Below are 57,671 nucleotides of genomic sequence, written 5' to 3'. Positions count from 1 at the left end.
ACCAGCCAGAAAATTGCCAGGCCAGTCGTCATTGCACTCATACCATCTTCAGTACGCATCAGTCCGTAAACAATCCACGGCTGACGACCAATTTCACGTGTCCACCAGCCGGCGATAATCGCCAGATAAGGCAGTACCACCATCGCAACGGCAATCATCAGGAACCATTTGTTGCCTGACGCTTTTTCCGCAGTCATACGACGACGGGACATCAGCCACAGGCCCCACAAGCTGACCAGCAGAATAGCACCACCCGCTGCAGCCATGACACGGAAGGTATAAAACGGTAATGCGACCGGTGGCTGTTCATCTTTAGGGAAGCTGTTCAGTCCGCGTACCGGGCCATTCCAGGTTTTGGTTTCGATCAGGCTCAGACCGTGCGGAATAGAAACAGACCACGCCAGACCGGTACCTTCTTTGTTCGGCCAGCCGATAATGTTCCAGGCATTGTTGACCTGGCCTTCGGCATTGTAGGCATCATACTGCCCTTCCATCGCAGCCAGCGCGGCTGGTTTATGCTCGAGCACATTTTCACCCAGCACATCACCCATATAGATCTGCGCAGCAGAGACAACCGCCAGCGCGACCAGGGAATATTTCAGAGGCTTCAGGAAAATGTCGATATGGCGGCGTTTAAGTACGTAAAACGCACAGACCGCGACAACGAAGGTCAGAGATAACTCAAAACTTGCCAGCAGCATGTGCGGGAAAGCCGAGCTGACATTCGGGTTGAGCAGTGCAGCAACCCAGTCGGTGACAACGAAGATACCATTCTTCAGTTCGATACCGGTCGGGGTTTGCATCCACGAGTTCGCGACCAGAATCCACATGGCCGATAAGGTGGAAGACAGGGCCACGTTGAAGGTGGCAAACAGGTGCATCCTGCGACTGATTTTGCCCCAGCCAAAAATCATCAGACCGATAAAACCGGCCTCATACATAAAGGCGGTGATGGTTTCATACCCCAGCACCTGACCAAAGAACGGTCCGGCGGCCTGGGAGAATCGGCCATAAAGGATACCAAAAGCCATTTCCATGGTAACCCCGGTAGCCACACCGGCACCGAAGTTGATGATGAACAGCTTTTCAAAAAAACGACATATGCGATACCACTTCTCATCATTTTTTCTGACCCACATAACTTCAGCGATGAACAGAAGCAGGGCCAGACCGATGGTCAGTGGCGGATAAATTATATGAACTGATGAGATAAACGCGAAGTCAATACGCGTAATCAGCGATGTGAGATCATTACTTAACATTGCTATCTTCTTTTGTATTAAGTGACCGTATTAGCCCGCGACACCTATATGCCCTTTCCCTTATCAGGCAGGTAAAATGATAAGAGCAGAACAGGAAGAGTAGAAACAAGGTGTCGCACCATCCTTTTTCTCTTAACGCCGTGGTACTCCTATAGCGCATATCCCTGTACAGAAATCATACACAGGATAAAATTCGTCACTACCCCCATACCATTGCCAACATGAGGGTACAACAACGCTCACAAAGAAGCCTTTGCCGACGAAACTTATTGGATAAGCGCTATGCAGTACCCGGCGACAAGCAAATTACTGTTGAATCTGAATTTGCTTATATAGAGATGTACCCAGATTTTAGAGACGCATATATTGTCAAAAGAGCACAATAACTGGTTCTGTGTAGTCCGAATGAAGCCCAGTATATTCCTCTAGCCCCGGATCCTGTCAAGAAAAATGTAGGGAAACTGATATTTTGTTGCGGGGTGTATTATATTCATTCACAACAAAGATAATATTCATGGCTGAGTGAATCAATTGTAACCAAAAGAAAATTATTCCTTAATTGCCCGCGGATTAAAAATTATCTTCCCGCATCTTACATCGATAACACTGATGATATTTTAATGTTTTAAATCATAAGTTTATCTTAATGTCCATCCCGGCAATTAATGCCGTTTTTCTGTGGCTAATATTCAGAAGTCGCACAACAGCATTAATACCAGCGATGTATAATAACTTACAGGTAATATAAAAACAGATAACCCGCGGGAAAAAAACATCATTATTAATACCATAAGTTAAACACAAAAAATAATTATCACTACATTTAATAACTAATATAACTTTTACGTAACATTTAGCTATTGAGAATAAGAATTTATTCTCCGTGAGCCTGAGAAAAGTAGCGGATAATTGCATAAAAGATGTACCGCCGACCATCACTACTCAGCATGCTGTTGTCGCGTATCGCACCACAGCCGCCCCGCACTATCTCCCGGCACCTGAGCAGAACAGGCGCAGCCACGGCTATTTAGCTAATCGACTGACAGGCTATAACAGAGAGTATGCTGATCAGCCCTCTCTTTTAATGCCTGTTGCGCACTGTGGCAGTTTTTGAACACCCGTAAAGGTTGCCACTGTAGCCCGTCTCATGCTGCCGCAGCGAGGCACGACTGATCCCCCGCCCCTGTCATCAGGATATACAACGGTTTCAGTTTATGCAGCCGTTTAGCCTCACCGGGATAAGGCGGATGTGATAATCAGCCGGCGATACTGGCTTTTCCCGCTACAGGCTCCGGGCTATGCTATCCGCCTCCAGTGAAGAGGAACGGACAGCAGATGAACAACCTGATTTATTCGATTATCCAGCCGGAAATGCAGCAAGTCTGTCAGCCGGTCAGTCACTTTGATGCTCAGCTGGCACAGGATATTGCCAGTATCCGCGAGGCCATGCACACCCACCAGCAATCCGCTCTGGCGGCAATCCAGCTGGGGATAGCCAGACAAATAGTCGTTATTGATATCACCGATGAACAGGCGCGCCGCCAGAACTATGTCTTAATTAACCCGGTCATTACTGCCCTGTCGGCAGAAACAGCAGCTTTTAAAGAGCAATGTCCTTCACTGCCCGGAGAGACCATAGAAACACGGCGCCCGGTTGCCATCAGTGTCAACTACCGCGACCCTGAAGGGCACCCGAAACAGCTGGATGCACAGGGATATCTGGCAGTATTTCTGCAACATACCCTTGACCATCTTCAGGGACGTTCGCCCGCCAGCTATCTGTCGCCATTGAAAAAACAACGGCTACTGACCCGGCTACACAAACAGCTGAAAAAATAATCCCCCGGTCTGCCGTTAACTGAGCAGGTGAAATATTATTAATATATTACCTGCTGCTTTTATATATATTAAGTATTAACGATGGGTTATATATAACATTAAAGCATTAATAGCCTGGAAATATATCCGCAGTGTCGGTTTTCCCTGCTTACCGGGTTACACTATGCCCCCGTTGTGATAACAGACCAGCAATATATTATTAATAACGGTGAGTAATAATATACACAGCCGTCAATAATATCCGGATAAGGTACAGTGATCATGCTTAAAAATAAAAAAAACCGCCATTTTATCTGTGGCGTCGTGGTGGTTGCCTGTATCGTATCAGCCATTATGATCAGAGCGATCATTGGCGGTGCCATCGAAGAATATCACCTCCCCTTCAGTCAATGGCCGGCAAGTCTCTGTGTAACACAGTTCTTTATGATCCTGATTTACACCACCGTGTTTACCGGATTACTGTCGATTCCCCTGTGGTATTTTTTCCTCGGCGAAAATGATCAGCAACAGTGATAATAGCCGTCAGTACCGTGACTGCCGGTAAACCGAGGGACTGACGCCACAACAGACGCGAAAACGGTTACTGAAGTGACTCAGGGACGAGAAACCACAGTCGTACGCAATATCAGTTAAGCTGAGTTGTGTTTTTCTGAGTAACTGCCGGGCCTTATCCATACGTTGCTGCATCACATACTGGTGGGGAGACTGGCCGGTGGTCTGACGGAACATGCGCGCAAAGTGGTAATCACTGAGCGCGGCTTCTGCCGCCAAATCAGCCAGTGTCAGTGGCTGACTGAGGTTATCCGCGATAAATGCCTGTACCCTTTTCAGCACCTGTGGTGCAAGCCCTCCGCGGACTACCGGTAATGGCCAGTTAACCCTGCTGTACTGCTGCACCAGCCCTGTCATCAGCAGAGTGCTGGCGGTGCTTAACATCAGATGATTAGCGGGTTGCTGCCAGTCACAGCTCAGCAGAAAGTGCCGATAGAGATGGGTAATTCGCGGATCTTCCGCAAAAACTTTTTCGTCCAGTGCCAGCTGTAATGGCGCACGGTCCCATATTTTTTCGGCCAGTTGCAGTAAATGTTGTTCGGTACAGTAGAGATGGACAAATGATAATCTCGCCCTGACATCCCATGATGATTCACTGTTGGCCGGCATCAGACAGAAACGATCGGGCCCGCCCCCGTTACGCCAGCCATGAGGGGTTTTGTGCCAGGTATCATAGCCATCTGCAATATACAGGCTGAGAGTATGATGGTTACTGTGGTTAGTCACCCGGTCATTACGATTAAACCACGAAGCCAGCTGAATGCCGCTGTCCAGTGTCACTGATTCACGCAGCATCGCTTTATGCCGATGCAGAATATCAAAGGTCTGATACGACATTTTATCTCCTTGCTCCCCGCTAATGCCGCCAGTGTAATCTGCGGCCGGATACGCTGCCAGTCCTGCTACTGCATCCGCGAAAAAAAGCGCAGGGATCTGCAAGCTGACCGCAGAAAAATAAAAGCTGTCACTCTCCCCTGCCCTGCATACTGACCGGAATAAGGAGAAACACAGATGAACATATTACTTTATTTTACGGTCGTTATAATTTGGGGGACCACCTGGATAGGAATCTTTGTCCAGCAACACAGCGCAGCGGTTCCGGTTCCGGTCGCGGTTTTCTGGCGGTTTCTACTGGCTGCCACTGTACTGCTGATGGCCTTAACGCTGACCGGCCGCCTGAAAAAATTATCAGCTAACACTCACTTCTGCTGTGCAGTACAGGGATGCTGTACCTTTGGTATTAACTTTATCTGCTTCTATTATGCGGCCGGGTGGATTAATAGTGGCCTTGAGTCGGTTATTTTCTCTATGGCTGTTATTTATAATACGCTCAACAGCTGGCTTTTTTTCCGGCAAAAACCGCCGCGGCAATTTCTTCCGGCCCTGCTCCTCGGGCTCGGCGGAATGGTGGTGATGTTCTGGCCCCGGTTAATGGAAAATCATAACTCGCCCCATTTACTGGCCGGCATCGGTCTCTGTGCTCTGGGCACTTTCGGGTTTTCTCTGGGTAATATGATGAGTGTCCGTCACCAGCGACAGCAGCAGGATATGCTGACAACAACCGGATATGCGATGCTGTATGGTGCACTGCTGATGGCGATGGTCAGTATCGTGGCGGGGTATTCGCTGGCTCCTGCATTCGACTATCGCTGGCTGGCCGCCGTCAGTTACCTGGCAATTATCGGTTCGGTATTTGGCTTCGGGGCGTATTTCACCCTGCTGGCGCGGATTGGGGCGGCAAAGGCCAGTTGGTGCACCCTGTTATTCCCGCTGGTCGCCCTCGCCATTTCGGCACGCTATGAAGGTTTTGTCTGGCAGCCCCATTCAGTCGCCGGGTTGTTATTTATCACGCTGGCTAATCTGATTATGTTTGTCCGCCGGCCGGCCAGACCACGGACCAGCATCGCCTGATATAGTAAGGGTATCAATGGCTGAGCAGGCCATTCATACCCTGCCGCAGGCATTTCATTCCCCGAAAATGGCACTTCATGGTGTAATCCCACATAAATTGTGGTAATTAATTATTCTGTAAGCAGACCATAAATCTCCGCGAGCATAATAATGAAAATGAATAGCCATCCCCCCGCAGCCAGCCGCTGGCTGACTTTAGCAGGGACGATCATTACCCAGTTTGCTTTAGGTTCTGTATATACCTGGAGCCTGTTCAATCAGCCATTATCAGAAAAGCTTTCAGCCTCTGTCAGTCAGGTGGCCCTCGCTTTCGGGGTACTCAGTCTGACCCTGGCTCTGGCCTCGTCGATGGCCGGGAAGCTGCAGGAACGTTTCGGCGTTCGCAGGGTGACTCTGGGTGCCGGTATTTTACTGGCGATCGGTTTTTTCCTGACCGCCGTCGTATCATCCGTATGGATGCTCTACCTGAGTGCCGGTATTCTGGTGGGTGTTGCCGTAGGCGCAGGCTATCTGCTGACCTTGTCTAACTGTGTTAAATGGTTTCCTGAACACCGGGGGGTGATCTCTGCCTGCGCGATTGGTGCTTACGGGCTGGGCAGTCTGGTGTTTAAATTTATCTGCAGTTATCTGCTGGCCCACCAGACCCTCGGACACACCTTTATGATTTGGGGAGTGATTACCATGCTAATGATTACTGCCGGTGCACTGCTGATGAATGATGCGCCGCGCAGTGAGCAGCCAGCAGGTACGCTGACCACCAACGATTTCAGCCTGGCTGAAGCAATACGCCAGCCACAATACTGGATGCTGGCCCTGATGTTCCTTACCGCCTGTATGAGTGGTCTGTATGTCATAGGGATTGCAAAAGATATCGGGCAGAACCTGGTCCATTTGTCGGCACTGACCGCAGCGAATGCTGTTACTGTGATTGCCGTGGCTAACCTGGCCGGGCGTCTGGTGCTCGGGGTACTCTCCGATAAACTGCCGCGTATCCGTGTTATTTCCCTGGCGCAGGTGATTTCTCTGGCGGGCATGGCATTACTGCTGTTTACCAGACTCAACGAAAATACCTTTTTACTGTCTGTTGCCTGTATTGCCTTTAGTTTCGGCGGAACGATCACCGTCTTCCCGTCACTGGTCAGCGATTTCTTCGGCCTGAATAATCTGGCAAAAAACTACGGTGTTATTTACCTCGGGTTTGGGATCGGCAGTATTCTTGGCTCGCTGGTGGCATCACTGTTTGGCGGTTTTATGGTGACCTTTATACTGATTATGGTGTTACTGGTGGCTTCCCTGATATTGTCAGTCACTGTCCGCCAGCCGGCACTGTCACCCGCCGCTACAGCCCCCGCATTACAGCACTGAGTCCGGGATAATCCCCCCACCCAGTACAGGGGGGAGCAGTTCAGACTTAATTTTTGATCCCATAATTGCACTGGAACCAGCGGGTTTTTTCACCCGGCCAGCCACTGTCTTGTTCCGGGAGGGGTTCAACCTTGTCAAAACCATGCTGATGGCAATAGTCTCTGACGGTAGTGTTCAGTGCCGGCAAGTCAACGGCTCCGGGTGTGTAACGAAACTGCAGACTGTGTGACGGTTTATCTGTCGCAACCTGCGCATACCCCCCCGGGTACTGGCGGGCACATCCGCTGAGTAATGCTGTGATCAGGCCTCCACACCACACGGCCATCAGTGTCTTTTTGATCATGCCTATTCTTATCAGAGTAAATAATTAAGTATTATTAATCTAAACTATCCGCAGCGCCTGCCAATCAGATTTTCCTGTGATAGCGATACCCTGCGGATAAATAGGAATATTCTTGCGGCGGAAGCGAGGTGTTCACAAAATCGGCGATTAATCGGCGCTGACAACCATCATACGCAACAGGTTGGCCGACTGTGCCACCGGCAGTTTTAAAATGGTCTGGTACAAATCAATTGTCATCGCACACAGAGTCTGATGATCCGATGAAGTGTCTCCGGGTTCATTAAGTTGTTTCAACTGATTACCCCAGCGGGTATACAGGGCAGTGACAACCTGTTTCAGGGTATCGCTGGCCATTTTTCTGTCCAGCGGTTTATCCGGCCCCTCACTGGTGAGCAATAATTGTTCCATCGCCTGTGCATCACGGGCATTCAGTGCCGGGGACAGTAACTGAACCAGATTCACCCCGCCATTCACCTGGGGATACAGAAAACGAAAACAGTCTTCGGCCGAGATTTTATCCAGTGCCTGCATCTCATCAACAGAAACTGTAATATAATCAATGACTGCCTGATCACTGGCGCGGCCAATACGCTGGTTAACCACATCTGCCAGCATCCCCCGTAATTGCCCTGCAGCCTCAGGAACACTCTCTCCCCGGGTGACTGAATGTAAGAAGGCCTGTTCTAATACCGGCCATAATGCGGGTTCCTGCTGTTTAAGGATCCGATAGCCGGGCAATGCTGCCAGTTGCGCCAGAGAATGTTGTGCTGCCAGTGCAGCATCACGCTGTGGTTTACAGACATAAAACCAGACCAGATTTCCCAGCAGCACCGGTAAGATCACCAGCAACAGGCCTGCCCGCAGGGACAGGTATTTTTTGCGTACCAGCAAGCTCAGCAATAACCCTGTAATAACCAGGGCAATCAGCGAGGGAAGTAGCGTTTCAGTCATAGGGGGGATAAAGACTCATTGGTAACGTCAACCAGTACCGGGCAATGTGCTTTTTCAATGACAGCTGCACTGACAGACCCTTTCAGTATTCGGTTGAACGAAGAGAGATGACGACGCCCCATAATGATCATTGACGCACTCAGACGATCAGCCTGTTCAACGATCGTGGCAGCAGGGTCGCCACTGCAAATTAATCCACGGGCCGGAATACCCGCTTCGGCAAACGGATTCAGAGCATAACGAAGTATCTGTTCTGCCGAGTTTTGATTGTCCAGCGCATTCAGCGATAAAGATCCGCTTTCGGCCGTATCAATTTCTATCGGCTGATTGCCGTAAAGATCATCGGCGGCCACACAACAAATGATCACTACTTCCGCCTGATGGGCGCTCGCCTCTTGCAGGGTCGTTTTAATGATTTTTTCTGCCATTGAGGCCTGACGATCAACCGCCATTAATAATGTTTTCATTCTGCAGCTCCATTCCGGACATTCAGGAGATACCGGCAGACTTTGTTCAGGCCTGTCATGATGACCACTGACCTGTCAGATCCTCCGGCACGCGTAATGTATCCTGTTTTGTTTTATGTGTCAGAGGATTTCCCGGCGAGTTTTCCGCCCTGCGGGAACCTTTATCAGAGTTACAGCGACAGAAAACGGCTAATTTTAGTTTGATAACCATCGCCGGAAAACCAGATTTTAAGTTATTTTCAAAAATATAACCTTTGATGTAATCCGGTTACCAGCTGTTTCATACCACAGCAAGGTTAAGCTATAAGTCACTGTATATTATATATTTCCCAGAATTTCTCCCGCAAGGCTCGTGGCAGCCCGCCGAACTGTTGCGGGCTGCGTTAGCACTTTCTGGCCAGTCACCGCGTCAGTAACCGGCCACGGAAAATCGTCACCGATTGTGCGCGAGCTGACGGCAGGAACAGACTGCGGGTTGCCGGTGAAGCGCTGGTGCCGGGCAGGGATTTTTCTTATTATAGGTCCATATCTTGTTGCTCTGCTCCCCCGAGGCCGCCGCAATGTTCTTACACCTTGATAAGTTACTGGCGGTTTTTGACCGTGCAGCATTAATGCTGATTTGTCTGTTTTTCCTGACCCGTGCCGCCCCTTTCCGTGAACTGCTCCAAAAAGATGATTATACGCTGACCGAAAAACTGGCGGTCACTCTGATATTTTCCCTGTTTGCCGTATTCAGCACCTGGTCTGGCCTCAATGTCGACGGTTCCCTGCTCAATGTGCGTATTATCGCGGTCATGTCAGGAGGGATTCTGTTTGGCCCCTGGGTCGGTATTGCCACCGGAATCATTGCCGGATTACACCGTTTTCTGACAGATATGCAGGGTGTCACTGCGGTGCCATGCCTGATAACCACAGTATTGTCCGGTATTGTGTCAGGGCTGATTTACCGGTACATCGATAATTCCGGACGCTGGTGGGCCGGGATCCTCGGCGGTATGTTGTGTGAAATTCTGACGATGCTACTTATTGTTCTGCTGGCACGTCCTGCCAGCCTCGGCACAGAGATCGTCAGTGAAATTGCTCTGCCCATGATCCTCGGCTCTTCCAGTATTGGCCTGATTGTACTGCTGGTACAAAGTGTGGAGGGTGAACGGGAAGCCCGTGCGGCACGTCAGGCAAAACTGGCGCTGGATATTGCTAACAAGACCCTGCCCCTGTTCCGTCATATCAACAGCCAGTCACTGCGTCAGGTATGTGAAATTATTCGCCATGATATTAACGCGGATGCCGTGGCGCTGACCAACCGCCAGGAAATTCTGGCCTATGTTGGCTACGGCGAAGAATATTTTCAGACCGGTAATGTCAGCCTCAGTCCGACCACCCTGCTGGCGATTAACAGCGGCAATATTATTATCCGTAATAACGATGAAGCTTACCGGACCGGCGATATTCATTCGATTCTGGTCATTCCGCTGCGGGAAAAAGGTCAGGTTGCAGGCACCTTAAAAATCTATTACCGGCGGGCACACCGTATTACCGGTTCGCTGAAAGAGATGGCCGTTGGTCTGTCACAAATTATCTCTACTCAGCTGGAGGTGTCGCGGGCCGAACAATTACGTGAAATGGCAAATAAGGCCGAACTTCGTGCCCTGCAGAGTAAAATTAATCCCCATTTTCTGTTTAATGCATTGAATGCTATTTCGTCATCTATCCGCATGAATCCTGATACTGCCCGCCAGCTGGTGATCAATCTGTCCCGCTATCTGCGTTATAACCTCGAACTTAAGGATGATGAAGTGATTGATATCCGTAAAGAGCTGTACCAGGTCATGGATTATATTGCTATCGAACAGGCACGTTTTGGCGACCGGCTTAGTGTTATTTATGATATCGATGAGGATATCGCCTGTAAGATCCCCAGCCTGCTGATACAGCCATTAGTCGAGAATGCCATTGTGCATGGGATCCAGCGCTCACAGGGGAAAGGTGTCGTCACCATCAGTGTCAGGGCAGGTAACGATGATGATACGGTAATTATTACGGTACGCGATACGGGCGAAGGCATCAGCGAAGATGTTATTCGCCGGGTGGATGAAAATGAGATGCCCGGCAACAAAATTGGTCTGCTGAATGTCCACCACCGGGTCCGGCTACTGTACGGCGAGGGCCTGCACATCCGCCGCCTTTCTCCCGGCACCGAGATCAGTTTTACGGTCCGTAAACACTCACCGTCCTCTGCCAGTAAAGCAGATACACGACAATTCAGTCCGGAGGATATGACGTGAAGGCCATTATTGTCGAAGACGAGTTTCTGGCACAGCAGGAACTCCGCTGGATGATACAACAGCACAGTAACATTACCATTGATGCCTGTTTCAGCGACGGGCTGGAAGTACTGAAATATCTTCAGCAGCATCAGACAGATGTGATCTTTCTGGATATTAATATTCCGTCACTGGACGGCATGCTGCTGGCCAAAAATATCAGCCTGTTTGCGGTAAAACCGCTGATCGTATTTATTACTGCGTGGAAAGATCATGCCGTGGAAGCCTTTGAACTGGAGGCGTTTGACTATATCCTCAAGCCTTATCAGGAATCACGTATTATCAGTATGTTACGCAGGCTGACATCGTGGCAACAGCTGCCGCGGCCGTCCGCCAGCACACCGAATCATCATGGACTGCAACAGACCATTAATCTGATCAAAGATGACCGGATCATCGTAACGGATGTTAATGATATCTGCTACGCAGAAGCCCATGAGAAACTGACGATTGTCTGCACGCGGCGCGAGCAGTTTATTATGTCGATGAGTATCAGTGAGTTTTATCAGAAATTGCCTGAAAATCAGTTTTTCCGCTGCCACCGGTCATTTTGCGTCAACCTCAGCCAAATCAGTGAGATCGAACCGTGGTTTAATAATACCTATATTATTAAACTGCGCGAACTTGAATTTCAGGTACCGGTCAGCCGCAGTAAAGTAAAAGAATTCCGCCAGCTAATGAATTTGTAGCAGATGATACTCCTGCCGACAGTACCGGTCAGGAGTATCAGGCAGTATCAGAGCACCACGCCCAGAGTCTGGCGCATATGCGCACCCGCACCCAGCAGACCCGTCTGATCATGAGTGATCAGGTACACCGGAATATCCTGTACGTAAGAGCGGAAACGGCCCTTATCTTCAAACGCAGCACGGAAACCGGATGCTTTAAAAAATTCCAGGAAACGCGGAACGATCCCGCCGGCAATATAAACCCCGCCGAAAGTGCCCAGTGTCAGGGCCAGGTTACCGCCAAAACGCCCCATAATCACACAAAACAGTGATAATGCACGGCGACAGTCGGTACAGCTGCCGGAAAGAGCACGTTCAGTGACATCCTGAGGCTGTAGTTTTTCCGGTTCCCGGTTATCCGAAATGACAATTGCCCGGTAGATATTGACCAGCCCTTTGCCCGAGAGCACACGCTCTGCCGAAACACGTCCGCGTTCGGCACGCAGTACACCCATGATCATATCTTCTTCTTCGGTCCCGCAGGAGAAGTCAACGTGTCCGCCTTCACCCGGTAAACTGACCCAGCGTTTATTAACATGCACCAGATGGCTGACACCCAGCCCGGTACCGGCACCATAGATAGCAATAGGCTTGTCTTTCACTGGTTTATCGCCACCGAACTGAATAACATCGTCCTCACCCAGCATCGGGATCGCCATCGATACGGCGGTGAAGTCGTTAATCACTTCCAAATGTTCCAGACCAAGGTTCTGCTTCATTTCGCTGATCGAAAATGCCCAGCTGTGGTTGGTCATTTCAATCCAGTCATCTTTAACCGGACAGGCGATAGCAATACAGGCACAGGTTACTGCTTCCTGTTCTGCCAGATAGTGACGGATAACATCTTCCAGGCTCTGGTATTCATCGGTAGAGAATGTTTTGGCCTGCGAGATGCTGCCGTTAGTCACGTCACACAACGCCAGACGGGCATTTGTTCCGCCAACATCGCCGACCAGGGCATAGTTTGTCATTCTTATGCTACTCCGCTTGGGGGTAATTAATGATGAAGACTGTATCGCCTTCTTCAAATCTTATATACATCAGATAACCCGATGCAATCACTTGATTATTTTCACAGTAATCTACCATACCTTGCTGCATCGCCAATGCACATAGGTAACAGGCTGAATATACGTCGCCGGAGCGGACAAACCTTGATTCCGGAAAATAAGGGCAATACCGGCAAAAAAAATACTATACCACGGTTTTGCCTGCCTGGCGGCAGGCATGATATCATGGAATAAAAATTCAGTAATAACAGCAAGCTATAACAACCCCGGTAGTTCTCCGCTCAGTACGACCACATTAAGTACTATTACCAGTACCACAATCACAATACCGCAGAGATGGATTTTCTTACTGTTTGTCAGGGGGCCCATCAGCTGACGGTTACCGGTAAATGCCAGTAACGGGATCAGTGCCAGGGCAATACCGAAACTGAGAAATACCTGGCTCAGAACCAGCACCCGGGTCGGATCCATACCGGCAATGATCACAATAAATGATGGCAACATAGTGACTACGCGGCGGACCCATAACGGGATGGTAAAATGGATAAAGCCCTGCATGACGACCTGCCCGGCCAGTGTTCCGACCACGGTAGACGATAATCCTGCCGTCACCAGACTCAGACCAAACACCAGGGCCGCGGCATTACCCAGTAACGGTTTCAGGGTCAGATAAGCCTCATCCAGTTCGGTAATGCCTGTGTGGCCGTTGAAATGGAACACCGCCGCGGCGGTCGCCATCATTGCCAGATTGACAAACCCGGCAATAGTCATCGCCACAGCTACATCCAGCTTGGTTGATGAATAACGCTGGTGCATGGTCCCGCCTTCATCACGCTGCGTCAGGGCCGAGTGCAGATAAATAACATGGGGCATAATTGTGGCCCCCAAGACTCCTGCTGCCAGATAGAGCGCATTCCCGTCCGGTAATGCCGGTACTACCATTCCCCTGATCAGTCCGGCGGGATCCGGCTGAGAAAAAAACATTTCTGCCACATAGGCCACGGCGACGAACAGCAACATACCACCAATGACCCATTCCAGCGGCTTCTGCCCGCGGCTTTGCAGCATCAGGATCAGGAATGTCGCTACCCCGGTGATCAGCGCGCCCTGCAGTAAAGTGATGCCGAACAGTAATTTGAACCCGAGGGCCGCGCCAATGAACTCGGCCAGATCCGTTGCCATCGCAATCAGTTCTGCCTGCACCCAGTAAAACCACACGGCTGGACGCGGAAAACGATCGCGGATATGCTCGGCGAGATTTTTGCCGGTCGCAATCCCCAGTTTTGCAGAGAGGAGCTGGATCAGCATTGCCATTACATTTGCCCAGACCACAACCCACAGCAACTGATAACCATAGCTGGCACCGGCCTGAATATTGGTCGCAAAGTTGCCCGGGTCGATATAGCCGATCGCCGCAATGAATGCAGGGCCCATCAGCGCGAGCTTCACTTTTCTCTGCTTTTTATTGCTTTCGGCGGTCTGACCTTCTGACATCTGCCTTCCCCGTAATAGGATCTGTTGGTTTACTTTACCCGCCAGCCGGATGGCCGTTAAATCGGTAATAATTATCGATTCAATAGACTATGCTAAAAAGTATAGCAAAGGCTATAAAAAGAAAATAACGTTACCTGATTAACAAAATTTGAGCAATCTCTTTTACCGGCAACCATACTATTAACAGGCAGGTAATCTGCTTAAAAAATATGGTTAACATCTGTCAGGACAAAAAATATCCGCCACGTTCCGGAAACGAGGTCTTTGCAACAGTTTTCAGAAAATTAGTGATATCTCTTACTTATAATGGGTTTTTGCTCTCGTTTTTATATGTCACGTTTCATAGAATACATTGCAAAATATAACTCTCCTCAAAATTGGAGTCCGTATGTCCCAAATTTTTCATTTTATTCTGGCACTGGTGGTGGTCGCCTTACTTGCCCTGTTGGTGAGTAAAGACAGGAAAAAAATTCGTGTACGCTTCATTGTTCAGTTACTGGTGATCGAAGTGCTGCTGGCCTGGTTCTTCCTCCATTCTGAGTCAGGCCTCGGGGTGGTCAGAGGCTTCGCTGCTTTCTTCGATACCCTGTTGAAATACGCTGCGGAAGGGACCAATTTTGTCTTCGGCGGAATGAACGATAAAGGGCTGGCTTTCTTCTTTCTTAATGTGCTGTGCCCGATTGTGTTTATCTCAGCGTTGATTGGTATTTTGCAACACTTCCGCATCCTGCCACTGGTGATTCGGGTGATTGGTACTGTACTGTCAAAAATCAACGGGATGGGCAAACTGGAATCGTTTAATGCCGTCAGCTCGCTGATCCTTGGGCAGTCTGAGAACTTTATTGCCTATAAAGACATTCTCGGCAAGATGTCACGTAACCGTATGTACACAATGGCCGCCACTGCGATGTCAACGGTTTCCATGTCAATTGTCGGCGCTTATATGACAATGCTGAAGCCGCAATATGTGGTCGCGGCACTGATACTGAATATGTTCAGTACCTTCGTCGTGCTATCGCTGATTAACCCTTATGACGTGGAAAATGAAGAGGACTTGCAGTTACAAAACACTCATGAAGGGCAAAGTTTCTTCGAAATGCTGGGGGAATATATTCTGGCCGGATTCCGGGTGGCTATTATCGTCGCAGCCATGCTGATCGGTTTTATCGCCCTGATTTCGGCGGTTAATGCACTGTTTAATACTATTTTCGGTATCAGTTTCCAGGGGGTACTGGGCTATCTGTTCTACCCTTTTGCCTGGCTGATGGGCGTACCTGCCGATGAAGCATTGAAAGTCGGTAGTGTGATGGCCACTAAACTGGTGTCTAACGAATTTGTTGCCATGATGGAATTGAAACAAATGGTCGGGCAACTGACGCCGCGTTCCGAAGGGATCCTGTCCGTATTCCTGGTCTCTTTTGCTAATTTCTCTTCGATTGGCATCGTTGCCGGTGCTATTAAAGGCCTGAATGAGCATCAGGGAAATGTAGTTTCCCGTTTCGGTCTGAAGTTACTGTATGGTTCAACCCTGGTCAGTATTCTGTCTGCCTCAATTGCCGGCCTGATTCTGGCCTGGTAAATCTGCCATATAACGCAGTCACCTAACGGGACCCTGAGGGTCCCGTTTTTTTGCCCCGTCAGGCAACTGCACTGTCCGGTGCGGCTTCCTGAGACGACAATACCTGCTGGCGTAAGGCCATAAACCGTTGAGCGACCAGCTCTGCTGACAACTGTGAAACATCGCGATTCGGTGCTTCGATGACCTCAGCCGGCACTCCCCAGGGGCCCCAGAACCAGGCATCACTGTCACCGAACATGGCAACCGTCGGGACATTAACCCCGGCGGCCACATGCAGTGCCCCGCCATCACTGGTCAGAATTTGCTGACATAATGACATACCGGCAATCAGTTCACGTAATCCGGAAGTATGTACTGCAGTCAGGGCAATATCACCGCAGGCTTGCTGTATTTGCTGAGCTTTTTCATCATCTCCCGGGTGGGCTTTATTATCCGCAGAACCGGGCGACCAGAACAGCAGGAAACGACAAGGGTGGCGGGCGGCAATATTATGCATAAAGTCGATAAATTTTTCTGCCGGCCAGCGCTGGCTGAGTTTACGGGCGCTGATCTGAATACCGTACACCGGCAGTTCATCACCGGGATGCAAACGCTGGCGCAGGGCTGCAATCTCACTATCACGCGGATAAAGCTCCAGACCGCGCGGAGGCTGAGAGACCCCCAGAGGAGCAGCCAGCGCCGAGAGTAACTCGACAATATGCTGCTGGCCCGCAGGTACCGTTACCGGGTCTGTCACCATCGCCGGAGTATTATCACCGATAGCAATAATACGTTTAGCCCCGGATAACTTTGCCCATTGCAGCGGACGCTTATCCCAGTGCTCTTTGGCGACAATCGCCACATCATAACGGGTACGACGGATACTGAGGGAGGTCTTTATCCGGTGTAAAATCACCCCCAGGGCAGACTGCCCATGCTGACGGTGATGCAATTTACTGTACAAGTGAACCGTACCGATATGCGGGTTGTTCTCCAGTACCGACTGATTGTACGTATTTACCAGCACATCCACTTTTCCGCCAAAATGGCGCGATAACGCTGAGATCAGCGGTGTCGTGAGGATTAAGTCACCGATATTGTCTCTGCGAATAACTAATATTTTCATTTTATATTTAATACACCATCATCATTCAGCCTGACGACCGCCAGGCAAGAGTTCTGTCACAAGGGTAATCAGCCTGTTACCCGGCAAAGTGCCCGCCACAGGGTGAACATCCATGACTATTATTGTTATATACAGCTTTACGCTGCCCGAAAAATATCTGCCGGTATTACCGGTTTCACTCACTACGCAGATAAGACATTGATTACCGCCAGAGGTTGCACGCTGCAGGCGAAAGACAGATTCTTGCCGGTAAATTGAAAAAGCCCGTGCACTGGCACAGGCTTTATCCGCTGTTATACCGGAGAATCAGTCTTCTTTCTGGCCGGAATGTGACTGCTCTTGCTGACCTTCAGCAATGAATCCGGCATCCAGTTGGTCTGAATTTGCGGCATTATCGCGTCCTGAGAACAAATTCCAGCAGGCGATAAATAATGCGGTAATTAACGGGCCAATAACAAAACCATTAATCCCGAACAGCTCCATGCCTCCCAGCGTGGCAATCAGTACCAGATAATCAGGCATCCGGGTCTCTTTACCCACCAGTAACGGCCGCAGGATATTATCCACCAGACCGATAACCACCACGAAAAATACCACCAGAAATATCCCTTTCCACAGGGGACCGGCCGCCAGGAAGTAAATAGCCACCGGGGCCCAGATAATCGCCGAGCCGATGGCCGGGACTAACGACAGGAAAGCCATCAGCGCCCCCCAGAGTACACTGCCCTGCACCCCGAGAAACCAGAATGCCAGACCACCAAGCGCCCCCTGCACCAGGGCAACCACCACCGTACCTTTTACTGTTGCTTTTGAAACGGCTGATAGTTTTTTTAGCAGATGATGTTTCATATAGCGGCTTAATGGCAGAGCATCTAACAGCAGGCCAATCAGGTAAGCACCGTCTTTGAGGAAGAAAAACAGCAGGTACAGCATAATGACAAAGCCTACTGTAAAACTGAAGGTCCCCTGGCCAATCACCAGGGCACTGTTGGCCAGGGTATGACTGCCCTCCATCGCCAGCGCTGAAATTTTCTGCTGCAGTTTATCAACATTCGTCAGGTCATAACGGTTCAGGAATGTCTGCACCGATCCCGGCAAATGATTTATTGCGGTTGTTACGGACGAAGAAAATGCCTGATTATTCTGCTGAAGGCTGGTATACAGCTGGTTACCCTCATACGCCAGTGACGTCATCACTATCACACAAGGGATAAACACAATCAGGCAGATAATCAGTAAGGTCAGTAGTGCTGATAAGCCGTTTTTATCACCGAGCCATTTTCTGATCCGCGTTTTCAGCGGATAAAACAGCAAGGCAAGCAGAACGGCCCAAAAAATTGCCGAGTAATATGGCCTGATGACCATAAAGAACGCCAGGGTACTCAGTACCAACAGCAGTACAAAGAAACCGGTGTTAATTCCCTTCACTTTCATGGATTCATCTCAGTATTTGTTAATAACCTGCTGTTAACTGTAGTAAATAATAAAAATAATACAATACAGTGACTTTGCGCGGGCCAGTCGTACCGGACGAGGTAACGGAAAACACAGAACAAACAACACTGAGGAAGAGTTAAACAATCAGGGGATATCACGGGAGTTTTAGCTAAAAAAGCAGAAGAGAAAAAAATAATTCCGGAGTGGTGGAGATAAGCGGGATCGAACCGCTGACCTCTTGCATGCCATGCAAGCGCTCTCCCAGCTGAGCTATACCCCCGCGCCGAAAAGTTGTCAGGGCTGGCCTGACGGACGGCATAATATGAAACCGGCCAATAGCTGTCAACGGCAAATTACCTGTTTGTGACTGATTGATGAAAAAGCCGCCAGAGTCTGTGGTTAATTTATCCGGACGGAACAAGAAGTCAGCAACAGCAGGCAGCTGCAAAAAAGTGAAACAGCCCATAGCTCCGCAGTGAAGCGCTTTTCTTTTTTACATGTTCACGTTACCTTTCTCAGTTAATTGCCATTGTCACATTAACCAGGAAAGGGATATACCGTGAAAAAGGAATGGATGACACCTGAAGAGCTCGCACTGGAAACGGGTTACAGCCGCCAGACAATTAATAAATGGATAAAGCGTGAAGGCTGGGCCACTCTCCCCAAACCCGGTGTTCAGGGCGGGAAAGCGAGACTAATCCATATCGATGATGGCGTGGAGGCATTTCTGCGCTCTATCCGTCATATTTCAGAACCGGCCGGCCATTATTTTGCTGATAAAGATCCGCTCGCCGGATTATTAATCGGCAGCATTAATCAGATGAGTCATCACGAAAAAGATCAGCTGAGCCGTTTACTGTTACGGGAAGGGATAAAAGGAATGCTGAAGAAGCTGGGCATTGAGTCTGCTGAGTAAAAACCCCCGGAAGCCCGAAGGTTTCCGGAGGTTTTTGACGTTACGCCTGCGCTTCGCGTTCGCTTATAAAGGCCAGCGCCTGCTGAATACGCGCAATACTACGCTGCTGGCCAATCGCGGTAATGGTGACATCCAGCGCCGGGGATTGCCCGGCACCGGTAACGGCGACCCGTAGCGGCATCCCGACCTTACCCATACCCACTTCCAGTTCAGCAGCCGTGTCCTGAATAGCCTGATGAACATTTTCTGCTGTCCACTCAGTAATAGCAGCCAGTTTTTCCGCGGCCAGGGCCAGTGGCTGGCGTGCTACCGGACGCAGATGTTTTTTAGCCGCATCGGCATCAAACGCAGTGAAGTCTTCATAGAAATAGCGGCAGCTTTCGGCAATCTCTTTCAGAGTCTTACAGCGTTCGCCCAGCAATTTAACCAGTTCAGTCAGTTGAGGACCGGTTGAGGTGTTAATATTTTGCTGCTCAATGTGCCATTGCAGATGAGTGGCAACATATTCAGGCGGCAGCGTATTAATATAATGATGGTTCAGCCACTGCAGCTTCTCAGTATTAAATGCACTGGCAGACTTGCTGACCGCTTCCAGGCGGAAAAATTCGGTCATTTCTGCAACAGAGAAAATTTCCTGATCACCATGTGCCCAGCCCATACGCACCAGATAGTTAAGTAACGCCTCTGGTAAATAGCCGTCATCACGGTATTGCATTACCCCGACAGCACCGTGGCGCTTGGACAGTTTTTTACCGTCATCGCCGAGGATCATTGAAACGTGTGCGTAAACAGGCACCTGTGCCCCGATAGCTTTCAGAATATTAATCTGACGGGGGGTGTTGTTAATATGGTCTTCACCACGGATCACATGGGTAATTTCCATATCCCAGTCATCAATCACCACACAGAAATTATACGTCGGCGAACCATCGGTACGACGGATAATCAAATCATCCAGCTCCTGATTGCTGAATTCAATAGGACCACGGATTTGATCATCAAAGATCACCGAGCCTTCCTGTGGGTTACGGAAGCGCACCACACAGGGTTCATCATCACTGTGATGTTGATGACTGTCGCGGCAGCGGCCATCGTAGCGGGGCTTTTCACCGTTAGCCATCTGCTCTTCACGTAACGCTTCCAGTCGTTCCTTCGGGCAATAGCATTTATAAGCTGTCCCGGCGACCAGCATTTCGTCAATCACCTGGTTGTAACGATCAAAACGTTTGGTCTGGTAATAAGGACCTTCATCCCAGTCCAGACCCAGCCAGTTCATCCCGTCCATAATTGCTTCTATTGCTTCGGGAGTGGAACGTTCCAGATCCGTATCTTCGATACGCAGAACAAATTCGCCTTTATTATGGCGGGCATATAACCATGAATACAGAGCAGTGCGGGCACCGCCAACATGCAGATAGCCGGTAGGACTTGGCGCAAAACGGGTTTTAATCTTCATTAAACATTGCCTTAGGACGCGGGTTTTCGATCACAAATGATAGAAACCAGAAAAAATGCAGGATTCCGTGATTTCATTTTAACACCTGGCAGTGAATCCTCAATCATTGCCAGCCCGGTGATCTGCCTTTATCGGTACTTTATGGCAAAAAAATAAACATTTTGTGTGAAAGCACCGCAGGATGGCTACTTTTAAGACGAACAAACATTTTACTCAGAAAAATCGTTGACTCATATTCAACTATCCCTATAATGCGACTCCACACAGCGGGGGTGATTAGCTCAGTTGGTAGAGCACCTCCCTTACAAGGAGGGGGTCGGCGGTTCGAACCCGTCATCACCCACCACTCGGGTCGTTAGCTCAGTTGGTAGAGCAGTTGACTTTTAATCAATTGGTCGCAGGTTCGAATCCTGCACGACCCACCAATTCAGAAAAGAGCCCCCTGCGGTTGCTTTTTTCGTTTACAGGACAATTACTGGCTTAACGTACAGTCACTGACCTCCCGGGAAAGTGTCCGGAAAAATTTGGGTGATTAGCTCAGTTGGTAGAGCACCTCCCTTACAAGGAGGGGGTCGGCGGTTCGAACCCGTCATCACCCACCAGATTGACAAAAAAGCACCTTCGGGTGCTTTTTTTGTTTCCGTCTTCAGAAAAAACCGCTATCCCTCATGTACCGGCGATTAGCTGTCCGGTAATAACGGCCGTTCTCCGTTTAACTTTTCTGCCTGCTCACAGACCAGTGCCCAGATAGCCTCCGCGGCCGGACTCAGAGAACGGTTTTTTCGCCGGATCAGCATCAGCGTGCGGCAGACTTCCGGCATAATCCGGCGCACCCGTAAACGGCTGCCGGCCGGTAATGGCAAAGCCAGCCCCGGCAGAATACTGATGCCAATACCTGCTTCAACCATCGGATACAGCGTGACAGGATGTCCGACCTGCTGCACAATTTCCGGGCTGATCTGCTGTTGCTGAAAAATACGATCCACTAAAATTCTGCTGCCTGACGCATAATCCTGCAATACCATCCGTCGTCCCTGCAGGTGGTGCCATCCGACAACAGGGATCTGATTCAGGGGATCGTCGTCCCGGCAGAGCAGTAAAAAGGGATCAGACAATACTGGCTGGGAGTCAAACTCTTCGCCACGGGGATCAATCACAATGCCAAAATCAACTGTCGCATTACGTACACTCTGCAATACCGACTGCTGAACACTGTCCTGCAACAATAAACGAATTTCCGGATAACATTCCCGGGCTTCCGCCAGACATAAAGGCATCAGCCGTGCCGAAATCGTCTGACTCGCTGCCAGCCGCACGGTGCCACTGCGCTGCCCGCCATAACGGCGTAGTTCCAGTAAGGTACTGTTCAGCTCTTCCAGCTGAACAGTTAACCGTGATGCCAGCCGTTGCCCGGCATGGGTCAGCAGTACCTCGCGGGTTGTCCTGTCCAGCAGTTTCACGCCTATTTCAGACTCCAGCTGTTTAATGCTGTGGCTGACCGCCGACTGACTAAGGCCAATAATCTGTCCTGCCAGGCTGAAACTTCCCTGACTGGCGACGGTAGCAAACACTTTTAACTGTCTGAGGGTATAATTCATTTATTTAATTCATAGATTGATTTAATAAATCAATTTTATTTCTAAGCTCTGATACAGCACAATGTTTTTTATTTCAGACCGGAAATTACCGATGGGCTTCTTTCGTCTTGACCCGATGATGATCAAACTGATTATCACTGTACTGCTTGCGACTTTTTTACCTGCCAAAGGCGGGTTCGTCCCTTTTTTCGAATGGCTTACCACCGCAGCTATCGCCTTACTGTTTTTTATGCATGGCGCCAAGCTGTCACGGGATAAAATTATTGCCGGCAGCAGCCACTGGCGGCTGCATTTATGGATCTTATTCAGTACCTTCGTCATATTTCCGATTCTCGGGCTGCTGCTGGTCTGGTGGCATCCGGTCGATGTTGCTCCGGAAATTTATACCGGCTTTATCTATCTGTGCATACTGCCTGCCACCGTCCAGTCTTCCATCGCGTTTACGTCAATGGCCGGCGGGAATGTAGCGGCAGCCGTATGCAGTGCTTCCGCATCCAGCCTGCTGGGGGTGTTTATTTCTCCGCTGCTGGTCAACCTGGTGATGAATGTCCATAGCGGTATGCCAGGCAATGGTGTGGAGCAAATTGGTAAAATCATGCTGCAGTTACTGGTGCCTTTCCTGCTGGGCCACTTCTCACGCCGCTGGATTGCCGGCTGGGTTGAGAAGCACCGCAGTCTGATTGGTAAAACGGACCAGACGTCCATTTTACTGGTTGTCTATTCTGCCTTCAGCGAAGCCGTGGTTAACGGCATCTGGCATCAGGTTGGCATCAGCACCCTGGCATGGATTGTGGCAGGCAGTGTACTGCTGCTGTCAGTGGTATTGGTGATCAACGTGGTGGCGGCCCGTGCCTTTGGTTTCAGTCGGCCGGACGAAATCACAATTCTGTTCTGTGGTTCAAAGAAAAGCCTGGCAAATGGCGTTCCGATGGCAAATATTTTATTTCCGGCCAGTACCGTAGGGATTATCGTACTGCCATTAATGGTGTTCCATCAGGTGCAATTAATGGCATGCTCATTTATTGCCCAGCGCTATAAGAAAAGCCATCAGCAACGGGCAGAAACTGACCAGCCATTACAGCCAGCACCCGCCAGAAAATAATCCACCGCCCCTTTTGAGGGGGCGTATTTACGCATTATCCGGCTTTCCGCGTAGCAGAGTGTTACGCGGAAAGTATTTATTCCCGCTGATTTTTCTGATAGTTATATCCGTAATCCTCTGAGTATTACCTCACTGGGCCAGCCCTTATTCACCACCCTATAAAAAAATTACTCCGGGCGTTCAGGATTGTTGTTCCCCTTTTTAATGGCAGGAAAAAAATGAAACAAACTCATGGCGACAATGCCGGTCCGTCCGCGGATACTCCCTGGTCTGCGGCTGATCAGGCAGAAAGCACGCAGACAGATTCCGCCGAGCCGCGGAAACGTCCCGGTAAAAAACCACTGATTATTCTGGCAATGATTGTCATCCTTCTGCTGGCCACTGCGCTGGTGTTCTGGCTGATCAACCGTGGTACAGAAACCACTGATGATGCCTTTACTGACGGTAATGCGGTCATCATCGCACCTAAAACCTCCGGCTATATTGTCCGCTTACTGGTCAGGGATAATCAGAAAGTCAGCAAAGGTCAGCTGCTGGCCGAAATTGACCCACGGGACGCAACAGCACAGCTCGATCAGGCCCGTGCGCAGCTAGGGCTGGCTATGGCACAGTTACAGCAGGCAGAGGCACAACTGACACTTTCCAGAGTCCGGTATCCGGCTCAGCGGGAGCAGGCTCTCGCCGCCCGGGCTCGTGCCGGCGCTGAATTGCAGAATGCAGAAGCTGCTTATCGTCGTCAGCACGGCGTCGATCCTAAGGCAACCACCCAGACCAATATTGATAGTGCCACAGCCCGCTGGCGTTCAGCACAGGCGGAATATCAGAACGCTTCTGCACAGGTCGCGATTGCGTCACAGGTCGCCTTACAGATCCGCCAGCAGGAAACCAATGTCGAGGCACGCCAGCAGCAGGTCAGTGAAGCACAGGCCGGGCTGGAAACCGCCACCCTGAACCTTTCTTACACCCGGCTGTTGGCCCCCTTCAGCGGTTATGTGACCCGCAGAAATATACAACAGGGAAGTCTGGTGCAGGCCGGAACCGCCTTGTTTTCCCTCGTCTCTCCGGATATCTGGATCACTGCTAACTTTAAAGAATCACAGCTGCAATATATGAAACCGGGAGATGCTGTCAATATCAGTATCGATGCCTGGCCGGACCTGAAGTTACAAGGCCATGTGGACAGTATTCAGATGGGGACAGGTTCGCGCTTCTCTGCGTTTCCGGCAGAAAATGCCACCGGTAATTTTGTCAAAATAGTACAGCGGGTTCCGGTGAAAATTGTGATTGATAAAGGCCTTGATCCCGACCGGCCGTTACCTCTGGGATTGTCAGCCGAGCCTGAGGTGAGAGTGCAATGAGTGCCATCAGTGCCCCCGCCAGCTGGCGACCCTCCGCTAACCCGTGGATGGTTGCCCTGACCGTTACCCTGGCGGTATTTATGGAAGTACTGGATACCACCATTGTCAACGTGGCTCTGCCCCATGTGGCTGGCTCACTGTCTTCCAGCTACGACGAATCAACCTGGGTGCTGACGTCTTATCTGGTGGCAAACGGGATTGTACTGCCTATATCCGCCTTCCTCAGCCGGTATTTCGGCAGAAAAAATTATTTCCTGCTGTGTATTGTGATGTTCACCCTGTGTTCATTCCTGTGCGGTATTGCTACCGAACTCTGGCAACTGATTCTGTTCCGTATTTTGCAGGGATTTTTCGGTGGCGGGCTGCAGCCCGTCCAGCAATCGGTTTTGCTGGATTATTTCAGTAAGAAAGACCGCGGAAAAGCCTTTGGCTTGTCCTCGATTGCCATTATTGTCGCGCCAGTCATCGGCCCGACACTGGGGGGATGGATCACCGATAACTACAGCTGGCGCTGGATTTTCTTTATTAATATTCCTATCGGCATTATCGCAACCCTCGCCATATACCAGTTACTGGAAGATCCGCCATGGGAAAGAAAAGCCGCCAAAGGGACCCTCAGTATTGACTATATTGGTATCAGCCTGATTACGTTAGGTCTTGGCTGTTTACAGGTATTCCTCGACCGCGGGGAAGATGCAGACTGGTTCAGTTCACCGTTTATTATTGTCTTCGCGGTACTGGCTGCGACAGGGATTATCGGGGCAATATACTGGCTGATATACGCCCGAAAACCGGTGGTTGATATCCTGGTGATGCGTGACCGTAACTTCCGGGTAGCCGGTTTGCTGATGGCAGTCATGGCATTTATTTTATATGGCAGTTCGGTGGTGATTCCGCAGCTGGCACAGCAGGATCTCGGCTATACCGCCACCCTGGCGGGGCTGGTGCTGACGCCGGGGGCTATCTGTATTATCCTGACAATCCCTGTGGTGCTGCGGCTGATGCCTGTCGTTCAGACACGCTATATCATTATAGCCGGATTTATCTGTCTGGCCGCCTCGTTTTACTATTCAGCCCTGACCCTGACTCCGGGTCTCGATTTTACCTCGCTGGTCATTATGCGCAGTATCCAGTCTGTCGGCTTAGGCTTCTTATTTGTCCCTTTAACGACTATCGCTTTTATCAGTCTGCCTCAGCGGCTGAATGGGGATGCCTCAGCACTGTTTACGATGTTCCGTAACGTCGCCGGATCAATCGGTATCTCCGTTTCAACAGCCGCGATCACCGAACGACAACAGGTGCACTCAGCCTATCTTTCCGGCCATATGAGCCTCCTCGATCAGCCGTTTAATCAGGCCGTTACCCGGATGGCCTTTGCCATAAAAAACTTTACCAGTATCGCCGGGGATAGCAGTTTGCTGGCCGCAGGGCAGTTATATCAACAAATGATCAGCCAGGCACGTTTCCTGGCTTACGTCGATGTATTCTCCGGGTTCTGTCTGGCAGGACTGGTAATGATCCCATTCTGTCTGTTACTGGCTCCGGTAAAAAGTGAAGGCAGTGCAGAAGGCCACTCATGAAGGAAATAACTATGCAACCTGTCCGTTACCGGCTAAGCACGCTGTTTATCAGCCTGTCACTGGCTGGCTGTAGTGTCGGACCTGACTTCAGTCCTCCGGTCAATCACCTGCCGGATCAATGGCAGCAGCTGTCTTCCTCGCAACAATCAAGACCATCATCAGCTGATCCTGCGACAGACTGGTGGAAAAACTTTAACGATCCGCTGCTCAACAGCCTGATTCGCCGGGCGATCGGCGGAAACCTGACCCTGCAACAAACGGTTCTGCGTATTGCAGGAGCCCGTGAACAGGTCACTCAGGCCAGCGGAACGTTGCTCCCGACCCTGGATGCTCAGGCGAGCTATGCACGACAGCAAGCCGGGCTAAAGGGAATACTGAAATCACATCATGCCTATGACAACCTGACGGACCAGCAAACCAGCCTGTTAGATAAAACCAGTGGCAGCGTTAGTTTTTATCAGGGAGGGTTCGATGCCAGCTGGGAACTTGACCTGTGGGGAAAAGCGCGGCGCCAGACCGAGATGGCACAGGCAGAGCAGCAGGCGGCAACCGAACAGCATAACGATGCTCTGGTGTCTCTGGAAGCCGAAGTCGCCCGCACCTATCTGCAGTTACGTGCAGCCCAGGCAACGGTAAAAGTGATTGAGCAGCAAATTGATATTGCACAGCAGACACAACAACTGACAGCCAGTCAGCTGGAGCACGGACTGGCTCCGGCCGCAAATCTTGAGAATGCGACCGCCCGCGTTACCGCGCTGCAGGCACAGTTACCCGGTTACCGGTCACTTATCAGCCAGGCAATGAACGGCCTGGCGGTATTATCAGGGCAAGCCCCGGGAGCACTGGATAACGAGCTGCAAACTGTGCGTCCGTTACCGGCACTGCCGGCGGTCGTCGGTGTCGGGGTACCTGCGGAACTGGCCCGTCGCCGTCCTGATATCCGTCAGGCAGAAGCAATACTGCATGCCCGAACAGCCGCTATTGGTGTTTCTGTCGCGCAACTGTTCCCCGACGTCTCACTGACAGGCCAGCTTGGTGTCAGAAATACCGATGCCGGCTACCTCGATAACTGGAGCAGCCATTTTTACAGTATTGGTCCGGGGATCTCACTGCCGATATTCAGGGGCGGACAACTGGTATCAGAAGTCAGACTGACCAGGGCGCAACAGGCTGAAGCAGCTCTCAGCTACCGTCAGACAGTATTAACCGCCTTACAGGATGCAGAGAATGCGCTGGTCAGTTACCGTGCCGATCAACAGCAACTGATATCACTGCAGGCGTCCGCTGACGCCCTGCAGCACGCGTTTTCACTCTCTGAAGAAGGTTATGCGAAAGGAATAAATAGCTATATTGATGTGCTGGATGCCCAGCGCCAGCTATCCGCCACTCAGCAACAGCTGGTGCAGGTTCAGGCAGAGACTGCGACAGATCTGGTGGCATTATATAAAGCACTGGGCGGCGGATGGCAGAACCAGCAGCAAATATCTCTGCCCCGCTATTCCGTATTTGGCGATACGCCGGCCACAGGCGTAACCGCCGGTTAGTCTCTCCCCTGGCGCACGCTGTAAAACAGAGTGCGTCAGGGCTGCTGACGCAACGGGTCGACTAATCCCTGCAACCCTTCGATTTTTATCGTCAGCGCCAGTTGCAGGAGCTCACCGGGATATCCCTGCGGGAAAATTTCTTTGCGGGCAAACCACAGTAAATATTCCTCAGGTAAATCAATCAGCACCCTGCCCTGGTATTTACCGAAGGGCATTCGGGTATTCGCCAGTGCGATTAAATCCTGCTTTTCCAGAATCAGCCTCCCAGTAAATCAATCATTTGCTGCTCATCTAATACCGTAATTCCCAGCGAATTGGCTTTTTCCAGTTTGGAGCCTGCCGCTTCCCCGGCAATCAGCAAATCGGTTTTTTTAGATACACTGCCGCTGACCCTGGCGCCCAGTGCTGTCAGCCGGTCTTTTGCTTCATCACGTGTCATCTGACTCAGTGACCCTGTCAGTACCACGGTTTTACCGGCGAACGGGTTATCTGCTGCCGGTAGCGGCTGTGACGGCAGCTGCGGCCATTCAATACCAATATCGTCTACCAGCTGACGGATCACTTCGCGGTTGCTTTCTTCATCCATAAAATGACGGACATGACTGGCCACAATCGGGCCCACATCGGCCACCTCGGTCAGCGCCTCTAAAGGGGCATCCATTAACGCCGGTAAACCGGTAAAGTGCGACGCCAGGCTGCGTGCCGTAGCTTCTCCGACTTCGCGGATCCCTAACGCATAAAGAAAACGGGGTAAGGTTGTCTGTTTCGCTTTCTGCAACGCATCGATAATATTCTGTGCCGATTTTGGTCCCAGCCGGTCAAGCCCGGTCAGTTTACCGGCACTCAGACGAAACAGGTCCGCGGGGGTATGCACATATTCCTTTTCTACCAGTTGATCGATAATCTTATCGCCCATTCCGTCAACATCCAGCGCCCTGCGCGATACGAAATGTTTGAGCGCTTCTTTGCGCTGTGCTCCGCAGATCAGCCCGCCGCTGCAGCGGGTGACGGCTTCGCCTTCTGTACGTTCAACATCGGAACCACAGACGGGACAGTGTTGCGGGAAAACGATTTCGCGGGTGTCGGACGGACGCTCATCCAAAACAACATTAACGATCTGCGGAATAACATCCCCGGCACGGCGGATAACCACCGTATCACCAATACGAATGCCGAGACGGGCAATCTCATCTGCATTATGCAGGGTGGCATTACTGACCATAACCCCGGCAACCTGTACTGGTTCAAGACGAGCCACCGGGGTAATTGCGCCGGTGCGCCCTACCTGAAACTCCACATCACGCACGGTAGTGATTTGCTCCTGAGCAGGAAATTTGAAGGCGGTCGCCCAGCGCGGAGCCCTGGCCACGAAGCCGAGTTGTTCCTGTAATGCCAGTGAATTAACTTTGATCACTACGCCGTCGATATCAAATCCCAGCGACGGACGCAGTTCAGCGATACGCTGATAAAATGCCAGTACCTCCTGCGGGTTGTGGCAAACACGGACCAGTTCATTAACCGGCAGCCCCCAGTGTTTTAGCTGCTGCAAGCGTTGGTAGTGTCCGTCCGCAAGGCTGCCGCCTTCAGCAATACCGATACCATAACAGTAAAAAGTCAGGGGACGTTTGCCGGTAATTTTAGGATCCAGCTGGCGCAATGAACCTGCCGCCGCATTACGCGGGTTCGCAAAAATTTTACCGCCGCTTTTGCGGGCTGCCTCATTCAGTTGTTCAAACCCCTGCTGACGGATAAAAACTTCACCACGCACTTCCAGCCGGGCGGGTATATTCTCCCCCCGTAAACGCAGTGGAATTGCCCGGATGGTACGGACGTTTTCCGTAATATTCTCACCGGTAGTCCCGTCCCCGCGGGTCGCGGCCTGCACCAGTTCCCCCCCGACGTATAACAGGCTGACAGCCAGCCCATCAAGTTTCAGCTCACAGCAATAATCTGTCCCTGACTGATCTTTTAAACGGTCAGTAATTCGTTTGTTAAACGCCAGAAACCCCTGTTCATCAAACACATTATCCAGTGACAGCATCGGTACTTCATGACGTACCTGTTCAAACGCTGACACCGGTGTCGCCCCTACCCTCTGGGTCGGTGAATCGCGGGTGACTAATTCCGGATGTTGTTCTTCGAGCGCTTTCAGCGCCTGCATCAGTTTATCGTATTCAGCATCAGGGATTTCAGGTGCATCCAGCACATGATAAAGATACTCGTGATGACGTAACTGTGTACGTAGCTTATTTAGCTGTTGCAGGATGTCGTTCATACTACCCCATAAGATAAAAAACCCCCGACAAGCGGGGGTTATAATGACCGGTAAATAAGGTTAACTGAGCCCGGTAACTTCCCGGATCCGTGATTTATACAGTTCCAGTTTTTGTGGTGTCATCATCCGGCGTTCGTCATCCAGTACAACCGCACCGACATCATCGGCAATCCGCTGTGCAGACTGCAGCATCAGCTTAAAGTTCTGATGGGCATCACCATACGAAGGCACCATCATAAATACAGAGACACCGGGAGTGGTGAAGTCGCCCATCAGATCCGGATCAAAAGAACCGGGTTTCAGCATATTGGCCAGGCTGAATAATACCGGACCACTGCCCGACGGATTCAGATGGCGGTGGAAAATGTTCATTTCACCAAACTGGAAACCGGCCTGTAAAATTGCCTGCAGCAGGGTTTCACCGTTTAGCTCGCCCCCGGTATGCGCTGCAACGTGTAATACCAGCACAGCCTCTTTGGCAGCAGGTTTCGCTGCTTCAGGGGCGGGTTCAGGTGCCGCCGGGACCGCGTCGGGTTCCTCAGCCGGAGTTATCTCTGCAGGCGCTGCCGGTTCAGCAGCCACAGGTTGCTGTGACGGCTCTGCCACCGGTTCAGGACTAAAGTTGTGCGTTACCGGCTGAGAGACAGGTGCTTGCGGCTGATGTAGTGGTTGATCAGCAATCTCATTGTCATGGGATACTTCAGACGGCTGCCGGACAGGCGCAGACTCGTGACCGGGAGCGCTATCCATTAACGGATCAGCGACCGGTTCCTGACGATGGCGTAACGACGTTTTTGCGGCCGGGGCCGGTGCAGGCGTATTTTCAGAACGTTTATCCTGAGAAGGATAAACAGGCTCTTCTTCATGATGTTCGCGGCTGGCACGAAAATCAGCAACACCTTGTTCTTCTTCGACACTGAGCTCATCATTGTCACGTTGTTTTAAACGTTTGTGTGGGCGGTCGCGAAACACGGAAGACCGCTCCTTACGATTGGTCCAAAGACCATGAAGGAGAAGTGCAACGATGGCAACCGCACCAACAACGATTAATATCAGACGCAAATCCTGCATCATTGTATTCTCTGTTGTTCCAATACCTTGCCTTGCTAAAGGCACCTTTACCCTTAAATGTATTTGCCAGGCCCGACAAGTGCAAGTCTGCTTAGTACTTTCTGACAAATTATCTGATATCTATCGTGTAACTGCTGCTTTTTCAAACAAAAATTTACTTATCCGGTGACAGAACAAGGTTATGATGCGCATTGAGTGTAATAAGGAGAATAATGTAATGCAGAACAGGAATTCCGGTACGACGATAAATGGTATCGGCTATTTTCGTCAGGGCTGGCAACTGGCAACCTTACCCGGCATCCGTCGCTATGTGATAGTTCCCCTGCTGGTCAATATTCTGTTCGTCGGCTCAGCCTTTAGCTGGTTATTTTTTCGCCTTGAACAGTGGATCCCGCGTTTACTCGGGCATGTTCCCGGCTGGCTGCAGTGGCTCAATTATTTACTCTGGCCATTGGCTATCCTGTCGTTATTGCTGATTTTCGGATACTTTTTTTCGACCCTGGCAAACTGGATTGCGGCACCTTTTTGCGGCTTACTCGCCGAACAGCTGGAAAACCGGCTTACGGGCCAGAATATACCTGACAGCGGCTGGGCAGGACTGATTAAAGATTTGCCACGGGTGATGCTGCGTGAATGGCAAAAACTCAGATATTATCTGCCACGGGCACTTATTCTGCTATTGGTGCATTTTATTCCGCTGATCGGCCAGACCCTGGCCCCTGTGTTATGGTTCATGTTTGGTGCCTGGATGATGGCCATACAGTACTGTGACTATCCGTTTGATAACCACCGGGTCCCTTTTAGTGATATGCGCCGGACACTGGCCGCCGACAGAACGGCTCACCTGCAATTCGGGGCCCTCGTCAGCCTGTTCACCCTGATACCACTGGTTAACCTGGTGATCATGCCGGTGGCAGTCTGCGGTGCAACCGCAATGTGGGTTGACCAGTATCGTGGCAGTAACGCTTCCCGAAAAGCACACAACCCGCCGGGCGTTATTGCCCCCTGACATAACGATATACTATTTCTTTACTTCACTGTCCCGACAGAAAGCGTATTCTCATTGTGTTCTCCACATTTCAAATAGTTAAGGACAAGCTATGAGTAAGATTTACGAAGATAATTCGTTAACCATTGGCCATACCCCACTGGTCAGACTTAACCGTATTGGTAACGGGCGTATTCTGGCGAAGGTTGAATCGCGTAATCCAAGCTTTAGCGTAAAATGTCGTATCGGTGCCAACATGATTTGGGATGCGGAGAAACGCGGTATCCTGAAACCCGGCGTCGAACTGGTTGAGCCGACCAGTGGTAATACCGGTATTGCGCTGGCCTATGTTGCAGCAGCCCGTGGCTATAAGCTGACACTGACGATGCCGGAAACAATGTCAGTGGAGAGACGCAAACTTCTTAAAGCACTGGGTGCCAACCTGGTGCTGACCAATGGCGCCCAGGGAATGAAAGGTGCAATCGCCAAAGCAGAAGAAATTGTCGCGACCAATCCGGCAAAATATGTCCTGCTGCAACAGTTCAGTAACCCGGCAAACCCGGAAATCCATGAGCAGACTACCGGCCCGGAAATCTGGGAGGATACGGATGGTGAGGTGGATGTCTTTATTGCTGGTGTTGGCACCGGCGGCACCCTGACAGGCGTCAGCCGTTACCTGAAAAATACCAAAGGCAAAAAATCGCTGGTCAGTGTGGCTGTCGAGCCGACTGACTCTCCGGTCATTACCCAGGCGCTGGCCGGTGAAGAAATCAAACCAGGTCCGCATAAAATTCAGGGTATCGGTGCCGGCTTTATTCCGGAAAATCTCGACCTGTCGCTGGTTGACCGTGTGGCAACGATTACTAACGAAGATGCTATCTTAACTGCCCGCCAGTTAATGGAATCGGAAGGTATTCTTGCGGGGATTTCTTCCGGTGCGGCTGTCGCTGCGGCGGTTCAGCTACAGCAAGAACCTGAATTTGCGGATAAAACTATCGTTGTTATTCTGCCTTCTTCCGGCGAACGCTATCTGAGTACCGCACTTTTTGCTGACCTGTTTACGGAAAAAGAACTGAATCAGTAACATTGAGTTCCGAGCGAACCCTCAGTTCAGATAACGACTAAAGCACCCTTGCGGTGCTTTTTTTGTGCTCTGGATCTCACTTTTACCCTACATCAGATTGATTTACTGCCGGCGGTTCTGCTATCACGCTACTATTTATTTAGAAGCCTAAAATAATTAGTCATTGTTAGAAGCGGATCAAAACCAGCACAATTACTGATAGGGCATAATTAAAAACGGCGGCATAATGGCCCGCAGGCTGACGGCATCAGTCCGGTTATCCTGATAAACCCGGCCTGCCATCCGCATGTAACATTTTTTTTATACGTGTATAGGGTAACAGTTCTGCGGGGGAACCGTCCCCGGTGCTGATACCTATAATAAACTCTGATAACGTTGGGGAAATAAAATGTTCCAGCAAGAAGTCACTATCACAGCACCTAATGGTTTACATACCCGCCCTGCTGCACAATTCGTAAAAGAAGCTAAAGCTTTCCAGTCAGAAATTACCGTCACTTCCAATGGCAAATCTGCCAGTGCCAAAAGCCTGTTTAAGCTGCAAACCCTGGGGTTAACTCAGGGAACGGTCATCACCCTGGCGGCGGAAGGTGAAGATGAACAGCAGGCGGTCGAACATTTAGTAAAACTAATGGCTGAGCTGGAATAATCGTTGCTTTTCTGCGCAAAGGGTGCAGATTTAACACAAACAATGTATAGGTATTGATCGCGGACAAACTGTCTGCGCTATTTTTCCGTAGATTGTTGTTGTTACGGAAAATGGCACCCCGTCATTCTTTTTGGCCATCGTACTTAAAGGTAAGATTATGATTTCAGGTATTCTCGCGTCACCCGGTATCGCTTTTGGCAAAGCTCTGCTGCTGAAAGAAGATGAGATCGTCATCAACCAGCACAAAATCACTGATGCTCAGGCAGAGCCGGAAGTGGCCCGTTTTCTCGAGGGCCGCAGCAAGGCTGCCACCCAGCTGGAAGCCATAAGAATCAAAGCCGGTGAAACTTTCGGTGCAGAGAAGGCTGCCATCTTCGAAGGACATATCATGCTGCTGGAAGATGAAGAGCTGGAACAGGAAATTATTGATCTTATCAGGAAGGATCACTACTCAGCCGATGCGGCTGCGCAGAAGGTAATCGAAAGTCAGGCTATCGCTCTGGAAGACCTTGATGATGAATACCTGAAAGAGCGTGCTGCTGATGTCCGTGATATTGGTAAGCGGTTACTGCAGAATATTCTGGGCCTGAATATTGTCGATTTAAGCGCAATTACCGAAGAAGTTATTCTGGTCGCCAGAGATCTGACCCCTTCAGAAACTGCCCAGTTAAATCTGCAAAAAGTGCTTGGTTTTATTACCGACCTCGGTGGCAGAACGTCCCATACTTCTATTATGGCCCGCTCCCTTGAATTACCGGCAATTGTCGGAACCGGTGACGTCACCAGCCAGGTCAGCAATGGTGATTTTCTGGTGCTGGACGGTGTGAATAACCAGGTCTATATCAACCCGACCGCAGAAGTACTGGCCGGCCTGAAAGATATCCAGGAACAATATCTTAGCGAAAAAGCCGACATGGCTAAGCTGAAAGATCTGCCGGCGATAACCCTGGACGGTCATCAGGTAGAAGTTTGTGCAAATATCGGTACCGTAAGAGATGTGGCAGGTGCCGAGCGTAATGGTGCCGAGGGCGTTGGTCTGTACCGTACCGAGTTTTTGTTTATGGACCGCGACTCCCTGCCTTCTGAAGAAGAACAGTTCGCAGCCTATAAAGCGGTTGCTGAAGCCATGGGTTCTCAGGCGGTTATCGTCCGGACCATGGATATTGGTGGCGATAAAGATCTGCCATATATGAATCTGCCGAAAGAAGATAACCCGTTTCTCGGCTGGCGCGCCATACGTATTGCTATGGACCGCAAAGAGATCCTTCATGCCCAGCTGCGGGCAATTTTACGTGCCTCCAGTTTCGGTAAGCTGCGTATCATGTTCCCGATGATCATCTCTGTTGAAGAAGTCCGCTTCCTGAAAAACGAAATTGAGCTACTTAAAAGTCAATTACGTGACGAAGGTAAAAGTTTTGATGAAAGCATCGAAATCGGAATCATGGTAGAAACTCCTGCATCAGCCGTGATTTCACGCCATCTTGCCAAAGAAGTCGATTTCTTTAGTATCGGGACTAACGACCTTACCCAGTATACTCTGGCCGTCGATCGTGGTAATGATAGAATTTCACATCTCTATAATCCGATGAGTCCTTCTGTACTGGGGCTGATCAAACAGGTTATTGACTCTTCACATGCTGAAGGCAAATGGACCGGGATGTGCGGCGAGTTAGCAGGTGATGAACGTGCTACACTATTATTACTGGGAATGGGGCTGGACGAGTTCAGTATGAGTGCCATTTCAATTCCACGTATCAAAAAAATTATTCGCAATACGAATTTTGGGGACGTTAAAGCGTTAGCAGAACAGGCTCTGGAACAGCCTACCGCAGAAGACTTAATGAAGCTGGTGGACCAATTCATTAAAGAAAAAACTCTCTGTTAGTCTGCAATACGCAAGCCCGAAAATACTGCTCAGGAGAAGATCATGGGATTGTTTTCTAAATTATTTGGCGACAAAGCAGAAAGTACCTCTGGTACTATCGATATCGTCGCTCCTCTGTCTGGCGAGATTGTTAATATTGAAGATGTACCTGACGTGGTTTTTGCAGAGAAGATTGTCGGTGATGGTGTTGCTATCCGGCCTGACGGAAACAAAATGGTTGCGCCGGTCGACGGAACCATTGGTAAAATTTTTGAAACAAACCATGCTTTCTCCATCGAATCTGATAGCGGTATCGAGTTGTTCGTTCACTTTGGTATCGATACGGTTGAGCTGAAAGGTGAAGGTTTTAAACGCATTGCTGCTGAAGGGCAAAAAGTCAGTAAAGGCGATGTGGTTATCGAGTTTGATCTTCCGTTACTGGAAGAGAAAGCCAAATCGACACTGACTCCGGTGGTTATCTCTAATATGGACGAAATTAAAGAACTGCAGAAACTGACGGGTCAGGTCATTGCCGGAGAGACTCCGGTAATCCGTATAAAAAAATAGCTGGTGGCTGACGCCATCCGTACACCGCCAGCCAGAATGCATTCATTCTGGCTGGTTTTCTTTTAATAACACTCCCTTTCCAGTCGTTATTCACAGACATAAAAGCTCCGGTTATTTTGTCTGGTTGTCCTCCCGGCGGTCAGCTTCAGGAGAAATTCATTTTTCAGTTACAGCTCACCTTCATAAATAATTAATTGATACAATTATACATAAAATAATGTCATATGATTTCATAACGTGATTTTCATTTAAATCTGGCATGATTTTTTCCGCCACTCCCGTACTGTCAATATAGTCCGTAACCCCTCTCCGGATAAGCATTGCGACCGCACAATAACACTCAGATAACGATTAACAACCTGCAAAAAACATATTGCCTCCCGTAACAGGGGGAGCTGAACTTAAATAATAATTTTTACTTATCGGAGTGTTGCCTGACTACCACCACCCCGCGGGCGATAAGGGCATACAGGCGTAGACTACTGCCGGATTTTGTCAATGACATACCGCAGAAAAATGAGGGTTGATTTAAAAAAAACCAGGAAATATTAGTTTCATTTACTCTTTATTTAACTATTATTACTGATAAAGGATTAAGAAAAGATTAATTTTTTATGGCAGGAAAAATAAATAAAATTATTCTATTCAACTACATGAACTTTTTTTTAAGTGCGTTATCATACAGGAGTAAATTCATCAGCCTGAATTAAACCATTGCTTGTCTGTTGAAGGTCGATATATCCCTGCAAAGATAAAATCGCAGTCATCAGACATGTATTCATTTGTTATGGAATACGTACTACCTCTTTGTGAGTACTAAAGTTAATGCCAGGAAAACTTATGACAGACTTTCTCCCCTTTTCCAGACCAGCACTGAATGAAGATGATGTCACGGCAATTCGTGAAGTGCTGCAATCAGGCTGGATAACCACCGGACCGAAAAATCAGGCACTGGAAGCTGAATTCTGTCAGTTAACCGGTGCCCGTCATGCCATTGCCGTAAGCTCAGCTACCGGGGGTATGCATGTCACTCTAATGGCATTAGGAATAGGTCCGGGAGATGAGGTGATTACCCCGTCCCTGACCTGGGTATCTACCGCCAATATGATTTCTCTGCTGGGTGCAGAGCCAGTGATGGTCGATGTTGACCCGCAGACCCTGATGGTAACTCCGCAGGCCATTGAAGCTGCCATTACCCCGCGTACCAAAGCTATTATCCCTGTCCATTTTGCCGGTGCTCCGGTCGATCTGGACGCAATCCATGCCATTGCCAGACAGCATAATATCCCGGTGATCGAAGATGCCGCCCATGCCGCAGGCTGTTATTACAAGGGCAGACATGTCGGCTACCGCCAGACCGCTATTTTTTCTTTCCACGCGATTAAGAACGTCACCTGTGCTGAAGGTGGCCTGATCGTTACAGAAGATGATGAACTGGCTAACCGGATAAGAACACTGAAGTTCCACGGACTGGGCGTCGACGCCTTCGACCGGGAAACCCTCGGCCGCAAGCCTCAGGCCGAAGTGATTACCCCGGGCTTCAAATATAACCTGACGGATATTCAGGCGGCGATTGCCCTGAACCAGTTAACTAAACTACCGCAGATCAATGCCCGTCGTGAAGCTATCGCACAACGCTATTTACGCGAACTGGCTGATACGCCTTTCCAGCCACTGGCTCTGCCTGAATGGCCACATCAGCACGCCTGGCATCTGTTTGTACTGCGTATTGATCCACAACGCTGCGGTCTGAACCGCGATCAGTTTATGCAGCAGCTGAAAGAGAGAAATATCGGTACCGGATTACACTTCCGGGCAGTACATACCCAGAAGTACTACCGCGAACGCTTTCCGTCATTATCCCTCCCCGCCACTGAATGGAACAGTGATCGTATCTGTTCTATCCCCTTGTTCCCGGATATGACAGACGAGGATTGCAGCAGAGTTATTGCCGCTATTCATGAAATTGCAGAGAGCTGAAATGCTAAATTCTTATGTTGTAAAAAAAGTATCGGTCGTTATCCCTGTGTATAACGAACAGGAAAGTCTGCCAGTACTGATCTCCCGGACCTCAGCCGCCTGTGAACAATTGGCTAAACCCTATGAAATTCTGCTGGTTGATGATGGCAGCAGTGATGAATCCGCACAGCTGATTATTGATGCAGCAGAGCAGCCTGACAGCCATATCGTGGCGGTATTACTGAACCGTAACTACGGACAACACTCGGCAATTATGGCTGGCTTCAGCTATGTTACCGGAGATCTGATTATCACTCTGGATGCCGACCTGCAAAACCCGCCAGAGGAAATTCCGCGGCTGGTGACTACTGCAGAACAAGGCTATGACGTGGTAGGTACCGTTCGTCAGAATCGTCAGGACAGCCCGTTCCGTAAAATTGCTTCAAAAATGATTAACCGTCTTATCCAGAGTACCACCGGTAAGGCTATGGGTGACTACGGCTGTATGTTACGCGCCTATCGCCGCCCGATTATCGAGGCGATGCTGCACTGCCAGGAAAGAAGTACTTTTATTCCGATTCTGGCGAATACCTTTGCCCGTCATACGACTGAAATTCCGGTACTGCATGCAGAGCGGGAGCATGGTACGTCAAAATACAGCTTTATGCGGCTGATTAACCTGATGTATGACCTGGTGACCTGCCTGACCACCACCCCGCTGCGTATGCTCAGTGTGGTTGGTGCACTGATTGCCTGCTCCGGATTCCTGTTCGCCTTCCTGTTGGTGGTACTGCGCTTAATCTTCGGCGCCCGCTGGGGTGCCGAAGGGGTCTTCAGCTTATTCGCGATTTTATTTATTTTTATTGGCGCACAGTTTATCGGCATGGGATTACTCGGCGAATATATCGGCCGGATTTACAGTGATGTCCGTGCCCGTCCGCGCTATTTCGTGCAGCGTGTCGTCAATCACGCCACAGCTTCAACTACAGATACTGAGGAAGAATTATAATGAAAGCTATTGTCTTTGCTTACCATGACATGGGATGTGTTGGTGTTAAGGCTCTGATTGACGCCGGTTATCAGATTGCGGCTATCTATACTCACCTTGATAACCCCGGAGAAAATCACTTTTTCGGTTCCGTCGCTCATCTGGCTGCTGAACATAATATCCCGGTATTCTCCCCGGAAAATGTTAACCATCCATTGTGGATTGAACGGATTAAACAAAGCGCACCGGACATTATTTTTTCTTTTTATTACCGTGACCTGATTTGCGATGAAATCCTGGCCATTCCTCAGCAGGGTGCGTTTAATCTGCACGGTTCATTGCTGCCACGCTATCGTGGCCGCGCTCCGCTGAACTGGGTACTGGTGAACGGCGAAACCGAAACCGGTGTTACCCTGCATCAGATGGTGACGCGCGCGGATGCCGGTGATATTGCAGGTCAGCACAAAGTCTCTATCGATCCCAACGATGATGTCCTGCGTCTGCATAAAAAACTGACCCATACAGCCAAACAATTGCTGGCAGAACAGTTACCACTGATTGAAGCCGGTCAGCACACCCTGACACCGCAGGATGAAAAAAATGCCACCTATGTAGGTCGCAGAACGCCTGCGGATGGAAAACTCGACTGGACTAAAACCGCCACAGAACTGCATAACCTGGTAAGGGCTGTCAGTGAGCCCTGGCCTGGTGCGTTCGGTTATGTGGGTACTACACGTTTTATCGTCTGGAAATCCAGAGTACACCAGGACCTGCCGGTGGCGGTTCCGGGGAAAATTCTCTCAACGTCCCCTCTGATTATTGCGACCGCTGAGGGGGCTCTGGAGGTCGTCACCGGTCAGACAGACAACAGCGTTTATATGCAGGGTTCAGAGCTGGCCAATACCCTGGGTCTGGTTGAAGGTGCCCTGCTCAGCAGCCAGCCGGTAACCTCGGTGAAAAAGCGCACCCGCGTCTTGATCCTCGGTGTGAATGGCTTTATCGGTAACCATCTGACCGAACGCCTGTTACAGGACGATAACTACGAAGTCTTTGGTATGGATATCGGTTCTGATGCTATTGGCCGCTTCCTGTCGAATGAACGTTTCCATTTTGTCGAAGGCGACATTACTATTCACACGGAATGGATTGACTACCACATTAAAAAATGTGATGTCATTTTACCGCTGGTCGCCATTGCCACACCGGTAGAATACACACGTAATCCGTTGCGGGTATTTGAACTGGACTTTGAAGAAAACCTGAAAATAATCCGTGGTTGCGTCAAATACAAAAAACGTATCATTTTCCCTTCCACCTCAGAAGTCTACGGTATGTGTACCGATAAGACCTTTGATGAAGATAATTCCAATCTGGTGGTCGGGCCAATTAATAAACAACGCTGGATCTATTCGGTTTCTAAACAGTTACTGGATCGGGTTATCTGGGCTTATGGTGAAAAAGAAGATCTGCGTTTCACCCTGTTCCGTCCGTTTAACTGGATGGGGCCACGCCTGGACAGCCTGAACTCAGCCCGTATCGGCAGCTCCCGTGCGATTACCCAGTTAATTCTTAATCTGGTTGAAGGGTCACCAATCAAACTGGTTGATGGCGGTGCCCAGAAACGCTGCTTTACTGATATCAGCGATGGTATTGAAGCGCTGTTCCGGATTATCGAAAATAAAAACGGTAAATGTGACGGCCAGATTATCAACATCGGTAACCCGGAAAATGAAGCAAGTATCCGTGAACTGGCAGAAATGCTGTACCGCTGTTTCGAACGGCATCCACTGCGTGATAACTTCCCGCCGTTTGCCGGATTCCGTGAAATTGAAAGCAGCAGCTATTACGGTAAAGGGTATCAGGATGTGGAACATCGTAAACCCGATATCCGTAATGCCCGTCGTTTACTGGACTGGACCCCGGAAATCGAAATGGAAAAAACTGTCGAACAGACACTGGATTTCTTCCTGAAAACAGTCACTACCCCGGATCAGATCCAATGAAAAAAGTGGGCCTGCGCATCGATGTTGATACCTGGCGGGGAACCCGCCACGGTGTCCCCGCGCTGCTGGATGCCATGGAAAATGCCGGGGTCAGATCCAGCATTTTCTTTAGTGTCGGCCCGGACAATATGGGGCGCCATTTATGGCGCCTGATTAAACCGCAATTTCTCTGGAAAATGCTGCGCTCCGGCGCTCCGTCATTGTATGGCTGGGATATCCTGCTGGCCGGCACCGCCTGGCCAGGCCGGCTGATTGGTCAGGGAAATGCAGATATCATCCGCAGGGCAGCACAACAGCATGAAACCGGCTTACACGCCTGGGATCATCATGCCTGGCAGATGTGGGCAGGTGTCTGGAAAATCCCCCGGTTATCTGCACAAATCCAGCGCGGCAAACAAGCGCTGGAAGCGATAACCGGTATCCCTGTGACCTGCTCCGCCGTGGCAGGATGGCGTGCTGACCAGCGGGTCGTTAAAGCCAAGCAGCCGTTTGGCTTTCGTTATAACAGTGACTGCAGGGGAACCACCCCGTTCCGCCCGCAACTCACTGAATCCACCCCCGGTACAGTACAGATCCCGGTGACACTACCCACCTGGGATGAAGTCGTCGGTAGTCAGGTCACCGCTGAAAACTTCAACCGTTTTATCCTTGATGCCATGCACAACGACACAGGAACACCGGTCTATACCATCCATGCAGAAGTGGAAGGGATTATCGGGCTGGAGGATTTTATCCGGTTGCTGGGTATGGCCCGCGAGGAAGGGATTGAATTCGTTCCGCTCAGCCAGTTATTACCTGAATCTGAACTTTCACTGCCTGTCGGCAAAATTATCCGTGGTACCCTGCCTGGCCGTGAGGGCTGGCTGGGATGTCAAACTCTTCTACCCCGGCGTTAAACCAATGAAAGCAACAAAATACGGATTTACCCTGCTGGTGCTTTACGCACTCAGCTATCTTCTGCCGCTGGAGTTCCGGTCTCTCTGGCAACCGGACGAGTTCCGTTACGCGGAAATCAGCAGAGAAATGCTGGCAAACCATAACTGGGTGGTGCCGCATTTCTTTGGCCTGCGCTATTTTGAAAAACCGATCGCCGGCTACTGGATTAACAATATCAGCCAGTTGTTGTTCGGCCACAATAACTTTGCGGTACGATTTGGTTCGGTATTCTCAATTACTGTCAGCGCGTTGCTGGTCAGTTGGATAGCCTCACGTATCTGGCAGGATCGCCGGATTACTGTCTTTTCTGCCGTCATCTATCTGAGTTGCATGCTGGTATACGCCATTGGTACTTATGCAGTTCTGGACCCGATGATTACCCTGTGGATGACAGCTGCTATGGCCGCGTTCTGGCTGGCAGCCAGTGCCGAAACCCCGGGAAAAAGGGCTATCGCTTATCTGCTGTTAGGACTGACCTGCGGTATGGGAGTGATGACCAAAGGTTTCCTGGCGCTGGCCATTCCTGTTATCAGTATTATTCCGTGGGTTATTGTCACCCGCCGCTGGCGGGAAGTTCTGATCTACGGCCCGCTGGCAGTCATCAGCGCAACACTGATTACCTTGCCCTGGGCCCTGGCGATTAATGCCCGTGAACCTGACTTCTGGCACTATTTCTTCTGGGTGGAACATATTCAGCGTTTTGCCGAATCTGATGCACAGCATAAGGCACCGTTCTGGTATTACGTTCCGGTATTACTGGCCGGCACACTGCCGTGGCTGGGTTACCTGCCAGCAGCCCTGAAAAGCGGCTGGCAGCAACGCCATCAAAACCACGGGGCAGTCTACCTGCTGGGCTGGGCAGTGATGCCGTTTCTGTTTTTCAGTATCGCAAAAGGCAAATTACCGACTTATATCCTGCCCTGCTTTGCCCCGCTGGCCATTCTGCTGGCAAATGTTGCCTGTCGCACTTACCAGCAGATAAAACACAGTGCCACGGCGAATGGCTGGATCAATCTGTTATTTGGCCTGCTGGGTGTCACTGCGCTACTGGTCAGCTATCTGATGCCGTCACACCCGTTATTTGCTCCCCATGAAATTACCGGTTTGCTACTGGCATTACTGGCGTTTCTGTTCTGGGCTGTGATCGGGCTGATAACCTTACTGCGCCCCGAAAAACGCTGGTGTGCGGCAGTGCTCTGCCCGTTAGTGCTGGTGCTGACCGTAGGTTATACCATTCCTGAACGTATCCGTGATGCTAAACAGCCACAAGACTTCCTTAACCAAATCAGTCACCGGATGGCTCGCAGTCACTATATTCTGGCGGAAAATGTCGGTATCGCTTCCGGCATCGCCTGGCAGTTAAAACGTCAGGATATTAACCTGTTTGATGAGTCGGGAGAAATGCGTTACGGACTGGCGTATCCGGACGGAAAAGGACGATTGATCACCCGTCAGCAATTCCCTGACTGGCTGGCTACCCGTCGTCAGCAAGGGGTATCGATGGTATTCCTGTTACCGAAAAACAAGGACCTTGATCAAATGCAGCTACCGGCACCTGATTTCAGCTATCAGCAAGGTCGTCTGCTGTATGTTGAATATGGTCCGAAGAAATGACCTATGCCTTACTGCTGCTGTCCAGTCTGTTAAGCTGCCTGGGACAGCTATGTCAGAAACAGGCCGCCTCTGCGCGGCCTGGCCGTCCCCGCCACCAGCATCTGTTGCTTTGGCTGGGGCTGGCTATACTCTGTCTTGGCGTGGCCATGTTGTTATGGCTGCTGGTATTACGTGCCTTACCCGTAGGGATCGCCTACCCGATGCTGAGTATGAACTTTATCTGGATCACCCTCGCCGCCCGCTGGATATGGCATGAACCCGTCAGCCCGCGCCACTGGTGCGGCACCGGTCTGATTGTAGCCGGAATAATTCTGCTTAGCGGGGCTATCTGATGGGCTATCTTCCGGCACTGTGCAGTGTCTTACTGGTCAGTTTCGCCCAGCTGGCGATGAAATACGCCATGAGCAGTTTACCGTCCGGCCTTGGCATAAGCGAAACCGGTCTGTTTTTCCTGCAACATCTTTCCGCCACCGGTTTTCTGTTCGCCGGGCTGGCCGGGTATGCTTTATCAATGGGCTGCTGGTACCTGACCTTAAAATACCTGCCACTCAGTAAAGCTTATGCACTGCTCAGCCTGAGTTATATTGTTGTCTGGGCACTGGCATTAGCGCTGGGTCTGCAGGGAGATGAGTTTTCGTTAAAAACCCTGACGGGCATATTATTGGTGATCGCCGGCGTCACATTAGTCTGTCTGCCGGCAACCGCAAAAAAATAGACACCGGGAGCGAAATGCTGCCGACGACCTGACTTATTGCGGATGCCAGTGGGGTAACCGCAGTGAGATCTCCAGACCGCCTCCTGGCCGGTTACCGGCCCTGACCTCCCCATGATGTGCCAGTATCACTTTACGTACAATCGCCAGCCCCAGCCCGTACCCCTTACCTGACTGCGCGGATGCAACCCGCACAAAGGGGTCGAAAATACTCGATAGTTTATCCGGCTCTACCCCTGGCCCCTGATCGCGGATAACTATTGTCAGCCACTCCTGTTCTGCCTGCAGAATAATATCAATGGACTGTCCGGCCGAAGAGAACCGCAAGGCATTTCTCAGTACATTTTCGATACAACGCCGGACCATTTCAGCGTTACCCTGTACCATAAAATCGGCATTCTCATCATAACTGACATGAATATCTACCTGCGGAACCTGAGCTTCGAAACGTGCATCAGCCACCACCGCATCCAGTAAACTGGTCAGTTCAAAATATTGTTCGCGCACCATATGGGCATGTTCTGCGCGGGAAAACGTCAGCAGTTCACCGATCATTTTGTCCAGCTTGCGGGCTTCGTTATCAATGCGTTCCAGCGAGTCATATACATTATCGGGTGACTGGCGGGCCAGTGCGGTTGCCAGCTGTAAACGCGCCAGCGGAGTACGCAACTCATGGGAGATATCATGTAATAACTCTTCACGGGCTTTTACCAGCACATCTAACCGTTCCACCATGGCATCAAAATCGCGTGCCACCACCGAAAATTCATCGTGCCGGCGCTGCATTTTGCCGAATAAACGAACCGACAGATCACCGCTGGAAATATGACGAAACCCTTCCCGTAACTGCCGCATTGGCCGGGTCAGATTCCAGGCCAGTAACAGACTGAACAGTAATCCCATCGGGATAGCAAACACAACCACCGGCATCGGTATATGCAGAAAACGCTGGATAACAGGCAAAGTACCGCCCCGTCTTCGCGGATGGTCTGCATGCATATCCATAGAAATCACATAGTCTGTATTATCCGGTGCCGTTACCTGCCGGGTCAGGCGATCCGGAGGCGGGCCGCCGGGAGATTCAGGACGTTCACTCGCCAGCTGTAACTGTGTCACCGAGCGCAGCACTGCCGGCCATTCGGCTTCTGCCTGCTCAAGTCCCGCCGGCCCATGTAGTTCAACCTGTTTAGCCGCCTGATCCAGCTGCAGACTTAATGTCTGTCTCAATAACTGTTGCTCCGGGGGTTCTGATCCCAGCAGGCTGAATCCCAGCCATAAAAACTGGCTGATCACCAGAAAGACCAGCATAAACCCCAGTAACATTTTCCAGAACAGGCGTCCCGGATAATCATAGTTCATCGGATACGATAACCAATGCTGCGCACGGTCTCGATATTCAGTTGGTCGTTAGTCAGTTTACTCAGCTTTTGCCGGATATTACTGACATGGACATCAACACTGCGGTCATAGGCTTCGCGCTGGCGACCAAGGGCTTTTTCAGAAAGTTCATCTTTTGATACCACCCGGTCACTGGCAGCCAGCAACAGTTCCAGCAGATTAAATTCCGACGCGGTAAGATCAAATGCCTGACCTTTCCATGAGGATACGCGGGTCGCCGGGTCCAGGGACAAATCACCGTGAATAAGCTGTTCTTTTTTCTCTTCCCTGGCGGGCTGTTCATCAAAACGTCGCATCACAGAACGCAGACGGGCAACCAGTTCTCTGGGATAGCAGGGTTTAGGGACATAATCATCTGCCCCCATCTCCAGCCCGATCACCCGGTCAATATTGTCCCCTTTGGCGGTCAGCATAATCACCGGTAAGCGGCTGCTATGGCGCACCTGCCGCAATACATCAATACCACTCATATCTGGCAGCATAATATCGAGGATCATCGCACTGTACTGGCCTGAGAGCGCACTGGTGATAGCCTCTTTTCCGGTCATCACCAGTGCGTTGCTAAAACCTTCACCTTCAAGATACTGACTAAGCATACTGCCCAGTTCATGATCATCATCAACCAGCAAAATCTTCATAAACGTTCTCTTTCTGTAAAATAACGCCATTCTGACCCGATCCCGCGCGGGTTACCGCAGTATTTTCACTATCCTTACATGATGCCCTGTCTGCGGCTGTATAATTTGCTATTCATAGACCCCGGTGGAGAGGTAACGATCGCCGCGATCACAAATAATAGCGACAACTTTCGCACCGGGCGTGGCCGCGGCAATCTGTAGTGCACCGGCCACTGCCCCGCCGGAACTCATACCGCAAAAAATACCTTCCAGCCTTGCCAGATTACGCATGGTTTCTGTCGCCAGGGCTTCTGACATATCGATGGTTCTGTCGACCCATTGCGGCTGAAAAATACCCGGCCGGTAGGCTGCAGACCAGCGGCGGATCCCCGGGATCTGCGCCCCCTCTTCAGGCTGCAGACCTATCACCTGTACCGCAGAATCCTGCTGTTTAAGATAACGTCCCACTCCGCTGATAGTCCCCGTTGTCCCCATGCTGGAAACAAAATGCGTCAGCCGGCCCCCTGTCTGCTGCCAAATCTCCGGCCCGGTGGTCATAAAATGCCCCAGAGGATTATCAGGATTATTAAACTGATCCAGTACCTTGCCTTCACCTCTGGCTGCCATTGCCGCGGCTAAATCACGGGCACCCTCTATTCCTCCCTGTTGCTGGCTGACCAGTATCAGTTCTGCGCCATAAGCTTTCATCGCCGCCTGGCGTTCAGGGCTCATATTATCCGGCATCAGTAACTTCATCCGGTACCCTTTCATGGCCGCAATCATTGCTAAGGCGATACCCGTATTGCCACTGGTCGCCTCTATCAGAGTATCGCCCGGCGCAATATCACCACGACATTCCGCCTGCTGTATCATCGAATACGCCGCCCGGTCTTTTACCGAACCGGCCGGATTATTACCTTCCAGTTTAACCAGCACCTGACTGCCGTTATCCGCGACCAGCCGCTGCAAACTGATTAAAGGGGTATTACCTATGGTACTTTCCAGAGTTATCACGGGGATCCCTGCCTATAAAAACGAAAACAGCCTGTCCGCGGTGAAAGCGCCAGGCTGTTTTACAGACCAGGTAACGAAAGTATCAGGCAGTTTCTGCAAAGGCAACAGGTTGTATTAACCGGTGCCCCTGATAAATTCTCGCCTGATCCACACCAATATATAAGCGCTCACCGCGCGATGGCGGCGTATGTCCGTCGTCACAGACCAGGGTCAGATCGGCGGCTTCCCAGCCCGACGGCTGCACCAGCAATTGCCAGAAATGACCACGCGGACTGGCTTCAACCACCTTCACCGCCAGTGGTGTATTGGCTGAGTACTCACGGCTGATCTCCGTCTCCCAGGGGCGCAGAAACAGTTCAACCTGGCCCTGTACTTCCGGTAACTCAGCCAGCGACCAGTGATGGCCTGCGACCTGTAACTGATTACCGGCCATGGTGCCTTCCAGCCGGTTAATTTCGCCGAGGAATTCAAGTACAAAACGGGATACAGGCTGCTGCCAGACCTGTTCCGGGGTCCCGGTCTGCTCTATATTTCCCTGACTCATCACCACAATCCGGTCTGCAACCTCCATCGCTTCTTCCTGGTCATGAGTCACGAACACGCTGGTGAATTGCAGTTCTTCGTGTAACTGGCGTAACCAGCGGCGTAATTCTTTACGTACCTGAGCGTCCAGCGCACCAAAAGGTTCATCCAGCAGCAGGATATGAGGATCAACCGCCAGTGCCCTGGCCAGCGCAACCCGTTGTTTTTGTCCGCCGGATAACTGTGCGGGAAAACGTCCTGCAAGGTGCGATAACTGCACCATTTCCAGCAGACGAGTGACTTTCTTTTTAATTTCCGCGGAGGACGGACGTTCCCGCCGCGGCAGTACTGTCAGACCAAATGCCACATTATCAAACACGGTCATATGCCGGAATAAGGCGTAGTGCTGAAAAACAAAGCCGACATGGCGATCTCTGGCATGTAACTGGCTGACATCACGGTTATGAAACGAAATCTGTCCGCTGTTCTGGTGTTCAAGCCCGGCAATAATACGTAATAAGGTTGTTTTCCCCGAACCGGAAGGCCCGAGTAATGCCACCATTTCTCCGGAAGCGATATCCAGAGAGATATCATTAAGTACCGGGGTTTTACCGAAAGACTTATTAATCTGATGAATATTAATGCTCATAGTTGCCGTCCTGTTGCTGACGCTGATGCTGACGCTCCAGACGCCATTGCAGTGCGCTTTTCAAAAATAAAGTGACAATCGCCATCAGGGCCAGCAGAGCTGCCGCTGTAAATGCACCGACTGTATTATAATCCTGGTGTAATAATTCGACCTGTAATGGCAGGGTATAAGTTTCGCCGCGGATCGAACCGGAGACTACCGATACCGCACCGAACTCACCCAGTGCACGGGCATTAGTCAGTACCAGCCCGTACAATAATGCCCAGCGGATATTAGGTAACGTAACACGCCGGAACATTTGCCAGCCGCTGGCACCAAGCAGGATAGCTGCTTCATCTTCCTGGCTCCCCTGGCTTAACATCACCGGCACCAGTTCACGGATCACAAACGGGCAGCTGATAAAAATAGTCACCAGCACCATCCCCGGCCAGGCAAACATGACCTGAATATTATGCGCATCCAGCCAGTGTCCCGCAGGGCCATTAATTCCCCAGAACAGCAAATACAGTAGCCCCACCACCACCGGCGAAATTGCGAATGGAATATCAAATAATGTCAGTAATAATTGCCGGCCAGGGAAATTAAACCGGCTGACCAGCCAGGCCAGCAGAGTACCGAACACCAGATTCACCGGTACTGTGATTAAGGCGATCATCACTGTCATCCAGATTGCATGCAGCATATCCGGGTCTGCCAGGTTATCCAGGGAAGCAACGATGCCTTTACCCAGCGCTTCCCAGAAAATCGAAATCAGCGGTACCACCAGCATCAGCACAGACAGCAATATCCCGGCAGTCATCAGCAGTAAACGGCCCGGGTGAAACGATTTTCTGGCCCGCAGCGGCTGCGTAGTAGCTTCAGTCATCAGTGCCCCCCTAAACGACGGCCATAGCGGCTTTGCAGCACATTAATCCCAAACAGCAGCACCAGTGATGCCGCCATAATAACTGAAGCAATCGCGCTGGATGCCGGGAAGTCGAATTCCTGCTGGCGGATAAAAATCATCAGCGAGATAACCTCAGTTTTCCAGGCAATATTGCCGGCGATAAAGATCACTGCACCAAATTCGCCCAGGCTGCGGGTAAACGACAGAGCGGTCCCGGCCAGCAGTGACGGCGCAAGTTCGGGAAGAATAACGCGGTAAAAAGCCTGCCAGGGCCGTGCACCGAGGGTTTCTGCCGCTTCTTCATATTCCGGCCCCAGCTCTTCGAGCACCGGCTGAACGGTACGGATCACAAAAGGTATACTGGTAAATGCCATTGCTACCGCGATGCCCAGCCAGGTATAGGAAACTTTAATCCCGAACTGTGCCAGCCATTGCCCGTACCAGCCAGTGGTGGAAAATAAACCGGCCAGGGTCAGACCGGCGACTGCGGTGGGCAGAGCAAAAGGTAAATCCATCAGCCCGTTCAGCAGGGTTTTTCCCGGAAAAGTATAACGGGTCAGAATCCAGGCCATCAGCATGCCAAATACGGCATTAAAAGCCGATGCCAGTGCGGCCGATAATAGGGTCACTTTATAGGCTGCGACTAATTCTGGTTCGGTCACTACATGCCAGTAGTCAGCCCAGGTCATTTTTGACAACTGGATCACTAACGCACTCATCGGGAGTAACAGAATCAGACAGGTAAAAAACAGGCTGGTGCCCAGACTTAAACCAAATCCGGGTAATACCCGTTTATGACGCATTTGTTTCATTACTTATGTCCTGCTGACTGCAATTTATCGAATTCCCCGCCACTGGCGAACTGGGTCTGCATCGCCCTCTCCCAGCTGCCAAACAGGTCTTCAACACGAAACAATGACACCTGCGGGAAGCGGGATTTATTTTCGGCCATTAACTGAGGGTTGTTGACGCGGTAGTAGAAACTGGTGATGACTTTCTGTGCCTGCGGACTGTACAGGAACCGGAGATACTGGCTGGCCGCCTCAGCATTACCATCTGCGGCGACATTTCGGTCTATCCGGGCCACCGGAAACTCTGCCAGAATATTGGTCTGCGGTACCACAACCTCAAACTGCGAGGCCGGATACTGCTGACGAATATTATTTACTTCCGATTCAAAACTTATCAGGACATCACCGATACCACGTTCGGCAAAGGTAGTGGTCGAGCCACGGCCTCCTGTATCGAATACCGCGACATTATTCACAAAACGGCGCATAAAGGCCTCCGTTTTCGTCGGCGTATTTCCATCGGCTTTTGCTGCTGCTCCCCATGCCGCAAGCCAGGTATAACGGCCATTGCCGGAGGTTTTCGGATTAGGAAATACCAACTGAAGACCACTGCGGGTCAGATCTGACCAGTCATGGATATTTTTCGGGTTCCCTTTGCGGACAAGAAAAGCCATGGTGGAGTAAAAAGGAGAACTATTATCAGGTAAACGACGTTGCCAGTTGGCCGGGATCAGCTGGCCCCGGTCATGCAGTATTTGTACGTCAGAGACCTGATTATAGGTAACGACATCCGCCTTCAGCCCCTGCAGAATAGCCAGTGCCTGTTTCGACGAACCGCCGTGAGACTGACGAATGGTGAGTTTGTCAGCCGGATGCGCCTGATCCCATTGGGCGATAAAAAGCGGATTCAGCGCCGCGAATAACTCACGGGAAACATCGTAAGAACTGTTAAGCAGAGTGGTGGCATGTGCTGCACCGGCAGTAAACAGTATCAGCAGTACCCCACTGACCCGTTTTTTACCCTTTACCTTCATTAACTTACCCCTGAACACAAACGCGGCCGCTGTTAGCCGCATAATTAGTGTATTTATTTCTCAGGGCAAAGCTGTAGCGGTTTTATATACCGATTATTGCTTTAAAAGCATAAAAACGCATAAGGGCTGTCAGATAAATACTATCAGGCAATGATCGCGGGAATAGTCAGGTCAGCGGACCGACTCCGCCGACCTGTACCCCGGGGGAACGGTTTATAGTGCAGATAATTGTGACAATGACGGGGCATAAAAATAACTGCCGCTAACCGGCTTTGAAAAACGCAATAGCCCGTCATATTTACCATCGCTTTCGCCGAACATGCTCAGTAATTGCTGCTCAATATTGTGCAACCGTGCACAGTAAGCAATAAAATAGAGCCCATGCGTGCCGCTGACGGTGCCATAAGGCAGACTCTGGCGCAGAATTTTCAGCCCGGCACCATTCTCTTTGAGGTCGACACGGCTAAGGTGAGAAGTGACCGGACGAGTATCCGCGGGTAATTCTTCGTTGCTGTCTTTGGTACGTCCGATGATTGCTTCTTGCTTCGCGACCGGCAGTTTATGCCATGAGGTGAGGTTATGTTCCCAGCGCTGAGTAAACACATAACTGCCACCGGCATCTTCTCCGTCGGCAATAATGGCAACCTGCTGACGCTTCTCACCTTTCGGGTTTTCGGTGCCATCAACAAAACCACTCAGATCACGGTCTTCAACCCAGCGAAACCCCTGAGTTTCTTCACTGACATCCATCAGCGGACCCAGCAGTTCCATCGCAATCTGTCCAAGAGAGAAGTTCACATCCTGTCGCTGGGACTGGATATGAATCAGTACGTCGCGCTGCGTTGCCGGAGCCATACCTTTACCCAGCGGCCGGAAATCTTTAAGCTCAGGCGCAGAGGCTGAAACACCGTTCAAATCACGCCACAGTGCAGCACCAAAGGCAATAACACTGCCCAGCCGCGCATCGGGGTATTTTTGCTGCAGGGCTTTCTGCCGCGAGAGATACTCGCGGATTTGCATCCCTGCCTGCGCTAAATCACCGTTAAACGCGCCCTCCAGCCACAGGCCGGCACGGCAATGCTCCGGCAAAATACCACTCTGATAGTCCGTCACTGTCTGTATCTCCGATAGTCAGTAAAATCAATGTCTCTGTTCATATCCCTATGATACCGGAAATTCATTAACATAACCTTTATCAAAGCAAGGGATTATACTCCGCCAGACAGCGATTGCTGCCAGACAATGCGGGTCAGGGTCCAGTTTTTCAGTGTTTCATCTGCCGGCATAATCCCCTGCGGTCCGTGCCACTCACCCTGATAAATATACCGTATATGCTGGCTGTCCGGTGCCTGACAACTGACCTGCTCTCCGTTTTCCAGCGGCTGGCAGTGACCAAAGGCCTGGGTGTAGACCTCAGAAAATTTACTGCCTGTTTTCACGCCGCTGGCCGAAGTAATCGCCGGATCAGATACATCGATACGTGACACTGTGCTTTGCCCCTGAATAACCAGCATCACCTGCCCGTCACGTAACGCCTGCCAGAAAGTGACAATATCGCCGTTTTCTGTACGCATCCCCTGCCGCAATTGATAGTCGCTGCCCAGCGCCTCACTGATTCCGGCTTCGGTCATCGGCGTCAGCCCGGTTAATCCGCCAACACCTTGTTCGCTGACAGTGGCTGAAGCACCAAACCAGTGCCAGGGTAATGCCGATGACCAGGAGTAGCTCAGTGGGTTCCACCATCTGACAGGATCATTGCCGGAGACATCATGATTTCCGCTGCCGGCACAGCCTGACAGTAAGATCACTCCGCTAAGCAGTGTGGTTTTCAGTAATTTCATCGCTATTTCTGTCCCTTTCGCAATAAGCTAATGCCGGATTGGAGTGATAAAACCGCAAAAAGTTTATTCTTCTGCCGGGAATTCCGGAACAAAACAGTCTTTCAGCCGGCGGCTGGTCAGCAACCAGCAGGCCGACAGCAGATCAAATATGAGTAAAATTAATGGTAACGGAGACTGTTGTAACAATACATAACTCAGTTGTGAGCACTGCCAGCCAAAAGTCACCAGCGAGCAGGCAACTAATAACCAGCGCCAGCCTCTCCATAACACAGGAAAACGCCGCCGGTAACCGCTCAGGAAAAATGCCGCAACCGCACTCAGTCCCAGCGCCAGACCAGGGTAAAAACCCTGCGTATCCGGATAAAATAAATTCAGCAGGGTTTCCCCCTGTTGCCGGGATGCACCGGCAACCACTAACACTATCCAGGTACGTGCCTGAAATATCAGGATCAGCCAGAATAAAAATGGCAACCGCAGTTGCCCTTTATTGTCATAATTTTCGGGAGAATAATCGATCAAAATACACCAGACACCCTGTCAGAACGGACTAAACCGTATCACTACGCTGATGCTCAGTACTCACGATCTTCAATCAGTCGTTTGCCTAAAATCAGCGAATCCACAATTTCGTATTCAAGTTTTTCATAAAAACCCAGTACGATATCGTTCTCTTCACGCACCATCAGATTGATCTTCGGGCAGCCGCGGGCAATCAGTTTCTTTTCCAGCCGGTTCATCAGTGCATTAGCAAACCCGCGGCCACGAAAATCAGGGTCAACCCCCAGATAATATACAGACCCACGGTGGCCGTCGTACCCCCCCATCAGGGTTGCCACCACCTGTCCGCCGGCGATTGCCACCAGAAACAGGTCCGGATCATGGTGCATTTTTCTTTCTATATCCATTTCAGGATCATTCCAGGGACGCAGTAAATCACAGCGCTCCCAGAGGGTGATGACTTCATCAAAGTCTTCCTGGCGAAATCCACGAATTTCCATCGCGAGGCCTCTGTCGTTGAGATATGGGCAGATTATGGCGTTTTCCCCTTTATCTGCAACCCTGAGAGGTGAACAAAAGCAGAAAAATCTGCCTTTTGTAAAGAACAGAACTGAAACACCCGGTAAAAGGCTGAAATATTTGCCTTGTCGCAATCCTCCGAATGTTACGATATAACAATGGAATGTTGATCTAAACTAACTCTCCGGATGACGATGGAAGTGCTGATGAAAAAATTATCCCCGCTGAAACAACTGGTAAATCGCCGCCAGTTACTCTTATCCGGTCTGGCATTAGCGGTACTTTCCCCGCGTGGTGTGTTAGCCCGGGAACATACCATCAAGCCCGTCGCCCAGCCGGCAAAACCCGTGAGTAATGGTAAATTTATCGTTATGATTGACCCCGGACATGGTGGCATTGATTCGGGGGCGGTCGGTGAAGAAGGCTCCATGGAAAAACATGTGGTACTGGAAATTGCCGGCACCATTCGTCAGCTACTCAACGACCATCCTCATATTGAAGTCCGGCTCACCCGCGACAGTGACCATTTTATTCCTCTGTATCAGCGGGTGGAAATTGCCAGCCAGCACGGCGCCAACCTGTTTATGTCAATTCATGCTGACGGTTACACCAGCCCGGAGGCACACGGGGCTTCGGTATTTGCGCTATCCAATCGCGGCGCGACCAGCGCCATGGCCCGTTATCTTTCTGAACGGGAAAACGCTGCCGATGATGTCGCCGGACTCAAAGTGCAGGAGAAAGATCACTACCTGCAACAGATTCTGTTCGATTTAGTCCAGACCAATACCATCAAAAACAGTCTGACACTCGGTAAACATGTGCTGGATAAAATCAGGCCGGTACACCATTTACACAGTCAGCACACGGAACAGGCGGCATTTGCCGTATTAAAATCGCCGTCTATCCCCTCGGTTCTGGTCGAAACGTCGTTTATTACCAATCCGGCAGAAGAAAAACTGCTGGGTTCTGCGGTTTTCCGCCATAAAATTGCCACCGCCATTACCGCAGGGATTGTAAATTATTATAATGAATCCGCTATCCACAATCGCCGGATAAGTTAGGTATAATCAGCAAAACCCCACAATAAATGATGTGATATGAACGTTCCCGACAAACATAAGGTCAAGGAGTTCCTGCTCTCATTACAGGACCAAATCTGTCAAAAACTGGCAGCTGCCGACGGCTCCGGAGGATTCGCGGAAGATGCCTGGCAACGGGAAGCCGGCGGTGGCGGACGTTCCCGTGTACTGCGAGATGGCGCGATATTCGAACAGGCTGGCGTTAATTTCTCTCATGTTTACGGTGAGAATATGCCAGCCTCAGCCACGGCTCACCGGCCGGAACTGGCTGGTCGCAGTTTTGAAGCCATGGGCGTATCGCTGGTTATTCATCCCCATAGCCCTTATATCCCCACCAGTCATGCCAATGTGCGCTTTTTTATTGCCGAGAAACCCGACGCTGACCCCATCTGGTGGTTTGGCGGTGGCTTTGACCTGACACCATTCTACGGTTTCACCGAAGATGCGGTTCACTGGCACCAGACGGCCAGAAATATTTGTCAGCCCTTCGGAGATGACCTCTTCCCGCGTTATAAAAAATGGTGTGATGACTATTTTCATCTGCGTCACCGCAACGAACAGCGGGGTATCGGCGGTCTGTTCTTTGATGATCTGAATACCCCTGACTTTGACCAGTGTTTTGCTTTTACCCGCGCCGTAGGCACCGGTTTTACCGACGCCTATTTGCCGATTGTCGAACGGCGTAACGCCCTGACCTGGGGTGAACGTGAACGGCAGTTTCAGCTTTATCGTCGCGGCCGTTATGTTGAATTTAATCTGGTCTGGGACCGTGGCACCCTGTTTGGTTTACAAACCGGGGGCAGAACTGAGTCTATTCTGATGTCGATGCCCCCCCAGGTACGCTGGGAATATAACTACCAGCCGTCTGCAGGTTCTGCCGAAGCAGAGCTGTATGAAAAATTCCTGCCTGTAAAAGACTGGGTATAGCCTGCCATCCCTGTACACGGGAGAATATTTAGCAATGATTCTCCCGCCCCTGCCTTTTTTTGGCCTGTGTCATGGTGTTACCTGTCGCTATTATCGGAGAAAACGTATTTTCTTCCCCGATAAATTCCGGCACAGTGTTAAATTCCTGTTACCAATTGTTCCGTCACCGATGGAATAACTGCTTTAGAAAGAATGAGAACGCTGCATGAACCCGCTTGATGCATTAAAACAATTTACAACAGTAGTCGCTGACAGCGGCGATTTTCAGTCAATTTGTGACTACCAGCCGCAGGACGCTACCACCAATCCCTCTCTGGTACTAAAAGCAGCCACATTACCTGCCTGCCGCCATCTGATCGACGAAGCTATCGATTACGCCCGTCGGCAAGGGGGGAATACCGAAACACGGATCATTAATGCCAGTGATCGCGTTGCCGTCAATCTCGGTGTGGAAATTCTGAAAAACATTCCCGGCAGAGTTTCGACTGAAGTAGATGCCCGTTTGTCTTTTAACCGTGGTATGTGTGTAGCAAAAGCCGAAAAACTGCTGCGGATGTATGAAGATCAGGGGATTGACCGTTCGCGGATACTGATAAAACTGGCATCCACCTGGGAAGGAATTAAAGCCGCAGAGGAACTGGAACAGAACGGTATCAATTGTAATCTGACCCTATTGTTCTCATTTGCTCAGGCAAGAGCCTGTGCAGAAGCCGGCGTTTATCTGATCTCTCCTTTTGCCGGCCGCATTTATGACTGGCACCACAGCCGTACTCCTCTGTCACCTTATCAGGCAGACCAGGACCCGGGAGTAAAATCCGTACGCAGTATTTACGACTATTATAAAAAGCACCGTTACACCACCATCATTATGGGTGCCAGCTTCCGTAATACGGAACAAATTCTTGCACTGGCAGGCTGTGACCGCCTGACTATTGCTCCGGCATTATTACAGGCGCTGAAAAACAGTCAGGTACCGGTGGTACAAAAACTGCGGCCGCCGGTGGAAGCATTTCACCAGCCGGCCCCGCTCTCTGAAGATGAATTCCGCTGGCAACATAATCAGGATGCAATGGCGGTAGATAAACTGTCTGAAGGTATCCGTCAGTTCGCCATTGACCAGCAAAGACTGGAAGATATGCTGGCCGCCCGACTTTAACTCTGTTACTTATTTTTAAATCAGCCGGAGCTACCTATGCCCTCACATAAAGAACTCGCCAATGCGATCCGTGCCCTCAGTATGGACGCTGTGCAAAAAGCCAAATCCGGTC

53 protein-coding genes and 4 tRNA genes (1 of these 57 running past the window's edge) are annotated in these 57,671 nt (G+C 50.5%); 31 read left to right on the top strand and 26 right to left on the bottom strand.

Annotated features, from left to right (window positions below; translation table 11 throughout):
- Positions 1–1,262, bottom strand: the 5' portion of a protein-coding gene (locus JK211_RS09820) for a cytochrome ubiquinol oxidase subunit I (RefSeq protein WP_212708492.1). The gene continues 181 nt to the left of window position 1, outside the view; the window shows 1,262 of its 1,443 coding nt (coding positions 1–1,262); its start codon is at positions 1,260–1,262; its stop codon lies off the left edge, out of view.
- Positions 1,263–2,597: 1,335 nt separating this feature from the next.
- On the opposite strand from JK211_RS09820, the gene def reads away from it, so the two are divergent.
- Positions 2,598–3,101 carry a peptide deformylase gene (gene def, locus JK211_RS09815; RefSeq protein ID WP_212708491.1) on the top strand — a complete coding sequence of 168 codons (504 nt, stop codon included), beginning with the start codon at positions 2,598–2,600 and terminating at the stop codon, positions 3,099–3,101.
- A gap of 261 nt (positions 3,102–3,362) precedes the next feature.
- The gene (locus tag JK211_RS09810; protein WP_212708490.1) at positions 3,363–3,614 is read left to right on the top strand and encodes a DUF2534 family protein; all 252 of its coding nucleotides are present in this window, start codon (positions 3,363–3,365) and stop codon (positions 3,612–3,614) included.
- 9 nt (positions 3,615–3,623) lie between these two features.
- Here the strand turns inward: JK211_RS09810 and JK211_RS09805 are convergent, their stop codons facing one another.
- Complete coding sequence (locus JK211_RS09805) at positions 3,624–4,490, bottom strand: helix-turn-helix transcriptional regulator (RefSeq protein ID WP_212708489.1); 867 nt, start codon at positions 4,488–4,490, stop codon at positions 3,624–3,626.
- 174 nt (positions 4,491–4,664) lie between these two features.
- Here JK211_RS09805 and JK211_RS09800 point away from each other — a divergent pair, with 174 nt between their 5' ends.
- Both JK211_RS09800 and JK211_RS09795 read left to right on the top strand, forming a co-directional pair.
- Positions 4,665–5,564 carry a DMT family transporter gene (locus JK211_RS09800; RefSeq protein ID WP_212708488.1) on the top strand — a complete coding sequence of 300 codons (900 nt, stop codon included), beginning with the start codon at positions 4,665–4,667 and terminating at the stop codon, positions 5,562–5,564.
- A gap of 150 nt (positions 5,565–5,714) precedes the next feature.
- Entirely contained in the window at positions 5,715–6,929 is a 1,215-nt protein-coding gene (locus tag JK211_RS09795; RefSeq protein WP_371734610.1) for an OFA family MFS transporter, read from the top strand.
- A gap of 46 nt (positions 6,930–6,975) precedes the next feature.
- Here JK211_RS09795 and JK211_RS09790 read toward each other — a convergent pair whose 3' ends face one another.
- From JK211_RS09790 to JK211_RS09780, 3 genes are all read right to left on the bottom strand, one after another.
- Positions 6,976–7,272, bottom strand: coding sequence for a hypothetical protein (locus JK211_RS09790; RefSeq protein WP_249213314.1), 297 nt, complete (start codon positions 7,270–7,272; stop codon positions 6,976–6,978).
- Between the two features lie 147 nt (positions 7,273–7,419).
- Positions 7,420–8,223, bottom strand: a complete 804-nt coding sequence (locus tag JK211_RS09785; RefSeq protein WP_212708487.1) for a hypothetical protein — start codon at positions 8,221–8,223, stop codon at positions 7,420–7,422.
- Positions 8,220–8,690 carry a universal stress protein gene (locus JK211_RS09780; RefSeq protein ID WP_212708486.1) on the bottom strand — a complete coding sequence of 157 codons (471 nt, stop codon included), beginning with the start codon at positions 8,688–8,690 and terminating at the stop codon, positions 8,220–8,222. The genes JK211_RS09785 and JK211_RS09780 overlap by 4 nt, the downstream gene beginning before the upstream one ends.
- A 560-nt stretch (positions 8,691–9,250) precedes the next feature.
- On the opposite strand from JK211_RS09780, the gene JK211_RS09775 reads away from it, so the two are divergent.
- Together JK211_RS09775 and JK211_RS09770 are read left to right on the top strand one after the other, a co-directional pair.
- Positions 9,251–10,975, top strand: coding sequence for a sensor histidine kinase (locus tag JK211_RS09775; protein ID WP_212708485.1), 1,725 nt, complete (start codon positions 9,251–9,253; stop codon positions 10,973–10,975).
- Positions 10,972–11,703, top strand: a complete 732-nt coding sequence (locus tag JK211_RS09770; RefSeq protein ID WP_212708484.1) for a LytTR family DNA-binding domain-containing protein — start codon at positions 10,972–10,974, stop codon at positions 11,701–11,703. The genes JK211_RS09775 and JK211_RS09770 overlap by 4 nt, the downstream gene beginning before the upstream one ends.
- A gap of 47 nt (positions 11,704–11,750) precedes the next feature.
- Here JK211_RS09770 and glk read toward each other — a convergent pair whose 3' ends face one another.
- Positions 11,751–12,713 carry a glucokinase gene (glk, locus tag JK211_RS09765; RefSeq protein WP_212708483.1) on the bottom strand — a complete coding sequence of 321 codons (963 nt, stop codon included), beginning with the start codon at positions 12,711–12,713 and terminating at the stop codon, positions 11,751–11,753.
- A 294-nt stretch (positions 12,714–13,007) separates the two neighbouring features.
- Positions 13,008–14,246: an Nramp family divalent metal transporter gene (locus JK211_RS09760; RefSeq protein ID WP_212708482.1), complete on the bottom strand. Its 1,239-nt coding sequence runs from the start codon at positions 14,244–14,246 to the stop codon at positions 13,008–13,010.
- Between the two features lie 388 nt (positions 14,247–14,634).
- Here JK211_RS09760 and JK211_RS09755 point away from each other — a divergent pair, with 388 nt between their 5' ends.
- On the top strand, positions 14,635–15,825 hold the full coding sequence (locus JK211_RS09755) for a NupC/NupG family nucleoside CNT transporter (RefSeq protein WP_212708481.1): 1,191 nt from the start codon (positions 14,635–14,637) through the stop codon (positions 15,823–15,825).
- Positions 15,826–15,883: 58 nt separating this feature from the next.
- On the opposite strand, the gene JK211_RS09750 is transcribed toward JK211_RS09755, so the two are convergent.
- The 3 genes from JK211_RS09750 to JK211_RS09740 all read right to left on the bottom strand — a co-directional run bounded on the left by JK211_RS09750 (position 15,884) and on the right by JK211_RS09740 (position 18,647).
- Complete coding sequence (locus JK211_RS09750; RefSeq protein ID WP_212708480.1) at positions 15,884–16,930, bottom strand: glycosyltransferase family 9 protein; 1,047 nt, start codon at positions 16,928–16,930, stop codon at positions 15,884–15,886.
- Between the two features lie 306 nt (positions 16,931–17,236).
- The gene (locus JK211_RS09745) at positions 17,237–18,364 is read right to left on the bottom strand and encodes an AI-2E family transporter (protein WP_212708479.1); all 1,128 of its coding nucleotides are present in this window, start codon (positions 18,362–18,364) and stop codon (positions 17,237–17,239) included.
- A 207-nt stretch (positions 18,365–18,571) separates the two neighbouring features.
- Positions 18,572–18,647, bottom strand: a tRNA-Ala gene (locus JK211_RS09740).
- A gap of 279 nt (positions 18,648–18,926) precedes the next feature.
- On the opposite strand from JK211_RS09740, the gene JK211_RS09735 reads away from it, so the two are divergent.
- A complete protein-coding gene (locus JK211_RS09735; protein ID WP_212708478.1) occupies positions 18,927–19,283 on the top strand; it encodes a YfeC-like transcriptional regulator in 357 nt (118 codons plus the stop codon).
- A gap of 40 nt (positions 19,284–19,323) precedes the next feature.
- On the opposite strand, the gene gltX is transcribed toward JK211_RS09735, so the two are convergent.
- Positions 19,324–20,739, bottom strand: coding sequence for a glutamate--tRNA ligase (gltX, locus tag JK211_RS09730; RefSeq protein WP_212708477.1), 1,416 nt, complete (start codon positions 20,737–20,739; stop codon positions 19,324–19,326).
- Positions 20,740–21,009: 270 nt separating this feature from the next.
- Here gltX and JK211_RS09725 point away from each other — a divergent pair.
- The 3 genes from JK211_RS09725 (at position 21,010) to JK211_RS09715 (ending at position 21,341) form a co-directional block, all read left to right on the top strand.
- Positions 21,010–21,085 (top strand) — tRNA-Val (locus tag JK211_RS09725).
- Positions 21,086–21,088: 3 nt separating this feature from the next.
- Positions 21,089–21,164: transfer RNA gene (locus tag JK211_RS09720), tRNA-Lys, on the top strand.
- Between the two features lie 101 nt (positions 21,165–21,265).
- Positions 21,266–21,341: transfer RNA gene (locus JK211_RS09715), tRNA-Val, on the top strand.
- Between the two features lie 78 nt (positions 21,342–21,419).
- On the opposite strand, the gene JK211_RS09710 is transcribed toward JK211_RS09715, so the two are convergent.
- Positions 21,420–22,337, bottom strand: coding sequence for a LysR family transcriptional regulator (locus JK211_RS09710; protein ID WP_212708476.1), 918 nt, complete (start codon positions 22,335–22,337; stop codon positions 21,420–21,422).
- A gap of 91 nt (positions 22,338–22,428) precedes the next feature.
- Here JK211_RS09710 and JK211_RS09705 point away from each other — a divergent pair, with 91 nt between their 5' ends.
- The 4 genes from JK211_RS09705 to JK211_RS09690 all read left to right on the top strand — a co-directional run bounded on the left by JK211_RS09705 (position 22,429) and on the right by JK211_RS09690 (position 27,921).
- On the top strand, positions 22,429–23,439 hold the full coding sequence (locus JK211_RS09705) for a bile acid:sodium symporter family protein (RefSeq protein ID WP_212708475.1): 1,011 nt from the start codon (positions 22,429–22,431) through the stop codon (positions 23,437–23,439).
- A gap of 218 nt (positions 23,440–23,657) precedes the next feature.
- Entirely contained in the window at positions 23,658–24,797 is a 1,140-nt protein-coding gene (locus tag JK211_RS09700) for an HlyD family secretion protein (protein WP_212708474.1), read from the top strand.
- A gap of 5 nt (positions 24,798–24,802) precedes the next feature.
- Complete coding sequence (locus JK211_RS09695) at positions 24,803–26,377, top strand: DHA2 family efflux MFS transporter permease subunit (protein WP_212708514.1); 1,575 nt, start codon at positions 24,803–24,805, stop codon at positions 26,375–26,377.
- Positions 26,374–27,921, top strand: a complete 1,548-nt coding sequence (locus tag JK211_RS09690) for an efflux transporter outer membrane subunit (protein ID WP_212708473.1) — start codon at positions 26,374–26,376, stop codon at positions 27,919–27,921. Before JK211_RS09695 ends, JK211_RS09690 begins: the two co-directional genes overlap by 4 nt.
- Before the next feature lie 35 nt (positions 27,922–27,956).
- On the opposite strand, the gene JK211_RS09685 is transcribed toward JK211_RS09690, so the two are convergent.
- Genes JK211_RS09685 through zipA form a run of 3 tightly spaced genes read right to left on the bottom strand, consistent with a single transcriptional unit; the run spans position 27,957 to position 31,270 of the window.
- Positions 27,957–28,175 (bottom strand): DUF3820 family protein, encoded by a 219-nt coding sequence (locus tag JK211_RS09685; protein ID WP_212708513.1) that lies wholly within the window; start codon positions 28,173–28,175, stop codon positions 27,957–27,959.
- A gap of 2 nt (positions 28,176–28,177) precedes the next feature.
- The gene (ligA, locus tag JK211_RS09680; RefSeq protein ID WP_212708472.1) at positions 28,178–30,196 is read right to left on the bottom strand and encodes an NAD-dependent DNA ligase LigA; all 2,019 of its coding nucleotides are present in this window, start codon (positions 30,194–30,196) and stop codon (positions 28,178–28,180) included.
- A 60-nt stretch (positions 30,197–30,256) separates the two neighbouring features.
- Positions 30,257–31,270 (bottom strand): cell division protein ZipA, encoded by a 1,014-nt coding sequence (gene zipA, locus JK211_RS09675; RefSeq protein ID WP_212708471.1) that lies wholly within the window; start codon positions 31,268–31,270, stop codon positions 30,257–30,259.
- A 214-nt stretch (positions 31,271–31,484) separates the two neighbouring features.
- On the opposite strand from zipA, the gene cysZ reads away from it, so the two are divergent.
- The 12 genes from cysZ (at position 31,485) to arnF (ending at position 44,631) form a co-directional block, all read left to right on the top strand.
- Positions 31,485–32,276: a sulfate transporter CysZ gene (cysZ, locus tag JK211_RS09670; protein ID WP_212708470.1), complete on the top strand. Its 792-nt coding sequence runs from the start codon at positions 31,485–31,487 to the stop codon at positions 32,274–32,276.
- A 91-nt stretch (positions 32,277–32,367) separates the two neighbouring features.
- On the top strand, positions 32,368–33,339 hold the full coding sequence (gene cysK / locus JK211_RS09665) for a cysteine synthase A (RefSeq protein ID WP_212708469.1): 972 nt from the start codon (positions 32,368–32,370) through the stop codon (positions 33,337–33,339).
- A 388-nt stretch (positions 33,340–33,727) separates the two neighbouring features.
- Positions 33,728–33,985, top strand: coding sequence for a phosphocarrier protein Hpr (ptsH, locus tag JK211_RS09660; protein WP_038022729.1), 258 nt, complete (start codon positions 33,728–33,730; stop codon positions 33,983–33,985).
- Positions 33,986–34,142: 157 nt separating this feature from the next.
- Complete coding sequence (gene ptsI, locus JK211_RS09655; protein WP_212708468.1) at positions 34,143–35,870, top strand: phosphoenolpyruvate-protein phosphotransferase PtsI; 1,728 nt, start codon at positions 34,143–34,145, stop codon at positions 35,868–35,870.
- Positions 35,871–35,912: 42 nt separating this feature from the next.
- Positions 35,913–36,416 (top strand): PTS glucose transporter subunit IIA, encoded by a 504-nt coding sequence (crr, locus tag JK211_RS09650; RefSeq protein WP_212708467.1) that lies wholly within the window; start codon positions 35,913–35,915, stop codon positions 36,414–36,416.
- 840 nt (positions 36,417–37,256) lie between these two features.
- Positions 37,257–38,396 carry a UDP-4-amino-4-deoxy-L-arabinose aminotransferase gene (gene arnB / locus JK211_RS09645; RefSeq protein WP_212708466.1) on the top strand — a complete coding sequence of 380 codons (1,140 nt, stop codon included), beginning with the start codon at positions 37,257–37,259 and terminating at the stop codon, positions 38,394–38,396.
- A 1-nt stretch (position 38,397) separates the two neighbouring features.
- Entirely contained in the window at positions 38,398–39,384 is a 987-nt protein-coding gene (arnC, locus tag JK211_RS09640; protein ID WP_212708465.1) for an undecaprenyl-phosphate 4-deoxy-4-formamido-L-arabinose transferase, read from the top strand.
- Positions 39,384–41,366, top strand: coding sequence for a bifunctional UDP-4-amino-4-deoxy-L-arabinose formyltransferase/UDP-glucuronic acid oxidase ArnA (arnA, locus tag JK211_RS09635; RefSeq protein ID WP_212708464.1), 1,983 nt, complete (start codon positions 39,384–39,386; stop codon positions 41,364–41,366). The genes arnC and arnA overlap by 1 nt, the downstream gene beginning before the upstream one ends.
- Positions 41,363–42,262 carry a 4-deoxy-4-formamido-L-arabinose-phosphoundecaprenol deformylase gene (gene arnD, locus JK211_RS09630; RefSeq protein ID WP_212708463.1) on the top strand — a complete coding sequence of 300 codons (900 nt, stop codon included), beginning with the start codon at positions 41,363–41,365 and terminating at the stop codon, positions 42,260–42,262. The genes arnA and arnD overlap by 4 nt, the downstream gene beginning before the upstream one ends.
- Positions 42,263–42,266: 4 nt before the next feature.
- Positions 42,267–43,916: a lipid IV(A) 4-amino-4-deoxy-L-arabinosyltransferase gene (gene arnT / locus JK211_RS09625; RefSeq protein WP_212708462.1), complete on the top strand. Its 1,650-nt coding sequence runs from the start codon at positions 42,267–42,269 to the stop codon at positions 43,914–43,916.
- A complete protein-coding gene (gene arnE, locus JK211_RS09620; protein ID WP_212708461.1) occupies positions 43,913–44,248 on the top strand; it encodes a 4-amino-4-deoxy-L-arabinose-phosphoundecaprenol flippase subunit ArnE in 336 nt (111 codons plus the stop codon). Before arnT ends, arnE begins: the two co-directional genes overlap by 4 nt.
- Positions 44,248–44,631, top strand: a complete 384-nt coding sequence (gene arnF / locus JK211_RS09615) for a 4-amino-4-deoxy-L-arabinose-phosphoundecaprenol flippase subunit ArnF (protein WP_212708460.1) — start codon at positions 44,248–44,250, stop codon at positions 44,629–44,631. Before arnE ends, arnF begins: the two co-directional genes overlap by 1 nt.
- A gap of 33 nt (positions 44,632–44,664) precedes the next feature.
- Here the strand turns inward: arnF and JK211_RS09610 are convergent, their stop codons facing one another.
- The 11 genes from JK211_RS09610 to JK211_RS09560 form a co-directional block, all read right to left on the bottom strand.
- Positions 44,665–45,987 carry an ATP-binding protein gene (locus tag JK211_RS09610; RefSeq protein ID WP_212708459.1) on the bottom strand — a complete coding sequence of 441 codons (1,323 nt, stop codon included), beginning with the start codon at positions 45,985–45,987 and terminating at the stop codon, positions 44,665–44,667.
- Complete coding sequence (locus JK211_RS09605) at positions 45,984–46,664, bottom strand: response regulator transcription factor (RefSeq protein WP_212708458.1); 681 nt, start codon at positions 46,662–46,664, stop codon at positions 45,984–45,986. Before JK211_RS09605 ends, JK211_RS09610 begins: the two co-directional genes overlap by 4 nt.
- A gap of 108 nt (positions 46,665–46,772) precedes the next feature.
- Complete coding sequence (cysM, locus tag JK211_RS09600) at positions 46,773–47,657, bottom strand: cysteine synthase CysM (RefSeq protein WP_212708457.1); 885 nt, start codon at positions 47,655–47,657, stop codon at positions 46,773–46,775.
- 82 nt (positions 47,658–47,739) lie between these two features.
- Positions 47,740–48,828, bottom strand: a complete 1,089-nt coding sequence (gene cysA, locus JK211_RS09595) for a sulfate/thiosulfate ABC transporter ATP-binding protein CysA (protein WP_212708456.1) — start codon at positions 48,826–48,828, stop codon at positions 47,740–47,742.
- Complete coding sequence (gene cysW / locus JK211_RS09590) at positions 48,818–49,693, bottom strand: sulfate/thiosulfate ABC transporter permease CysW (RefSeq protein WP_212708455.1); 876 nt, start codon at positions 49,691–49,693, stop codon at positions 48,818–48,820. Before cysW ends, cysA begins: the two co-directional genes overlap by 11 nt.
- Positions 49,693–50,526, bottom strand: a complete 834-nt coding sequence (gene cysT, locus JK211_RS09585) for a sulfate/thiosulfate ABC transporter permease CysT (protein ID WP_212708454.1) — start codon at positions 50,524–50,526, stop codon at positions 49,693–49,695. The genes cysW and cysT overlap by 1 nt, the downstream gene beginning before the upstream one ends.
- Positions 50,526–51,539, bottom strand: a complete 1,014-nt coding sequence (gene cysP, locus JK211_RS09580) for a thiosulfate ABC transporter substrate-binding protein CysP (protein ID WP_212708453.1) — start codon at positions 51,537–51,539, stop codon at positions 50,526–50,528. The genes cysT and cysP overlap by 1 nt, the downstream gene beginning before the upstream one ends.
- 213 nt (positions 51,540–51,752) lie before the next feature.
- Positions 51,753–52,652, bottom strand: coding sequence for a Dyp-type peroxidase (locus tag JK211_RS09575; RefSeq protein ID WP_212708452.1), 900 nt, complete (start codon positions 52,650–52,652; stop codon positions 51,753–51,755).
- A gap of 95 nt (positions 52,653–52,747) precedes the next feature.
- On the bottom strand, positions 52,748–53,380 hold the full coding sequence (locus tag JK211_RS09570) for an RpoE-regulated lipoprotein (protein ID WP_212708451.1): 633 nt from the start codon (positions 53,378–53,380) through the stop codon (positions 52,748–52,750).
- Positions 53,381–53,443: 63 nt separating this feature from the next.
- Positions 53,444–53,902 carry a DUF2919 domain-containing protein gene (locus JK211_RS09565; RefSeq protein ID WP_212708512.1) on the bottom strand — a complete coding sequence of 153 codons (459 nt, stop codon included), beginning with the start codon at positions 53,900–53,902 and terminating at the stop codon, positions 53,444–53,446.
- Positions 53,903–53,952: 50 nt separating this feature from the next.
- Positions 53,953–54,378, bottom strand: a complete 426-nt coding sequence (locus JK211_RS09560) for a GNAT family acetyltransferase (RefSeq protein WP_212708450.1) — start codon at positions 54,376–54,378, stop codon at positions 53,953–53,955.
- 225 nt (positions 54,379–54,603) lie between these two features.
- Between JK211_RS09560 and amiA the strand changes: the two genes are divergently transcribed.
- The 4 genes from amiA to JK211_RS17080 all read left to right on the top strand — a co-directional run.
- Positions 54,604–55,458, top strand: coding sequence for an N-acetylmuramoyl-L-alanine amidase AmiA (gene amiA, locus JK211_RS09555; RefSeq protein ID WP_212708449.1), 855 nt, complete (start codon positions 54,604–54,606; stop codon positions 55,456–55,458).
- 36 nt (positions 55,459–55,494) lie between these two features.
- Positions 55,495–56,403: an oxygen-dependent coproporphyrinogen oxidase gene (hemF, locus tag JK211_RS09550; RefSeq protein WP_212708448.1), complete on the top strand. Its 909-nt coding sequence runs from the start codon at positions 55,495–55,497 to the stop codon at positions 56,401–56,403.
- Positions 56,404–56,608: 205 nt separating this feature from the next.
- Positions 56,609–57,559, top strand: coding sequence for a transaldolase (gene tal, locus JK211_RS09545; RefSeq protein ID WP_212708447.1), 951 nt, complete (start codon positions 56,609–56,611; stop codon positions 57,557–57,559).
- A 36-nt stretch (positions 57,560–57,595) separates the two neighbouring features.
- Positions 57,596–57,671: hypothetical protein (locus JK211_RS17080; RefSeq protein WP_371734613.1), on the top strand; the 76-nt coding region annotated here is incomplete at its 3' end.

It is taken from the genome of Tatumella sp. JGM130, from assembly GCF_018257525.1.
GTDB classification, from domain to species: domain Bacteria; phylum Pseudomonadota; class Gammaproteobacteria; order Enterobacterales; family Enterobacteriaceae; genus Tatumella; species Tatumella punctata.
Note: the sequence above shows the minus strand (reverse complement) of the source record. Positions and strands in the feature narration are given on the sequence as shown.

Excerpts from the sequence above, each read along its gene's own strand:
- cysP (WP_212708453.1), bottom strand. The coding sequence starts at position 51,539 with ATGAAGGTAAAGGGTAAAAAACGGGTCAGTGGGGTACTGCTGATACTG.
- JK211_RS09790 (WP_249213314.1), bottom strand. The coding sequence starts at position 7,272 with ATGATCAAAAAGACACTGATGGCCGTGTGGTGTGGAGGCCTGATCACA.
- JK211_RS09785 (WP_212708487.1), bottom strand. The coding sequence starts at position 8,223 with ATGACTGAAACGCTACTTCCCTCGCTGATTGCCCTGGTTATTACAGGG.
- JK211_RS09805 (WP_212708489.1), bottom strand. The coding sequence starts at position 4,490 with ATGTCGTATCAGACCTTTGATATTCTGCATCGGCATAAAGCGATGCTG.
- JK211_RS09710 (WP_212708476.1), bottom strand. The coding sequence starts at position 22,337 with ATGAATTATACCCTCAGACAGTTAAAAGTGTTTGCTACCGTCGCCAGT.
- JK211_RS09570 (WP_212708451.1), bottom strand. The coding sequence starts at position 53,380 with ATGAAATTACTGAAAACCACACTGCTTAGCGGAGTGATCTTACTGTCA.
- def (WP_212708491.1), top strand. The coding sequence starts at position 2,598 with ATGAACAACCTGATTTATTCGATTATCCAGCCGGAAATGCAGCAAGTC.
- tal (WP_212708447.1), top strand. The coding sequence starts at position 56,609 with ATGAACCCGCTTGATGCATTAAAACAATTTACAACAGTAGTCGCTGAC.
- JK211_RS09775 (WP_212708485.1), top strand. The coding sequence starts at position 9,251 with ATGTTCTTACACCTTGATAAGTTACTGGCGGTTTTTGACCGTGCAGCA.
- ligA (WP_212708472.1), bottom strand. The coding sequence starts at position 30,196 with ATGAACGACATCCTGCAACAGCTAAATAAGCTACGTACACAGTTACGT.
- arnA (WP_212708464.1), top strand. The coding sequence starts at position 39,384 with ATGAAAGCTATTGTCTTTGCTTACCATGACATGGGATGTGTTGGTGTT.
- JK211_RS09610 (WP_212708459.1), bottom strand. The coding sequence starts at position 45,987 with ATGAACTATGATTATCCGGGACGCCTGTTCTGGAAAATGTTACTGGGG.
- JK211_RS09810 (WP_212708490.1), top strand. The coding sequence starts at position 3,363 with ATGCTTAAAAATAAAAAAAACCGCCATTTTATCTGTGGCGTCGTGGTG.
- arnE (WP_212708461.1), top strand. The coding sequence starts at position 43,913 with ATGACCTATGCCTTACTGCTGCTGTCCAGTCTGTTAAGCTGCCTGGGA.
- cysZ (WP_212708470.1), top strand. The coding sequence starts at position 31,485 with ATGCAGAACAGGAATTCCGGTACGACGATAAATGGTATCGGCTATTTT.
- JK211_RS09800 (WP_212708488.1), top strand. The coding sequence starts at position 4,665 with ATGAACATATTACTTTATTTTACGGTCGTTATAATTTGGGGGACCACC.
- JK211_RS09755 (WP_212708481.1), top strand. The coding sequence starts at position 14,635 with ATGTCCCAAATTTTTCATTTTATTCTGGCACTGGTGGTGGTCGCCTTA.
- JK211_RS09705 (WP_212708475.1), top strand. The coding sequence starts at position 22,429 with ATGGGCTTCTTTCGTCTTGACCCGATGATGATCAAACTGATTATCACT.
- JK211_RS09700 (WP_212708474.1), top strand. The coding sequence starts at position 23,658 with ATGAAACAAACTCATGGCGACAATGCCGGTCCGTCCGCGGATACTCCC.
- gltX (WP_212708477.1), bottom strand. The coding sequence starts at position 20,739 with ATGAAGATTAAAACCCGTTTTGCGCCAAGTCCTACCGGCTATCTGCAT.
- hemF (WP_212708448.1), top strand. The coding sequence starts at position 55,495 with ATGAACGTTCCCGACAAACATAAGGTCAAGGAGTTCCTGCTCTCATTA.
- amiA (WP_212708449.1), top strand. The coding sequence starts at position 54,604 with ATGAAAAAATTATCCCCGCTGAAACAACTGGTAAATCGCCGCCAGTTA.
- crr (WP_212708467.1), top strand. The coding sequence starts at position 35,913 with ATGGGATTGTTTTCTAAATTATTTGGCGACAAAGCAGAAAGTACCTCT.
- zipA (WP_212708471.1), bottom strand. The coding sequence starts at position 31,270 with ATGATGCAGGATTTGCGTCTGATATTAATCGTTGTTGGTGCGGTTGCC.
- ptsH (WP_038022729.1), top strand. The coding sequence starts at position 33,728 with ATGTTCCAGCAAGAAGTCACTATCACAGCACCTAATGGTTTACATACC.
- cysK (WP_212708469.1), top strand. The coding sequence starts at position 32,368 with ATGAGTAAGATTTACGAAGATAATTCGTTAACCATTGGCCATACCCCA.
- JK211_RS09760 (WP_212708482.1), bottom strand. The coding sequence starts at position 14,246 with ATGTCAGAAGGTCAGACCGCCGAAAGCAATAAAAAGCAGAGAAAAGTG.
- cysW (WP_212708455.1), bottom strand. The coding sequence starts at position 49,693 with ATGACTGAAGCTACTACGCAGCCGCTGCGGGCCAGAAAATCGTTTCAC.
- cysA (WP_212708456.1), bottom strand. The coding sequence starts at position 48,828 with ATGAGCATTAATATTCATCAGATTAATAAGTCTTTCGGTAAAACCCCG.
- JK211_RS09560 (WP_212708450.1), bottom strand. The coding sequence starts at position 54,378 with ATGGAAATTCGTGGATTTCGCCAGGAAGACTTTGATGAAGTCATCACC.
- arnF (WP_212708460.1), top strand. The coding sequence starts at position 44,248 with ATGGGCTATCTTCCGGCACTGTGCAGTGTCTTACTGGTCAGTTTCGCC.
- JK211_RS09795 (WP_371734610.1), top strand. The coding sequence starts at position 5,715 with ATGAAAATGAATAGCCATCCCCCCGCAGCCAGCCGCTGGCTGACTTTA.
- arnB (WP_212708466.1), top strand. The coding sequence starts at position 37,257 with ATGACAGACTTTCTCCCCTTTTCCAGACCAGCACTGAATGAAGATGAT.
- cysT (WP_212708454.1), bottom strand. The coding sequence starts at position 50,526 with ATGAAACAAATGCGTCATAAACGGGTATTACCCGGATTTGGTTTAAGT.
- arnC (WP_212708465.1), top strand. The coding sequence starts at position 38,398 with ATGCTAAATTCTTATGTTGTAAAAAAAGTATCGGTCGTTATCCCTGTG.
- ptsI (WP_212708468.1), top strand. The coding sequence starts at position 34,143 with ATGATTTCAGGTATTCTCGCGTCACCCGGTATCGCTTTTGGCAAAGCT.
- JK211_RS09605 (WP_212708458.1), bottom strand. The coding sequence starts at position 46,664 with ATGAAGATTTTGCTGGTTGATGATGATCATGAACTGGGCAGTATGCTT.
- JK211_RS09750 (WP_212708480.1), bottom strand. The coding sequence starts at position 16,930 with ATGAAAATATTAGTTATTCGCAGAGACAATATCGGTGACTTAATCCTC.
- JK211_RS09780 (WP_212708486.1), bottom strand. The coding sequence starts at position 8,690 with ATGAAAACATTATTAATGGCGGTTGATCGTCAGGCCTCAATGGCAGAA.
- JK211_RS09745 (WP_212708479.1), bottom strand. The coding sequence starts at position 18,364 with ATGAAAGTGAAGGGAATTAACACCGGTTTCTTTGTACTGCTGTTGGTA.
- glk (WP_212708483.1), bottom strand. The coding sequence starts at position 12,713 with ATGACAAACTATGCCCTGGTCGGCGATGTTGGCGGAACAAATGCCCGT.
- arnT (WP_212708462.1), top strand. The coding sequence starts at position 42,267 with ATGAAAGCAACAAAATACGGATTTACCCTGCTGGTGCTTTACGCACTC.
- JK211_RS09690 (WP_212708473.1), top strand. The coding sequence starts at position 26,374 with ATGAAGGAAATAACTATGCAACCTGTCCGTTACCGGCTAAGCACGCTG.
- arnD (WP_212708463.1), top strand. The coding sequence starts at position 41,363 with ATGAAAAAAGTGGGCCTGCGCATCGATGTTGATACCTGGCGGGGAACC.